Annotated in this window: 59 protein-coding genes and 1 rRNA gene (2 of these 60 cut by a window edge); 43 read left to right on the top strand and 17 right to left on the bottom strand. The window is 58.8% G+C overall.

All coding sequences use genetic code 11. The features are described from left to right. The 4 genes in view from rsmA to MME58_RS23620 are tightly spaced (each overlapping or abutting the next) and all read right to left on the bottom strand, a layout consistent with a single transcriptional unit that may run on beyond the window. Nucleotides 1-268, bottom strand: the beginning of a protein-coding gene (gene rsmA, locus MME58_RS23635; protein ID WP_054987041.1) for a 16S rRNA (adenine(1518)-N(6)/adenine(1519)-N(6))-dimethyltransferase RsmA. It extends 539 nt beyond the left edge of the window; the window shows 268 of its 807 coding nt (coding positions 1-268); its start codon is at nt 266-268; its stop codon lies beyond the left edge, outside the window. Further along, nucleotides 265-1,254 (bottom strand): 4-hydroxythreonine-4-phosphate dehydrogenase PdxA, encoded by a 990-nt coding sequence (pdxA, locus tag MME58_RS23630; RefSeq protein ID WP_055006387.1) that lies wholly within the window; start codon nt 1,252-1,254, stop codon nt 265-267. The genes rsmA and pdxA overlap by 4 nt, the downstream gene beginning before the upstream one ends. After that, on the bottom strand, nt 1,251-2,573 hold the full coding sequence (locus MME58_RS23625) for a peptidylprolyl isomerase (protein ID WP_054987096.1): 1,323 nt from the start codon (nt 2,571-2,573) through the stop codon (nt 1,251-1,253). Before MME58_RS23625 ends, pdxA begins: the two co-directional genes overlap by 4 nt. Beyond that, nucleotides 2,554-5,334, bottom strand: a complete 2,781-nt coding sequence (locus tag MME58_RS23620; protein WP_055006386.1) for an LPS-assembly protein LptD — start codon at nt 5,332-5,334, stop codon at nt 2,554-2,556. Before MME58_RS23620 ends, MME58_RS23625 begins: the two co-directional genes overlap by 20 nt. 129 nt (nt 5,335-5,463) lie before the next feature. Here MME58_RS23620 and MME58_RS23615 point away from each other — a divergent pair, with 129 nt between their 5' ends. Genes MME58_RS23615 through MME58_RS23605 form a run of 3 tightly spaced genes read left to right on the top strand, consistent with a single transcriptional unit; the run spans nt 5,464 to nt 7,983 of the window. Continuing rightward, complete coding sequence (locus MME58_RS23615; protein ID WP_054987044.1) at nt 5,464-6,489, top strand: aminoglycoside phosphotransferase family protein; 1,026 nt, start codon at nt 5,464-5,466, stop codon at nt 6,487-6,489. Between the two features lie 54 nt (nt 6,490-6,543). Next, nucleotides 6,544-7,215: an N-acetylmuramate alpha-1-phosphate uridylyltransferase MurU gene (murU, locus tag MME58_RS23610; RefSeq protein ID WP_055006385.1), complete on the top strand. Its 672-nt coding sequence runs from the start codon at nt 6,544-6,546 to the stop codon at nt 7,213-7,215. Then, complete coding sequence (locus MME58_RS23605) at nt 7,216-7,983, top strand: TerB family tellurite resistance protein (RefSeq protein WP_054987046.1); 768 nt, start codon at nt 7,216-7,218, stop codon at nt 7,981-7,983. Nucleotides 7,984-7,998: 15 nt separating this feature from the next. Here MME58_RS23605 and MME58_RS23600 read toward each other — a convergent pair whose 3' ends face one another. Beyond that, a complete protein-coding gene (locus MME58_RS23600) occupies nt 7,999-8,994 on the bottom strand; it encodes an alpha/beta hydrolase family protein (RefSeq protein WP_054987047.1) in 996 nt (331 codons plus the stop codon). 78 nt (nt 8,995-9,072) lie between these two features. On the opposite strand from MME58_RS23600, the gene MME58_RS23595 reads away from it, so the two are divergent. The 9 genes from MME58_RS23595 (at nt 9,073) to trpE (ending at nt 19,679) form a co-directional block, all read left to right on the top strand. Continuing rightward, the gene (locus MME58_RS23595) at nt 9,073-11,121 is read left to right on the top strand and encodes a sensor histidine kinase (protein ID WP_055006384.1); all 2,049 of its coding nucleotides are present in this window, start codon (nt 9,073-9,075) and stop codon (nt 11,119-11,121) included. After that, a complete protein-coding gene (locus MME58_RS23590; RefSeq protein WP_055006383.1) occupies nt 11,118-11,747 on the top strand; it encodes a response regulator in 630 nt (209 codons plus the stop codon). Before MME58_RS23595 ends, MME58_RS23590 begins: the two co-directional genes overlap by 4 nt. Nucleotides 11,748-12,118: 371 nt before the next feature. Then, nucleotides 12,119-13,243: an ABC transporter ATP-binding protein gene (locus MME58_RS23585; RefSeq protein ID WP_055006382.1), complete on the top strand. Its 1,125-nt coding sequence runs from the start codon at nt 12,119-12,121 to the stop codon at nt 13,241-13,243. Between the two features lie 82 nt (nt 13,244-13,325). Continuing rightward, nucleotides 13,326-14,360 carry a polyamine ABC transporter substrate-binding protein gene (locus MME58_RS23580; RefSeq protein WP_055006381.1) on the top strand — a complete coding sequence of 345 codons (1,035 nt, stop codon included), beginning with the start codon at nt 13,326-13,328 and terminating at the stop codon, nt 14,358-14,360. A gap of 77 nt (nt 14,361-14,437) precedes the next feature. Further along, the gene (locus tag MME58_RS23575; RefSeq protein ID WP_055006380.1) at nt 14,438-15,685 is read left to right on the top strand and encodes an ABC transporter permease; all 1,248 of its coding nucleotides are present in this window, start codon (nt 14,438-14,440) and stop codon (nt 15,683-15,685) included. 11 nt (nt 15,686-15,696) lie between these two features. After that, nucleotides 15,697-16,518 (top strand): ABC transporter permease, encoded by an 822-nt coding sequence (locus MME58_RS23570; protein WP_054987053.1) that lies wholly within the window; start codon nt 15,697-15,699, stop codon nt 16,516-16,518. Nucleotides 16,519-16,637: 119 nt separating this feature from the next. Next, nucleotides 16,638-17,312, top strand: a complete 675-nt coding sequence (rpe, locus tag MME58_RS23565; RefSeq protein WP_054987054.1) for a ribulose-phosphate 3-epimerase — start codon at nt 16,638-16,640, stop codon at nt 17,310-17,312. After that, nucleotides 17,309-18,127 carry a phosphoglycolate phosphatase gene (locus MME58_RS23560; RefSeq protein WP_054987055.1) on the top strand — a complete coding sequence of 273 codons (819 nt, stop codon included), beginning with the start codon at nt 17,309-17,311 and terminating at the stop codon, nt 18,125-18,127. The genes rpe and MME58_RS23560 overlap by 4 nt, the downstream gene beginning before the upstream one ends. Nucleotides 18,128-18,197: 70 nt before the next feature. Beyond that, entirely contained in the window at nt 18,198-19,679 is a 1,482-nt protein-coding gene (trpE, locus tag MME58_RS23555) for an anthranilate synthase component I (protein ID WP_054987056.1), read from the top strand. 72 nt (nt 19,680-19,751) lie between these two features. Here the strand turns inward: trpE and estP are convergent, their stop codons facing one another. From estP to MME58_RS23535, 4 genes are all read right to left on the bottom strand, one after another. Beyond that, a complete protein-coding gene (gene estP / locus MME58_RS23550; protein ID WP_055006379.1) occupies nt 19,752-21,674 on the bottom strand; it encodes an esterase EstP in 1,923 nt (640 codons plus the stop codon). A 105-nt stretch (nt 21,675-21,779) separates the two neighbouring features. Next, the gene (locus MME58_RS23545; RefSeq protein WP_054987058.1) at nt 21,780-22,022 is read right to left on the bottom strand and encodes a pyocin activator PrtN family protein; all 243 of its coding nucleotides are present in this window, start codon (nt 22,020-22,022) and stop codon (nt 21,780-21,782) included. Nucleotides 22,023-22,141: 119 nt separating this feature from the next. After that, a complete protein-coding gene (locus MME58_RS23540; protein WP_054987059.1) occupies nt 22,142-22,390 on the bottom strand; it encodes a DUF1654 domain-containing protein in 249 nt (82 codons plus the stop codon). Between the two features lie 151 nt (nt 22,391-22,541). Beyond that, nucleotides 22,542-23,153 (bottom strand): LexA family protein, encoded by a 612-nt coding sequence (locus MME58_RS23535; protein ID WP_055006378.1) that lies wholly within the window; start codon nt 23,151-23,153, stop codon nt 22,542-22,544. 189 nt (nt 23,154-23,342) lie between these two features. On the opposite strand from MME58_RS23535, the gene MME58_RS23530 reads away from it, so the two are divergent. From MME58_RS23530 to MME58_RS23410, 25 genes are all read left to right on the top strand, one after another. After that, nucleotides 23,343-23,786 carry a hypothetical protein gene (locus MME58_RS23530; protein WP_055006377.1) on the top strand — a complete coding sequence of 148 codons (444 nt, stop codon included), beginning with the start codon at nt 23,343-23,345 and terminating at the stop codon, nt 23,784-23,786. A gap of 271 nt (nt 23,787-24,057) precedes the next feature. Beyond that, entirely contained in the window at nt 24,058-24,243 is a 186-nt protein-coding gene (locus MME58_RS23525; RefSeq protein ID WP_082427507.1) for a Com family DNA-binding transcriptional regulator, read from the top strand. Between the two features lie 10 nt (nt 24,244-24,253). Next, nucleotides 24,254-25,426, top strand: coding sequence for a cellulase family glycosylhydrolase (locus tag MME58_RS23520; RefSeq protein ID WP_054987062.1), 1,173 nt, complete (start codon nt 24,254-24,256; stop codon nt 25,424-25,426). 122 nt (nt 25,427-25,548) lie between these two features. Next, a complete protein-coding gene (locus tag MME58_RS23515; RefSeq protein WP_054987063.1) occupies nt 25,549-25,938 on the top strand; it encodes a DUF3450 domain-containing protein in 390 nt (129 codons plus the stop codon). After that, on the top strand, nt 25,919-26,257 hold the full coding sequence (locus MME58_RS23510; RefSeq protein ID WP_054987064.1) for a hypothetical protein: 339 nt from the start codon (nt 25,919-25,921) through the stop codon (nt 26,255-26,257). The genes MME58_RS23515 and MME58_RS23510 overlap by 20 nt, the downstream gene beginning before the upstream one ends. 45 nt (nt 26,258-26,302) lie before the next feature. Continuing rightward, nucleotides 26,303-26,893 carry a phage tail terminator protein gene (locus tag MME58_RS23505; protein ID WP_055006376.1) on the top strand — a complete coding sequence of 197 codons (591 nt, stop codon included), beginning with the start codon at nt 26,303-26,305 and terminating at the stop codon, nt 26,891-26,893. Beyond that, complete coding sequence (locus tag MME58_RS23500; protein WP_054987066.1) at nt 26,890-27,078, top strand: DUF2635 domain-containing protein; 189 nt, start codon at nt 26,890-26,892, stop codon at nt 27,076-27,078. Before MME58_RS23505 ends, MME58_RS23500 begins: the two co-directional genes overlap by 4 nt. A gap of 18 nt (nt 27,079-27,096) precedes the next feature. Further along, nucleotides 27,097-28,593, top strand: coding sequence for a phage tail sheath subtilisin-like domain-containing protein (locus tag MME58_RS23495; RefSeq protein WP_055006375.1), 1,497 nt, complete (start codon nt 27,097-27,099; stop codon nt 28,591-28,593). A gap of 60 nt (nt 28,594-28,653) precedes the next feature. Beyond that, complete coding sequence (locus MME58_RS23490) at nt 28,654-29,001, top strand: phage tail tube protein (RefSeq protein WP_055006374.1); 348 nt, start codon at nt 28,654-28,656, stop codon at nt 28,999-29,001. Further along, nucleotides 28,998-29,294, top strand: coding sequence for a phage tail assembly protein (locus tag MME58_RS23485; protein WP_054987069.1), 297 nt, complete (start codon nt 28,998-29,000; stop codon nt 29,292-29,294). Before MME58_RS23490 ends, MME58_RS23485 begins: the two co-directional genes overlap by 4 nt. Nucleotides 29,295-29,424: 130 nt before the next feature. Then, nucleotides 29,425-31,569 carry a phage tail tape measure protein gene (locus MME58_RS23480; RefSeq protein ID WP_055006373.1) on the top strand — a complete coding sequence of 715 codons (2,145 nt, stop codon included), beginning with the start codon at nt 29,425-29,427 and terminating at the stop codon, nt 31,567-31,569. Continuing rightward, a complete protein-coding gene (locus tag MME58_RS23475) occupies nt 31,566-32,951 on the top strand; it encodes a DNA circularization protein (RefSeq protein ID WP_055006372.1) in 1,386 nt (461 codons plus the stop codon). The genes MME58_RS23480 and MME58_RS23475 overlap by 4 nt, the downstream gene beginning before the upstream one ends. A 3-nt stretch (nt 32,952-32,954) precedes the next feature. Continuing rightward, entirely contained in the window at nt 32,955-34,082 is a 1,128-nt protein-coding gene (locus MME58_RS23470; RefSeq protein WP_055006371.1) for a phage baseplate assembly protein, read from the top strand. Next, entirely contained in the window at nt 34,079-34,591 is a 513-nt protein-coding gene (locus MME58_RS23465; protein WP_055006370.1) for a phage baseplate assembly protein V, read from the top strand. The genes MME58_RS23470 and MME58_RS23465 overlap by 4 nt, the downstream gene beginning before the upstream one ends. Continuing rightward, complete coding sequence (locus MME58_RS23460; protein WP_055006369.1) at nt 34,588-34,986, top strand: phage GP46 family protein; 399 nt, start codon at nt 34,588-34,590, stop codon at nt 34,984-34,986. The genes MME58_RS23465 and MME58_RS23460 overlap by 4 nt, the downstream gene beginning before the upstream one ends. Continuing rightward, nucleotides 34,976-36,016, top strand: a complete 1,041-nt coding sequence (locus MME58_RS23455; RefSeq protein WP_055006368.1) for a baseplate J/gp47 family protein — start codon at nt 34,976-34,978, stop codon at nt 36,014-36,016. Before MME58_RS23460 ends, MME58_RS23455 begins: the two co-directional genes overlap by 11 nt. Further along, nucleotides 36,004-36,603, top strand: coding sequence for a YmfQ family protein (locus MME58_RS23450; RefSeq protein ID WP_055006367.1), 600 nt, complete (start codon nt 36,004-36,006; stop codon nt 36,601-36,603). Before MME58_RS23455 ends, MME58_RS23450 begins: the two co-directional genes overlap by 13 nt. A 10-nt stretch (nt 36,604-36,613) precedes the next feature. Beyond that, nucleotides 36,614-38,146 carry a hypothetical protein gene (locus MME58_RS23445; RefSeq protein ID WP_055006366.1) on the top strand — a complete coding sequence of 511 codons (1,533 nt, stop codon included), beginning with the start codon at nt 36,614-36,616 and terminating at the stop codon, nt 38,144-38,146. A gap of 10 nt (nt 38,147-38,156) precedes the next feature. Next, nucleotides 38,157-38,702, top strand: a complete 546-nt coding sequence (locus MME58_RS23440; RefSeq protein WP_055006365.1) for a tail fiber assembly protein — start codon at nt 38,157-38,159, stop codon at nt 38,700-38,702. 112 nt (nt 38,703-38,814) lie between these two features. Next, complete coding sequence (locus MME58_RS23435) at nt 38,815-39,360, top strand: glycoside hydrolase family 19 protein (protein WP_054987079.1); 546 nt, start codon at nt 38,815-38,817, stop codon at nt 39,358-39,360. Then, nucleotides 39,357-39,866, top strand: a complete 510-nt coding sequence (locus tag MME58_RS23430) for a lysis system spanin subunit (RefSeq protein ID WP_055006364.1) — start codon at nt 39,357-39,359, stop codon at nt 39,864-39,866. Before MME58_RS23435 ends, MME58_RS23430 begins: the two co-directional genes overlap by 4 nt. 407 nt (nt 39,867-40,273) lie before the next feature. After that, a complete protein-coding gene (locus MME58_RS23425) occupies nt 40,274-40,873 on the top strand; it encodes an aminodeoxychorismate/anthranilate synthase component II (RefSeq protein ID WP_054987081.1) in 600 nt (199 codons plus the stop codon). Nucleotides 40,874-40,894: 21 nt separating this feature from the next. Continuing rightward, entirely contained in the window at nt 40,895-41,944 is a 1,050-nt protein-coding gene (trpD, locus tag MME58_RS23420) for an anthranilate phosphoribosyltransferase (protein ID WP_054987097.1), read from the top strand. After that, the gene (trpC, locus tag MME58_RS23415) at nt 41,941-42,777 is read left to right on the top strand and encodes an indole-3-glycerol phosphate synthase TrpC (RefSeq protein ID WP_054987082.1); all 837 of its coding nucleotides are present in this window, start codon (nt 41,941-41,943) and stop codon (nt 42,775-42,777) included. Before trpD ends, trpC begins: the two co-directional genes overlap by 4 nt. A 24-nt stretch (nt 42,778-42,801) precedes the next feature. Further along, entirely contained in the window at nt 42,802-43,497 is a 696-nt protein-coding gene (locus tag MME58_RS23410) for a lipoate--protein ligase family protein (RefSeq protein WP_054987083.1), read from the top strand. An 11-nt stretch (nt 43,498-43,508) separates the two neighbouring features. On the opposite strand, the gene crp is transcribed toward MME58_RS23410, so the two are convergent. After that, nucleotides 43,509-44,153, bottom strand: a complete 645-nt coding sequence (gene crp, locus MME58_RS23405) for a cAMP-activated global transcriptional regulator CRP (RefSeq protein ID WP_054987084.1) — start codon at nt 44,151-44,153, stop codon at nt 43,509-43,511. A gap of 210 nt (nt 44,154-44,363) precedes the next feature. On the opposite strand from crp, the gene MME58_RS23400 reads away from it, so the two are divergent. Beyond that, nucleotides 44,364-44,786 carry an OsmC family protein gene (locus tag MME58_RS23400; protein WP_054987085.1) on the top strand — a complete coding sequence of 141 codons (423 nt, stop codon included), beginning with the start codon at nt 44,364-44,366 and terminating at the stop codon, nt 44,784-44,786. A 242-nt stretch (nt 44,787-45,028) separates the two neighbouring features. Beyond that, nucleotides 45,029-45,823, top strand: coding sequence for an adenosylmethionine decarboxylase (speD, locus tag MME58_RS23395; protein ID WP_002551946.1), 795 nt, complete (start codon nt 45,029-45,031; stop codon nt 45,821-45,823). A gap of 66 nt (nt 45,824-45,889) precedes the next feature. On the opposite strand, the gene coq7 is transcribed toward speD, so the two are convergent. The 5 genes from coq7 to hemJ form a co-directional block, all read right to left on the bottom strand. Next, nucleotides 45,890-46,537 carry a 2-polyprenyl-3-methyl-6-methoxy-1,4-benzoquinone monooxygenase gene (gene coq7 / locus MME58_RS23390; RefSeq protein ID WP_055006363.1) on the bottom strand — a complete coding sequence of 216 codons (648 nt, stop codon included), beginning with the start codon at nt 46,535-46,537 and terminating at the stop codon, nt 45,890-45,892. Between the two features lie 121 nt (nt 46,538-46,658). Next, nucleotides 46,659-46,997, bottom strand: a complete 339-nt coding sequence (locus MME58_RS23385; protein ID WP_054987087.1) for a histidine triad nucleotide-binding protein — start codon at nt 46,995-46,997, stop codon at nt 46,659-46,661. Nucleotides 46,998-47,099: 102 nt separating this feature from the next. Continuing rightward, nucleotides 47,100-47,876 carry an SDR family NAD(P)-dependent oxidoreductase gene (locus MME58_RS23380; protein ID WP_054987088.1) on the bottom strand — a complete coding sequence of 259 codons (777 nt, stop codon included), beginning with the start codon at nt 47,874-47,876 and terminating at the stop codon, nt 47,100-47,102. A gap of 63 nt (nt 47,877-47,939) precedes the next feature. After that, complete coding sequence (locus MME58_RS23375; RefSeq protein ID WP_054987089.1) at nt 47,940-48,848, bottom strand: DUF805 domain-containing protein; 909 nt, start codon at nt 48,846-48,848, stop codon at nt 47,940-47,942. A gap of 108 nt (nt 48,849-48,956) precedes the next feature. Then, nucleotides 48,957-49,385, bottom strand: coding sequence for a protoporphyrinogen oxidase HemJ (gene hemJ / locus MME58_RS23370; protein WP_055006362.1), 429 nt, complete (start codon nt 49,383-49,385; stop codon nt 48,957-48,959). A 133-nt stretch (nt 49,386-49,518) separates the two neighbouring features. Between hemJ and argC the strand changes: the two genes are divergently transcribed. Then, on the top strand, nt 49,519-50,553 hold the full coding sequence (gene argC / locus MME58_RS23365) for an N-acetyl-gamma-glutamyl-phosphate reductase (protein ID WP_054987091.1): 1,035 nt from the start codon (nt 49,519-49,521) through the stop codon (nt 50,551-50,553). A gap of 153 nt (nt 50,554-50,706) precedes the next feature. Next, nucleotides 50,707-51,057: an iron-sulfur cluster insertion protein ErpA gene (erpA, locus tag MME58_RS23360; protein WP_002551953.1), complete on the top strand. Its 351-nt coding sequence runs from the start codon at nt 50,707-50,709 to the stop codon at nt 51,055-51,057. 63 nt (nt 51,058-51,120) lie between these two features. On the opposite strand, the gene MME58_RS23355 is transcribed toward erpA, so the two are convergent. Both MME58_RS23355 and MME58_RS23350 read right to left on the bottom strand, forming a co-directional pair. Next, entirely contained in the window at nt 51,121-52,215 is a 1,095-nt protein-coding gene (locus MME58_RS23355; RefSeq protein ID WP_054987092.1) for an anhydro-N-acetylmuramic acid kinase, read from the bottom strand. 3 nt (nt 52,216-52,218) lie between these two features. Beyond that, entirely contained in the window at nt 52,219-53,643 is a 1,425-nt protein-coding gene (locus tag MME58_RS23350; RefSeq protein ID WP_054987093.1) for a peptidoglycan DD-metalloendopeptidase family protein, read from the bottom strand. 201 nt (nt 53,644-53,844) lie between these two features. Here MME58_RS23350 and tyrS point away from each other — a divergent pair, with 201 nt between their 5' ends. Further along, a complete protein-coding gene (tyrS, locus tag MME58_RS23345) occupies nt 53,845-55,056 on the top strand; it encodes a tyrosine--tRNA ligase (protein WP_054987094.1) in 1,212 nt (403 codons plus the stop codon). A 506-nt stretch (nt 55,057-55,562) separates the two neighbouring features. After that, nucleotides 55,563-55,915: ribosomal RNA gene (locus tag MME58_RS23340) — 16S ribosomal RNA — on the top strand (it continues 1,186 nt past the right edge of the window).

Here is a 55,915-nt window from a genome sequence, read left to right as displayed (position 1 = left end):
CATCGCCCTGATGCAGGTTGAAATTCGGCTTGTTGCCAAACTGGCCGGTGAGGATCGGGATCAGGTCCTTGTCCAGCTCGACCACATCCAGTTGTGCGCCGCTGTTGAGCAACCCCTCGGTCAGCGCGCCCTGGCCCGGCCCGATTTCCAGCAGTCGGTCTTCGGGCCTGGCACGAATGGCGCGAAGGATCTTGTCGATAACGCCTGCATCATGCAGGAAGTTCTGCCCGAAACGCTTGCGCGCCCGGTGTTGGTATTGCTCGGTCATGAATGGGTCTCGGCCATCTGGTAGGCGGTTTGCAGTGCAACGTGCAGGCTGCCGGTGTCAATATTCGCGCTGCCGGCCAGATCCAGCGCCGTGCCGTGATCGACAGAGGTGCGGATGATTGGCAGGCCAAGCGTCACATTGACCGCTGCGCCGAAACCTTTGTATTTCAGCACGGGCAAGCCCTGATCGTGATACATCGCCAGCACTGCGTCGCAGTGCTCCAGATATTTGGGGGTAAACAGAGTGTCGGCAGGCAACGGGCCGCGTAAATCCAGGCCTTCGCTGCGCAGGCGCTCCAGAGTCGGTTCGATGATGTCGATTTCCTCGCGGCCCAGATGCCCGCTTTCGCCAGCATGAGGGTTGAGGCCGCAGACCAGAATGCGCGGGTGGGCAATGCCGAACTTGTTGACCAGATCGGCATGCAGAATGCGTGTCACACGCTCCAGCCGGTCCTGTGTGATGGCGTCGGCCACCTCGCGCAGCGGCAGGTGAGTGGTCACCAGAGCGACGCGCAGGTCGCCGGTTGCCAGCATCATCACCACCTGATCGGTGTGGGTCAGCTCGGCGAGGAATTCGGTGTGTCCGGAAAAGGCGATGCCACCGTCGTTGATCACACCCTTGTGCACCGGGGCAGTGATCATGCCGCTGAACAGCCCGTCGAGGCAGCCCTGGCCTGCGCGAGTCAGGGTTTCCAGGACGAACGCGGCGTTGGCCTTGTTCAGTACGCCGGTTTCCACCGCAGCTGCCAAGGGCGTATCCCAGACGTACAGACTGCCGGCCGGTGCAGGCAGGTCGGGAAGCGTATCGGGCGTGACGTCGAGCAGACGGACCTTCACGCCCAGTTGCGCGGCCCGCTCAAGGAGCAGGTCGCGACTGGTGATGGCGATCAGGGGGTGTGGCTGAGGCTGCGTGGCGAGCAGCAGGCAGAGGTCGGGACCTATGCCGGCCGGCTCGCCGGGTGTCAGGGCGAAACGCTTGGGTTTCACTGTGCAGCCTGGGTCGCGCCAGGAAGTTTGATTTCAACGTAGGCTTCGTCACGGATCTGACGCAGCCAGGTTTGCAGCTCTTCGTCGTACTTGCGGTTACGCAATACGTTCAGCGCTTGTTGCTCGCGAGCCTGATCGGTGGCATCCGTGGAGCGACGACCGAGCACTTCCAGAACATGCCAGCCATACTGGGTCTGGAATGGTTTGGACAATACGCCCTGCGGTGTTTCGCTCATGACCTGGCGGAATTCGGGAACCAGGGAGTTCGGATCAACCCAGTTCAGATCGCCACCATTGAGTGCAGAACCTGGATCTTCCGAAAAGCTTTTCGCCAGTTCGGCGAAATCTTCACCATTCTCGATGCGGTCGTAGATCTTCTGGGCAAGACGCTTGGTCTCTTCCTCATTACGGATTTCGCTTGGCTTGATCAGGATATGACGCACATGCACTTCATCACGCATTTGCGCCTGACCCTGACCACCGCGCTTTTCCAGCAACTTGAGAATGATGAAACCGCCCGGCGTGCGCGCCGGAGGCGTCACGTCACCCACAGGCATCGCGCTGAGCATGTCACCGAATGGCGGTGGCAGTTGCGCAGCCTTGCGCCAGCCCATGTCGCCGCCTTCCAGTGCGTTTTCGCTGGAGGAGGTAGTCGCCGCGAGGCGGGTGAAGTCAGCACCTTTCTTCAACTGATCGTAAATGCCCTTGGCCTTGACGGCTGCAGCCTGGATGGTCTCCGAGGAGGCGCTGTCAGGTGTGGCGATCAGAATGTTGGCCAGGTGAAACTCTTCGGACAACTGAGCCTTGCCCTGATCGGATGCAAGGAAGTTTTTCACTTCCTGCTGGGAGACCTGGATGCGTTCAGCCACCCGGCGCTGACGCACACGGCTGATGATCATTTCCCGGCGCACCTGCTCGCGAGCATCGTTATAGGACAAGCCATCATGCGCCAGCGCGGCGCGGAACTGCTCTACGCTCATGTTGTTGCGCTGGGCGATGGTACCGATTGCCTGATTCAGCTCGTCGTCGGAGACACGAATGCCGGACCGTTCGCCCATCTGCAATTGCAGATTTTCCAGAATCAGACGATCCAGAACCTGCGGTTGCAGCGCCTCGGCAGGCGGTACGCCAGAGCCACGCTTGGCGATGGTTTGCTGAACTTCACGTACACGCTGGTCCATCTGGCTTTTCATGATCACGTCGTTGTCGACGATGGCCACAACACTGTCCAGAGGTTGAACCGCCGCATGCACGGCACCGCTCAGGAGTAACGCGCCCAGCATCAGCGGGCGCAGACAATCAGAAAGCTTGGTCTTCACGTTCACGATAACCTTGGATGCCTTTGTCGAGGAAGCTGTCTACCTTGGCGCCAGTTACACCGCCGAGCCCCTTCAACACGATTTGTAGGAATATGCCGCGGTCGCCTTTCTCGTTCTGAGGCGCTGCCTGGCTGAATTCGTCGTAGTCGATCCAGTAGCGGTTGACCAGACGCATTTTCCAGCAGCAGTTGTCGTACTCGAACCCGCCGAACGCTTCGATGGTGCGTTCGCGGTTGTAGTCATACTGCCAGCGGCTGATCAGGCTCCACTGCGGCACGATTGGCCAGATGACCGAGAAATCGTGCTGCTGAATCTTGTAGTAGTCCTTCACATAGTTAGGCGAGCCCGGTGTGCCGTAGTCGCCACCACCCACAACCCAGCGACCGGTGCTTTCGTCGTAACGAATCTGGTCGTTGCGATAGCGGTAGCCGACGTTGACGACCTTGTTCGGGTTGTCTTCAGGCTGGTAGTGGAACATCGCGCTGCCCGAACGGGTGCTTCGGCTGTCCGGATCCCAGTTGAAATCGGAGTTGAAGCGCCAGTCGCGGTTGAAGCGGTATTCGTATTCCAGTGCATAAGGCGAAACGTTGGCACGCGCATCATCGCGGTCAGCGAACACCACACCTGGCAACTGCACCTTGCGGTCTTCGAAATACAGAGCCTGACCGATGCTGAAACGTTGACGTTCGAAGCCGTTGTCTTCGATCCAGCGGTTGGTGACGCCCAGCGACAGCTTGTTCTCGTCGCCGATACGGTCGGAACCGGTGAAGCGGTTGTCACGGAACAGTGAGGCGTAGTTGAACGTGCTTTCGCTGGTGTCGAATACTGGAATGTCGGTCTGGTCTTTCTCGGGTACGTAGAGATAGAACAGGCGTGGTTCCAGGGTCTGACGGTAATCCTTGCCGAACCAGTTGGTATTGCGATCGAAGTACAGGCCGCTGTCGACGCTGAAGATCGGCACGCTGCGGCTCTGGCTGCTGCTGTACTCTTCGTCAGCCAGAAGCGTATTTTTGCCCTGGCTGTCCAGATCCAGATCGTATTGCGTGTAGACGTACTTCAACTTCGGCGTCAGGAAACCATAGGTCCAGTTCATCGGCAGGCTGACGGACGGTGCCAGGTTCAGGCGATCGCCGTTGGCACGCGCCAGCCCCGAGATGTTGTTGTCCAGACGTGTCTCGGAGTTGCCGTCTTCATCAATGAATGCGCCGCTGCGCAGATCACGTTCGAAGCGGACGGCTTCGGTCTGATAATCGAACTTCAGACCGCCGGGGCTGTAGGGCAACGTACCGTTGAGCGTCAGCTGAGGCAGGCGGTTGTAAGGCGTGACGTTGGCAACCGTCGCCAGCTTGTAAGCCTGGGCGTTGAGCACTGCCGAGTAGCTGTCGCCACGGTAGGTCAAGGAGCCCTGCTGGTTGAGGAAGTCAGTCCGTTTGACGCCGATCTGATCGGTTTCCAGGTCCTGGAAGTAGTACGGGTCGCTGATGTCGGTGTAATCGACCTGTGTCAGCCAGCGTGTATCAAGGCCACCCTTGTGCTGCCAGTTGATCATCCAGCGGGTCTTGTCGTAGTCGGACTGCAGTTTGCGGTCGTCGTTTTCGTCGTTCAGGTACGCGCCGCCAAACTGGCCTTCGCTGCCTTTGGTCAGGTAGCGGAACTCGCCTTCCATCAGCAAGCCACGATCGGCCATATAGCGCGGGTACAACGTGGCGTCGTAGTTCGGCGCCAGGTTGAAATAGTATGGGGTAACCAGCGTAAAGCCGTTATCGCCGCCTGCCGCAATGGTCGGTGGCAGGAAGCCGGACTGTCTACGGTCGTCGATCGGGAAGTAGATATACGGCGTGTACAGAACCGGTATGTCCTTGACCCGCAGGGTAACGTTGGTCGCCGTACCGAAGCCGGTGGCCGGGTTCAGCGTGATGTTGTTGCCCTTGAGCGTCCAGGCGTTGCTGTTCGGTTCGCACGTGGTGTACGTACCGTCCTTGAGCCGGATGATCGCGTTCTCTGCACGCTTGGCGTACAGGGCATTACCGCGAATGTTCGACTTGTGCAGGACGTATTCGGCGTTGTCGACCCGGGCTTCGCCGGTGTCGAGTTGCAGTTCGGCCTTGTCACCCACGATCAGCGCACCGTTGTCGCGCAGACGGACATCGCCGTTCAGCTCGCCACGGTTTTCGGCCTGATGCAGGGCCGCCTCCTGGGCCTGTACCTGCATGCTGCCCTGACGCATCACGACATCGCCAGCCAGCGTCGCGACCTGTGCCTCTTGTTCGTAACGCGAAGCCTTGGCTCCCACGAACATAGGCGCGTCTTTCATCGGCGTCTTGTCGTCCATGCCAGGACGGATCGGCTCGACGTAGGCACCCGAGCAATACGGGCCGGTTTCGGCCAGTTGCGCTGCGGTAAGCTTTTCGCGAGGAACCCAATCGAGGTGGCTGTAGTCAGCACTACGCGACCTCAGACCTTTGCCCTTGGCCTCGGTGACCAGTTGCGTACCCGCAACCTGCTCACCCGACGACGTACTTTGCGAGGTGACTGTGCCGTTGGAACTGACCGACGTCGTGTCATGCACGGGGCGCGGAGGCAGATCCACTGCAGCAGCATTGGATTTCGGCGCACAGTTCCAGGCACCCGAAGCAGAGACTGAGCAGTCATACTGTTCCGCGGCGACCACGAACTGAGTGGCCAGAGGTTGCATCGCCAGCAGACTGCCGGTTACGAGCAACGGAAATTTTTTACGAAACGCGGGGGATTTCAATGCCATCTTATTAGTCCGGGCTTCCTGCGCGCCATCTGCCCGCGGGGGGGCCGCACGCCTCTCGATGGGCTGAAAAAGATTCCGGATAATAAAGCATGACCCGCTTGACGGCTAGCGCCGTCGGAGACCCTTGTAATGTCAGATCAAGATATACGCCTGCAATCCCTGAAAGTTTGGCTCGATGAGCAGTTGCCAGCACTGTTTGCCGCGCAGAATTGGGGCGCTGTACCCCCGGCTACATTGACTGCGGCCAGCAGCGATGCAAGTTTTCGTCGTTATTTTCGCTGGGAGGGGGCAGGCCGAACTTTTATTGTCATGGACGCCCCTCCACCACAGGAAAACTGCAAACCGTTTGTAGATATCGCTCATTTACTGGAAAAGTCGGGCATTAATGTTCCAAAAATTTATGCCGAAGACCTGACACAAGGCTTTTTGCTGCTCAATGACCTGGGCCGTCAGACCTATCTGGATGTCATCGACACCGACAACGCCGATGCATTGTTCGCCGATGCAATCCAGGCACTGCTGGCTTATCAGCAATTGCCGATGGACGCGCCATTGCCGGTGTATGACGTCGCATTGCTGCGCCGTGAACTGGAGCTGTTCCCCGAGTGGTACGTGAAGCGTCACCTGGGGATCGAGATGGACGAGGCCCAGCTGGCTGACTGGCAGCAGGTCAGCGAGTTGCTGATCAACAGTGCTCTGGCACAGCCCAAGGTATTGGTGCATCGCGACTACATGCCCCGAAACCTGATGATCAGCGAGCCCAATCCTGGCGTGCTGGACTTTCAGGATGCCGTCTACGGTCCGGTCACCTACGACGTGACCTGTCTGTTCAAGGACGCCTTCCTGAGCTGGCCGCAAGAGCGCGTCAGCGAGTGGCTCAAAACCTACTGGGATCAGGCGCGGGCCATTGGCATACCGGTGCAGGAAGATTTTGCAGCATTCGAGCGTGCCAGTGATCTGATGGGGGTACAGCGCCATTTGAAGGTGATCGGTATTTTTGCCCGTATCTGCCACCGCGATGGAAAACCGCGCTATCTGGAAGACGTCCCGCGCTTTTTCGCTTATATAGAGGCGGTTTTGTCGCGTCGCCCCGAGCTGGCTCAACTCGGTCAGTTGCTCACCAGTCTGCAGCAGCCGGTAGAGACCGCTGTCTGATACGGCTGAGACGGCCATTTTGAAAGAAACCTTGATTGTGTTGAAGAGGACTGCATGAAAGCGATGATTCTCGCCGCCGGTAAAGGTGAGCGAATGCGCCCGTTGACCCTGCACACGCCCAAACCACTGGTGCGTGCCGGGGGGATCCCGTTGATCGAGTACCACCTGAACGCCTTGCGCGCAGCCGGGTTTCACCAGTTGGTCATCAACCATGCGTGGCTGGGACAGCAGATCGAGGATTATCTGGGTGACGGTCAGCGTTTCGACCTGAGCATCCGGTATTCCCCGGAAGGCCAGCCGCTGGAAACGGGCGGCGGTATTCATCGTGCATTGCCGTTGCTGGGTTTCGAGCCCTTTGTGGTGATCAATGGCGATATCTGGACCGATTACGATTTCAGTGCATTGCGCATGCCGCTTGCCGGTTTGGCGCACCTGGTGCTGATCGATAACCCGGCACACCACCCGACTGGCGATTTCTCGCTGGTCGACGGTCAGGTGCGCGATGACGATTCGGCGGGTCAGCGACTGACATACAGTGGCATCGCCATCCTGCACCCCCAGCTGTTTGCCAACTGCGAACCCGGTGAGTTCAAGCTCGCGCCACTGTTGCGGGAGGCCATGCACCAAGGGTTGGTAACAGGTGAGCATTACAGGGGGCGCTGGGTCGATGTCGGGACTCACGAGCGTCTGGCAGAAGTCGAGCAGTTGCTTGCGGAGAGCCGCTGAATGCTCTGGCCTGGCACACTGATCGGCGCTGGCGTCGGCTATGCAATTGCCAGCATTCCGGGTGCCATGTTAGGGGCGCTGTTGGGCCAGGCGCTGGATCGGCGATTGAAGTTGCAGAGCTGGGCGCACCTGCGTGAGCGTCTCGGCGGCCGGGCGACGATCCCCGAGGACGGGCTGCTGTTTGTGTTGCTGGGCCGCCTGGCCAAGAGTGACGGACGGGTGTTAGCCAGCCATATCCATCAGGCACGCACCGAGATGCGTCGTTTGAATCTGAACGATACAGACCAGTTGCGCGCCATCACTGCTTTCAAGCGCGGCCGCGATGGAGCCGATGGCCTGCGCAGTTATCTGCGTGGGCTGCAGGGGCAGCCGGACATCGCCGAGGATTTGCTACGTGCCTGCTGGCGTATGGCCTGGGCGGACGGCAAGGCTTCGCGGGTCGAGCGTGAGTTGATCGGGGTGTGGGGCATGTGGCTTGGCTGGACCGGGCCACAAGTCGAGGCGCTGGCTGCCGATCACGACCCGATGAAGCGTTCGCCGGTCAGCAGCAGTGATGACTACAGAAGTGCAATGACGCTTTTGGGGATAAAGCCCGACACCGATCCGCTGAACATTAAACGTGCGTACCGAAGGCTGCTCAGTCGCCATCATCCCGACAAGATTGCCGGCTCGGGCGCCAACCCCCAGCAAGTGCGTGTGGCGACCGAGAAGACCAGCGAGCTGCATAATGCCTATCGTGTGGTCAAAGCCCGACGCGGGTTCAACTGAGCCTGCGCGTCACGCTTATTTTTCCTCTTTGGCGTCTACCCAGCCGCGAACCCGGCGAAATAGCTGCTCCTGTTCGGTCTCTTCATTGCCGACAATGTTGATCAGCGCAATCTGCGTGAAACCTGGCCCCTTGGTGCGTTTGCTGGCCTGCAAGCGTGCCTTGGCCGCCTGGTCCGGCGAGTTCTTGTAGATGAAGTCGGCTGTCTTGATTTTCAGCCCGGGCACCATGTCCAGCAGCGAGGGCGCAGCATTGACAGGCGCGCGCGCAGCAAGCATTACCAGCTTCTGCACAGCAGGCGATGTGCGCTCATTGAGGAATCTGGCTGCCCAGTACGCGCCGCTGCTATGGCCGATCAACACAATGCTGCGGGCCTTGTTTTGCTGCGCAAAGCTGACGGCACTTTCGATCCGGGCGAAGATGCGCTCGGCCTGAGCCTTGTCGAGTTCCTCGTCGGCGGCTGCCTTTGCGGTGGCGGCAGCGGCCTGGGCCTCGGCTTCAACTGCCGGGTCCTGGGCTTTCGCGGTGGTGTCCTTGGTGGCCTTGGTGGCCTCGTTGGGTTTGGTGGCATTTGCATCGGCTGGAGCGGCGTCCGGCTCGCGTGCCACCAGCGTACTGTCGACCGGGTCCGGCATGGTGATGCTCAGGCTCGACCAGCCGACATCAGGAAACTTGCGCCGCAGCGGGCCAACGGCGTCCGGCCAGTCCGGCGACTCGGCGTCACCGGGCACGATGATGACTGCGCCCTGAGGCGTGTCACTGTTCGCCGGCTTCCAGAGCGCAAGGAAATTTTCGTCGCCGGCCTGAAGTTGCTGCTGATCCTCACGAGGCAATTGGCGCTCGAGCGCTATGGCGTCTTCCTGCGAGCGGCTGAGCAATGGTGCGCGCTCGACCGGTGTTTCGGCAGCGGCGTCCTTGGCCGGGACCGGGTCGGCTGCCAGAGCAGGCAGCGTGCAAGGCAGCATCAATGACAGAAACAATGCAGGAAACGTTGCGCGAAAGGTGTAGGACATCGGATATTCCAAGCCAGAAACTATCCCGGCAGCCTAATGGGTTGATCGGCTTTTGTCAGGCCTGAGCCTGCGCGGCTCATGGCCGTCATACGAACACACGAGAGCGACACATTGATGATTGGTCTTCTGCGCAGCGGGTTTATCGGCTGCCTGGCGTTGCTCTTGATGGTTCAGATGGCGAACGCGCAGGCTGACGTGCCGGAAACGTCTGCAACGGCACCGTTGAGTTCAGCACAGCGTAGCTGGCTCGGCCAGCACGGTCCGCTGCGGGTTGGTCTGGTATTGCGTGCGCCTTACGCCCAGTTCGATCAACGCTTGCAGCAGCTGTCGGGTGCCAATGTCGACCTGATGAATGCGCTGGCGGCGGCGCTGCCGGTCGAATTGTTGTGGCGAAACTTTCCCGACCAGGCCGCGCTTGAGAAAGCTTTGGCCAATGGTGAGATCGATGTCGCCCCGGGCTTGATGCAGACCCCTGCGGGGCTGCGCTTGTGGCTGTTTTCCGATCCGTATCTGCGTGTTTCGCAACTGTTGATCGGCGAGCGTGACGGCAGCACCACCGTGGACCTGGAGAAGCTCGACAGCCTTTCCCGCATTGCAGTGCGTATGCCAGGCTCTGCCGCCGATTACCTGCGCAGCAATTTTCCGCACCTGAACCTGCAAGGGGTGCCGCTGGAGCGTCAGGCGCTGCAATTGTTGCTCAGTCAGCAAGCACGTTATGCCGTGGTCGATGAGGCGCAGCTCAGCCGTCTGCTCCGCGAGCCGGAGTTTGCCGGGTTGGCGGTAGTAGGGGATATCGGGCTGCCACAATTGTTACGGGTGGCTTCACGCCGCGACATGCCCGAGCTGGCCGACATCATCAGCGAAGCGTTGCGGGTGATTCCGGCCAAGGAACTGGAACAACTGCACGCGCGCTGGATGCCGTTGACCCCTTCGCATTTCATCGAGTCGACCAAGCTCTGGAAAAACCTGTGCATTCTGCTGCTGGTGATGCTGCTGGCCTGTTTTGCCATCGTGGTCTGGCAGCGTCGCCAGCAGCAGGCGCTGGAGCGAGAGCTGCTCTCTGCGCGTGAAGCACTCGCCCTTCGTGTCGAAGGCGAGGAAGCGCTGCGCCTGGCGCAATTTTCCATCGACCAGAGCACCGTGGGCATCCTCTGGGTCAATTGGGACAGCCGGGTGCGCTATGCCAACCGCGCAGCGGAATTCATGCTGGGCTATGCGCCGGGGCACGTGGTAGAGCGGCCGCTGATCGATTTCGAGCCCGGTCTGCACATGGATCGCTGGCTCAACCTGTGGAAGAACGCGCGTACTCGCGAAGACAGCCCGCAAGTGTTCGAGACCCATTGCCTGCGCGCCGATGGCAGCCTGCTGCCTGCCGATGTCTCGTTGAGCTTCCTGCGCTTCCGAGAGGCGGAATACCTGGTGGTGTTTCTCAGTGATGCCAGCGAGCGCCGCCGCGCACATGATCAGTTACGTGAACTGTCAGCGCATCTGGAAAGCGTGCGTGAGGAAGAGAAGGCGCGTATTGCCCGTGAGGTTCATGACGAACTTGGGCAGATGCTGACCGTACTCAAGCTGGAAACCTCGATGTGCGAACTGGCCTATGCCGACCTGGACCCCGGCCTGAGTGAGCGGTTGGACAGTATGAAGCGCCTCATCGCGCAGTTGTTTCAACTGGTGCGTGATGTGGCCACTGCATTGCGGCCGCCGATTCTCGACGCGGGCATCGCGTCGGCCATCGAGTGGCAGGCGCGCCGTTTCGAGGCGCGCACGCAGATCCCTTGTCTGGTGCAGGTGCCGGATAATCTCCCGGCACTCAGTGACGCCAGGGCCACTGGCATGTTCCGGATTCTTCAGGAGGCGTTGACCAACGTGATGCGCCACGCACAAGCGCATACCGTAGAGATCGGCCTGACGTTGCAGGATGGCGTGATGTGCATGAGTATCGCCGATGACGGGCAGGGGTTTTCCATCGAGTCGGGCAGGGCGGTTTCATTCGGTCTGGTAGGGATGCGTGAGCGTGTGCTGATGCTCGGTGGCAGACTTGAGCTGGACAGTGAGGTGGGTGAAGGCACAACCTTGCGCGCCTATATCCCGTTGGACCCCGTCGCACAGGAGCGAAGACAGTGATTCGTGTTTTGGTAGCCGAAGACCACACCATCGTGCGTGAAGGGATCAAACAACTGATCGGCCTGGCCAGGGATCTGCAGGTGGTGGGCGAGGCCAGCAACGGCGAGCAGTTACTCGAAACCTTGCGCCACGTGCCCTGCGAAGTGGTGTTGCTGGACATCTCGATGCCCGGCGTCAATGGTCTTGAGGCGATTCCGCGGATTCGCGCATTGGCCAATCCACCGGCCATTCTGGTGCTGTCGATGCACAACGAAGCGCAAATGGCGGCACGTGCGCTGAAAGTCGGCGCGGCGGGCTACGCGACCAAGGACAGTGATCCAGCGCTGCTGCTGACGGCGATCCGTCGGGTGGCGGCGGGCGGGCGCTATATCGATCCGGACCTGGCCGACCGCATGGTCTTTGAAGTGGGCCTCACTGATAGCCGGCCTTTGCATTCTTTATTGTCGGAACGCGAGTTTTCGGTATTCGAGCGTCTGGCCCAGGGTGCCAACGTCAACGACATCGCCCAGCAACTGGCCTTGAGCAGCAAGACCATCAGCACCCACAAGGCGCGGCTGATGCAGAAAATGAAGCTCAACTCGCTGGCCGATCTCGTCAAATACGCGATGGAGCACAAGCTGCTCTGAGTCTGAAAACGACACTCTGCTCATCACTATCGTGCAACGCTCCGCTTGTCCGCGAAGACAGTATTCAAACGATGCTCTTTCGGTGAACGCACCAGCCCTTTCGCGGACAAGCGAAGCGTCGCCCGGTCCGCTCCCACGCCCTTCGGGCAGAAGCCCGAAACCTCTTTTTTGCGCTCGTCAGGACTTGTGTATCACGCTGAGCGCTGGAACGATCAGACGTCGCCGACGTGCTCAATCGCGCCATCTCTGTAGGGCAATCCCTACCCCCAGCCTTCCACCTCGCCTAGGCGATTCTCTCCCGGCCCCCGATTTGCGTGGCATACGGGCTGCTCTAGGCTTGAGCCCACGCAGACAAAACAAAGGTGTGGGTAATGAGCGACGTCGATACAAGCGCTGGAGCAAGTGATGTTCTGGTCAGCTTTCGTGGTGTGCAGAAGAGCTACGACGGCGAAGCACTGATCGTCAAAGACCTCAACCTGGATATTCGCAAAGGTGAGTTCCTGACCTTGCTCGGACCCTCGGGCTCCGGCAAGACCACCAGCCTGATGATGCTGGCCGGTTTCGAAACCCCGACTGCCGGCGAGATCCTGCTCGGTGGCCGCGCCATCAACAATGTGCCGCCGCACAAGCGTGACATCGGCATGGTGTTCCAGAACTACGCATTGTTTCCGCACATGACGGTGGCCGAGAACCTCGCATTCCCCCTGTCAGTGCGGGGCATGAGCAAGACTGATGTCGGCGAGAAAGTGAAAAAGGCGCTCGGCATGGTTCAGCTGGACACGTTTGCGCATCGCTACCCGGCGCAGTTGTCCGGTGGTCAGCAGCAACGTGTTGCCCTGGCCCGTGCGCTGGTATTCGAACCGCAACTGGTGCTGATGGACGAGCCGCTCGGCGCGCTCGACAAGCAACTGCGCGAGCACATGCAGATGGAGATCAAGCACCTGCACCAGCGTCTGGGAGTAACGGTGGTCTACGTGACCCACGATCAGGGGGAAGCCTTGACCATGTCCGACCGGGTAGCCGTTTTCCATCAGGGCGAGATCCAGCAAATCGCACCGCCACGCAGCCTGTACGAAGAGCCGAAGAACACGTTTGTGGCCAATTTCATTGGTGAAAACAACCGCCTCAACGGGCGTCTGGTCAGTCAGGACGGCGACCGCTGTGTCGTCGAACTCGAACGGGGCGAGAAAGTGCATGCGCTGGCGATCAATGTCGGCCACCCTGGCGGTCCGGTGACCCTGTCGATCCGCCCCGAGCGCATCAGTCTCAATGGTCGCAGCGAGAGCTGTGCAAACCGATTCTCCGGTCGTGTTGCCGAGTTTATCTACCTGGGCGATCACGTTCGCGTGCGTCTGGAAGTAGCAGGCAAAAACGACTTCTTCGTCAAACAGCCGATTGCCGAACTGGACCCTGGCCTGAGCGTGGGCGACGTAGTGCCCATCGGCTGGCAAGTCGAGCACGTTCGTGCGCTCGACCCCTTGCAGCAAGTGCATTGATCTACCGACAAAATCAATAACAGAGGCGACCTGATCGCCCATCCCAATCGCTTACCAACACTGCTCGTGAAGAAAAGAACATATGTTGAAATCTTTGAAGTTCACCGCCATCACGTTGGGCATGATGTGCGCGGCGCAAGCCATGGCTGCGACCGATCTGACTGTGATTTCCTTTGGCGGTGCCAATAAGGCCGCCCAGGAGAAAGCTTTCTACGCGCCGTGGGAAAAGGCCGGCAAAGGCAAGATCATCGCCGGTGAGTACAACGGTGAGATGGCCAAGGTCAAAACCATGGTCGACACCAAAAGCGTTTCCTGGGACCTGGTAGAAGTGGAGTCGCCTGAGCTTGCCCGCGGCTGCGACGAAGACATGTTTGAAGAACTGGACCCGAAGGCGCTGGGCAATGCCGCCGACTTCGTGCCTGGTGCAATCACCCATTGCGGCGCGGGCTTCTTTGTCTGGTCGACGGTGCTGGCCTATAACGCCGACAAAGTCGCCACCGCGCCGAACGGCTGGGCAGATTTCTGGGACACCAAGAAATTCCCTGGCAAGCGTGGCCTGCGCAAAGGTGCCAAATACACCCTGGAATTCGCTCTGATGGCCGACGGCGTAGCGCCCAAGGACGTTTACACAGTGCTGGCCAGCAAAGATGGCCAGGACCGCGCGTTCAAGAAGCTCGATGAGCTCAAGCCAAACATTCAATGGTGGGAAGCGGGCGCACAGCCGCCGCAATACCTCGCGTCCGGCGACGTGGTGATGAGCTCTGCCTATAACGGTCGGATCGCCGCCGTGCAGAAAGAAAGCAACCTCAAAGTGGTGTGGACCGGCGGCGTGTATGACTTCGACGCATGGGCCATTCCAAAGGGTTCGAAAAACGCAGAAGCGGCGAAGAAATTCATCGCCTATATGCTGGAACCCGAGCAGCAGAAGACCTACTCGCAGAACATTGCCTACGGCCCGGCCAACACTCAGGCGGTCAAGCTGCTGGACAAGGAGACCCTGCAGAACATGCCGACCACACCTGAGAACATTAAGGATCAGGTACAGATGAATGTGGCGTTCTGGACCGACAACGGCGAATCCCTTGAGCAGCGTTTCACTGCCTGGGCTGCCAAGTAATCAGGCTGCATCGCTTCAGATCCGGGCGTTCCCTGTTGCGGGGAGCGCCCTCTCGTTGAAAGATTCCGGAGTTCGCTATGGCCATCGCCGTGCCCTTGACTGAAGGCGCCAGCCCTAACTTGAAGCAACGTCTCGCTCGCGCCGAAAGGGTCAACCGCTGGAAGGCTCAGGCACTGATCGCTCCGCTGGTGATTTTCCTGCTATTGGTGTTTCTGGTGCCGATCGCTGCGTTGCTCTACAAAAGTGTCGGCAACCCTGAAGTGGTGGCTGCGCTGCCCGGTACTGTGGTCGAAGTGCAAAAGTGGGATGGTAAAGGGCTGCCGCCCGAGTCGGTCTACAAGGCGTTGAGCCTGGATCTGGCCGAAACGCGCAAGAATTCCACGCTGGGCGATTTGTCCAAGCGTCTGAACATGGAGCTGGCCGGCTATCGCAGCCTGTTGAGCAAGACCGCACGCGCGCTGCCGTTCAAGACTGAACCGGCCTCTTATAAAGAAGCGCTCGAAGCACTGGACGAGCGTTGGGGCGACCCGGCCTATTGGCAGGCGGTGCGCCGCAATACCAGCAGTATTACGCCTTATTACCTGCTGGCGGCGGTGGACCACCGCATTGATGACCTGGGGGAAGTTGCCCCGGCGACCCCGGATCAGGCGATCTATCTCGATATCTTCGCCCGTACCTTCTGGATGGGCCTGGTGATTACCGCCATCTGCCTGGTACTGGCCTATCCGCTGGCTTATCTGCTGGCCAGCCTGCCTGCGCGGCAGAGTAACCTGCTGATGATTCTGGTGCTGTTGCCGTTCTGGACCTCGATTCTGGTGCGCGTTGCTGCCTGGATCGTGTTGTTGCAGTCGAGTGGCCTGATCAATAGCGCGTTGCTGGCAATGGGCATCATCGACAAGCCTCTGGAACTGGTCTTCAACCGGGTGGGGGTGTACATCTCGATGGTGCACATCATGCTGCCGTTCATGATTCTGCCGATCTACAGCGTGATGAAGAACATCTCCCCGACTTACATGCGTGCTGCCATTTCGCTGGGCTGCCATCCGTTTACCAGTTTCTGGCGCGTGTATTTCCCGCAGACCTATGCCGGGATCGGCGCCGGCTGTCTGCTGGTGTTCATTCTGTCGATCGGCTACTACATTACCCCGGCTTTGCTGGGCAGCCCGAACGACCAGATGGTCAGCTATTTCGTCGCCTTCTACACCAACACCAGCATCAACTGGGGCATGGCTACAGCGCTCGGCGGGCTTCTGCTGTTGGCGACCATTGTGTTGTACCTGATTTATAGCTGGCTGGTCGGCGCCAGCCGCCTGCGTCTGAGCTGAGGAGTGTCACCATGTTGAACCCCTACACGTCGCCGATCGAACGCATCTGGTATTACGCCTTGCGCATTATCTGTGCGCTGGTGCTGCTCTTTCTTGTGCTGCCGGTGCTGGTCATCGTGCCGCTGTCATTCAACTCCGGGAGTTTTCTGGTCTATCCGCTGCAAGGCTTCTCTTTGCAGTGGTATCAGGACTTCTTCAACTCCGCAGAGTGGATGCGCGCTCTGAAGAACAGCATGATCGTCGCCCCCGCCGCAACGCTTCTGGCGATGGGTTTCGGCACGCTGGCGGCAATTGGTCTGACCCGTGGCGATTTTCCTGGCAAGGCGCTGGTCATGGCGCTGGTGATTTCGCCGATGGTGGTGCCGGTGGTGATTGTCGGTGTTGCCAGTTACCTGTTCTTCGCGCCACTGGGCCTGGGCAATAGCTACACCTCGCTGATTCTGGTCCATGCGGTGCTGGGTGTGCCGTTCGTGATCATTACCGTGTCGGCAACCTTGCAGGGCTTCAATCACAATCTGGTGCGCGCTGCTGCGAGCCTTGGTGCTTCGCCACTGACTGCGTTCCGGCGCGTGACCCTGCCATTGATTGCGCCGGGTGTTATTTCCGGTGCACTGTTCGCCTTCGCAACCTCGTTCGACGAAGTGGTGGTCACGCTGTTCCTCGCCGGACCGGAGCAGGCGACCTTGCCGCGGCAGATGTTCAGCGGTATTCGCGAAAACCTCAGCCCGACCATCGCCGCCGCCGCGACTTTGTTGATCGGCTTCTCGGTGCTGCTGCTGTTGGTGCTCGAATGGCTGAGGGGGCGTAGCGAAAAACTGAGAACGGGGCATTGACGTGCATCGGCGAGCCGCAAGCCTGCTGGTTTGCTTTGGCTTGCCGCTCATAGCTTACCGCTCCAGGCGAAGCTTGGCGTACAATCCGCGCACCGTGATTCTGCTCAAACAGGTGCGTCATGCAGCCCTTCGTTATTGCCCCATCGATTCTTTCCGCTGACTTCGCCCGTCTGGGTGAGGAAGTCGACAATGTGCTGTCTTGCGGCGCTGACTTCGTCCACTTCGATGTCATGGACAATCATTACGTCCCGAACCTGACCATTGGTCCGATGGTCTGCAGCGCGCTACGTAAATATGGCGTGACTGCACCGATCGACGTGCACCTGATGGTCAGCCCGGTGGATCGCATCATCGGTGATTTCATCGAGGCCGGTGCCACCTACATCACCTTCCACCCGGAAGCGACCCAGCATATAGATCGCTCATTGCAACTGATCCGTGAAGGCGGCTGCAAGGCGGGCCTGGTATTCAATCCGGCCACTCCGTTGAACCTGCTGGAATACGTCATGGACAAGGTCGACATGATCCTGCTCATGAGCGTCAACCCGGGTTTTGGCGGGCAGAAGTTCATTCCTGGAACACTTAACAAACTGCGCGAGGCACGTGCGCTGATCGATGCCTCCGGACGCGACATCCGCCTGGAAATCGACGGCGGCGTGAACGTCAACAATATCCGCGAAATCGCCGCCGCTGGGGCTGACACCTTCGTCGCCGGTTCGGCCATTTTCAACGCGCCGGACTACCGGGAAGTGATCGAAAAAATGCGTACAGAACTGGCGTCATCCCGCGCATGAGCGGCTTCGAGCAGCTGTTTGCAGGCAAGTTGCCCAGTCTGATCATGTTCGATCTGGACGGGACGCTGGTGGACTCGGTTCCCGATCTGGCCGTGGCGGTGGACACCATGCTCTGCGAACTCGGTCGCCCGATTGCCGGGCTGGAATCAGTGCGGGCCTGGGTAGGCAACGGTGCGCCGGTACTGGTGCGCCGCGCGCTGGCCAATAACCTCGACCACAGTGGTGTCGATGACGCGCTGGCCGAGCAGGGCCTGGAAATCTTCATGCGCGCTTATGCCCAAAAGCACGAGTTCACCGTGGTCTACCCCGGCGTGCGTGAAACCCTCAAGTGGCTGCAGAAGATGGGCGTCGAAATGGCCCTCATCACCAATAAGCCGGAGCGTTTTGTCGCGCCGCTGCTTGATGAGATGAAACTGGGGCGTTTCTTTCGCTGGATCATCGGCGGTGACACCATGCCGCAGAAAAAACCTGATCCTGCTGCGCTGTTTTTCGTGATGAAAATGGCGGGTGTGCCGGCCTCGCAATCGCTGTTTGTCGGCGACTCGCGCAGTGATGTGCAGGCCGCCAGGGCTGCCGGTGTGGCTTGCGTCGCGCTGAGCTATGGCTACAACCACGGGCGGCCGATTGCCGAAGAAAACCCGGCGATGGTGATCGATGATTTGCGCAGGCTGATTCCCGGTTGCCTGGACATGGACGCTGAGATACTGTTGCCCGACATCAAACGCCCCTCCTCAAGAGAATCCGTCGTGGTGGTCACTCGCAAACTCTGGATGAAAGTCATCAAGGCCCTGGCCCGCTGGCGTTGGCGCGCCTGACTTGATTCTGGCCGGCCTGCCGGCGCGTTTGCCTGACTGACCGTTTTTTCCTCAAACCACGAGGTTGCTCATGAACCGTGAAGAATTCCTGCGTTTGGCCGCTGAAGGCTATAACCGCATTCCGCTTGCCCGCGAAACCCTGGCCGATTTCGACACGCCGCTGTCGATCTACCTCAAGCTTGCCGATCAGCCCAACTCCTACTTGCTGGAGTCGGTGCAGGGTGGCGAGAAATGGGGGCGTTATTCGATCATCGGCCTGCCATGCCGCACCGTGATGCGCGTGCATGGTCATCACGTCAGCGTGACCCATGACGGCGTCGAGATCGAAAGCCTGGATGTTGAAGACCCGCTGGACTTTGTCGAGACCTTCAAAGCGCGCTACAACGTACCGACCATCACCGGGCTGCCACGCTTCAACGGCGGGCTGGTGGGCTACTTTGGCTACGATTGCGTGCGTTATGTCGAGAAGCGTCTGGCCAACTGCCCGAACCCGGACCCGTTGGGCGTACCGGATATCCTGTTGATGGTGTCTGATGCGGTCGTGGTGTTCGACAACCTGGCGGGCAAGATGCACGCCATCGTGCTGGTCGATCCGGCGCAGCAGGAGGCCTACGCAAGTGGCGTTGCCCAGCTCGACGAGCTGATGCACAAGCTGCGTCAGCCGATCACACCGCGTCGTGGTCTGGACCTGGACAGGCCACCGGCGGCCGATCCGGTGTTTCGTTCCAGCTTTACCCAGGGCGATTACGAGGCAGCGGTCGATACGATCAAGCAATACATCCTCGCAGGCGACGTCATGCAGGTTGTGCCGTCGCAACGGATGTCCATCGATTTCAAGGCCGCGCCCATCGACCTGTATCGGGCGTTGCGCTGCTTCAATCCGACGCCTTACATGTATTTCTTCAACTTCGGCGACTTCCATGTCGTCGGCAGTTCGCCTGAAGTGCTGGTACGGGTCGAGGACAACCTGATCACCGTGCGTCCAATCGCCGGTACCCGTCCTCGCGGAGCCACTGAAGAGGCTGACCGTGCGCTGGAGGAAGACCTGCTTTCCGATCACAAGGAAATTGCCGAGCACCTGATGCTTATCGATCTGGGCCGCAACGACGTCGGGCGGGTGTCCGAGGTCGGTACGGTCAAACTGACCGAAAAGATGGTCATCGAGCGTTATTCCAACGTGATGCACATTGTGTCCAATGTCACTGGCCAGCTGAAAAGCGGGCTGACTGCAATGGATGCGCTCCGGGCGATTCTGCCGGCGGGCACGTTGTCCGGCGCACCGAAAATCCGCGCCATGGAAATCATCGACGAGCTGGAACCGGTCAAGCGCGGCGTCTATGGCGGTGCCGTGGGGTATATGGCCTGGAATGGCAACATGGACACTGCTATCGCGATTCGTACTGCGGTGATCAAGAACGGCGAGCTGCATGTACAGGCCGGTGGCGGCATCGTCGCCGACTCGGTGCCGGCACTGGAATGGGAAGAAACCCTCAACAAACGCCGCGCCATGTTCCGCGCCGTGGCATTGGCCTCGCAAACTGCCGAGGACTGAGCAGGCTTGCTGCTCTGCGTTCCAAAGTGGACGCAGAGCATCGCACGGTAGTGAGTCTGTCCAGCGGCCTCTCTAGAAGCTCAGGCTCAACGCAACATTCACTCCTTGCTGGGTCACGTCGTCGTTCTTGCGCCAGTTGTAGTTGCCACGCAGTGTCAGGTCCTGAGTGAGCTTCTGGCTGACGCCCAGCGTTGCCCGATTCAGGTCGCGTTGCGGGGTGTAGCCTTCCAGGGTGAAGTCGACGGACTGTATGCTGTTGAGTGCCATCGTCACGTTCTGCTGGTCGGTCTCGAACTCGCGCTCGCGGGCCACTTCGCCCCAGACCTGCGTGCTCGGGGTCACCTCGAATTTGCCCTGTACACCGACGCCTGCACGTCGTGACTTGCGGGTCTGGTCACTGAAGGTCAGCGCTGTCGAACGGTCGCCTTTTTCCGAGTAGCCATCGACATCGATATGCGCGTAGTCGGCACTGACGAAGGGCGACAGATGCCAGCGACTGGCAGCTTCTGCTATGTCGAAACCGACTCGCCCGCTGACCGCCCACAATTCACCGTCGGTATCGCCTTTTTCCTGGCCCTCGCTGACGCCCAGCGTGAACTTGCGCTCGGCATTTTCGTAATCAAGCTTGCCGCCGGATACTGCAAGATCTCCCCACCAATGATTGGCCTGATATTGCAGAAAAGCAGTGGCGATGTAGCTGTTGAGTTTGTAGTCCGAATCCCTTGGCCCGGCTTCGAGATTCTGGCGATACGCCCCGGCAACAATGCCCGTGCGCCAGTTCTCGGCAAACCGGTAGCTGCCGCCGATGGTCAGGTTATAGCCTCTTCCGTCCGCATCAGCCGAGCTGTCCTGCGCGTCGAAATCCATTTTCTGGCCGCCTGCGGCGACGATGCTTTGCCACTGGCCAATGCCTTGCCAGTTGCCCCAGTCGCTAAGCCATTGCGCACGAATCTCGTCCTGATGCATACGCAGCGTGCCATTGGCCATTTCTGGCAGCAGGGTTATTTCCCAGGGTGCCGAAAGCAAGGAATAGGCGTAGTCGGCCAGCAGTCGTTGCCCGGCTTCGGTCGGGTGGACGCGGTCATTGAAAAATACCCGGTTCGGGTTCGGCGTCGCACTGGATCGGCCATTGGCTGCGCTTTCTGTGCAGCTGTCGCCACTGAAGCAGGTGCCGATCAGGTTTTCGTTGGGATCGAAACCGAAGCGGGCCGGTTCGGCGAGGACTTCATTGATCAGCAACGGAACATTCAGCGGGATGATCTGGGCATTGATCTGCGCCAGTCGGCTGACCAGTTGCTGATTGAAGCCCGCGCTGAGCGCGGAGCTCGCCGAGGCCAGTGGTGAACCGCTCAAGGCTGGCGTTTTACCGATGTCCGGCAACAACCAGACCATGATGTAGCGCGCACCGGCCTGTTGCAGGGCTTGCGCGCTGTCAGCCAGCTGATTGGCGGCTTGCGCGGCGCTGCTGGCACTCAACACACGACCTTGCAGAAAGTCGTTGCCGCCTCCGGTCAGGTAGTAAAGAGCGTTAGGGTCAGCGCGAAAACTGTTGGCGGGCAGATAACCGGTCCGGCTGCGTAACAGCGTGCCGGTGTTCGGGTCGACGACAGTGGATTGCGAGTTGATCGAGTCCAGAATCTGGTCCGTTCTATAGCCGCCGACTGCCCAGTTATTGCCATCCGGCGCGCCCAGTGCCGCATTGACCGGCGATGTAGACGCCGCCAGATCACCTGACGGGACGTTGAGCATTCTGCCGATCAGCGTCGACGAGTTCAGATTGAAGACTTCACCGCTGCCGTCCTGATACGTGGGCCCGACACGGTTGGTGAACCGCAGCGTAGAGCCCCTTGGCCCGGCAGTGTCCGGAAACTGTCCGGCATCGGCCAGACTGTCGCCGAACACCACCATGGTCGAATAGGGCGCAGCCGCAGTGGTGCCGCAGGCCAGCGATAACAGGCAGGCCGCGAACGGCCAGCGCCTCGATGTCTTGGTCATGAAAGGATCCTGATTGTTTTTGTTTTGTACCGGAAACGTAGCAAGATTTTTCATGACTGCAAAGTTTGATGAACGTTATCGATCGGCGGCGGTGCTTTTTTGACCTCAGGCGGCCCTGTTGGTCACGATGGCACTCAGGTAATCGGCCAGATCGTGCAGATAGACGAAAGGGTGGCCCTGGCGGCTGCCGCCTGTACGGCTGACCTTCAAGTCGATGCGCCCTGCGTTGATCTTGCGCAGCAGGTTTCTGTCGTTCGACAGGTGCGAAAAATAACGCTCTCTGACGGCACTCAGTGAAGGGCACGGCGTGGCGAATTCTTTGCGAAGTTGATCCAGTATTTCGTTCATTCCATGACTCCCTGTGGTTTGCATGTGAAGCCCTCAAGAAGGGCACAGGCAAACAATACGATATGTAGCGATCCTTTACAATACAGTTTGTATTTTAAATACATTCTGTATTATTTCGTTTACAGGGAGTCGATGTACCAGGACACATGGGCGGTGCCGTTTTCAGAGTTGCGGGTCACAGTAATTCCCTCGGCTTCGCTGATCTGGTCAATGAGGCGCTCCCAATGCGCAACTGATTCGCCAGGTTCTCTGATCAAAAGGACCTGATGCTCGATCTGTGCCTTGTCGCTGGCAATGGCGTCCTGAATCCGCTGTGCCAGGGCCAGGTAAGCGTCGTGTTGCGGGGTGTCGAGGGGCTGATCGAGCATGAGTGGATTCCTTTTTACTGTATGTGCATACAGTAATTGAGGGGTGTATCCCACGCAAGCTACAAATGTTTCCTACGTGGACATCAGCCGATGCCGAACAAGGCGTACAAAAAAGCCCCGGCTAGCGGGGCTTGAGCGGATCATGCGGGTTTCAGAGGCGCATGGTCATCTGCCTGATGACACCAATAAGCTTGCACTCTTCTGTGACCGGAAGGATTGGATAGGCCGGGTTTAACGGTTTGAGAAAATAACGTCCGGCGTCTTCGACCAGCTTTTTGAACGTGGCTTCGTTGCTTTCAGGCAGCTTGGCGATGACCAGCTTGCCGGCCGTTGGCTCGATTCCGGTGTCGACAAGGATCAGCATGCCCTCGGGAATGCTCTGGCCTGCGGGGGCGGTCATCGAGTCGCCGCGCACCACCAGCCAGAAAGCACGGCCCTTGGCTTTGTAATCGCTGATCTCGAAGGTGTCGGAAAAGCCTGCGGGGTAGGGCTCGACCGCTTCGCTCCAGCCACCGGCTTCAACCCAGCTGATGACCGGATAGCGATAAAAACGCGAAGGCTGCACCGTAGGTGCCACGTTATGCAGGCCGGGCTCGCTCGACGGGATCGAGGTTGCGAGGATCGGCAGGCCCAGCTCGCTTAGCAATCGATTGATGACCTCGATCTTCGGCTCACGCTTGCCATTCAGCCAATGCCCCACGGCACCGGGCGTTACGCCCATTCGCTCAGCCATTTCTTCCTGGCTGATGTCCTGAGTTTCCATGACCTGTCTTGCGACTTCATACCATTTTCTGTTCATGCGCGAATCATACAGGCTGTAGGGTGTTGATCAATATACAGAATGTAATGCTTTATTGTGCTTAAAAAATACAAAATGTATTGTTCGGTCTTGGTTCTGTGCAGCGAAAGACGCTGTGCAGTGATTTTAGAAAGGTCCTAAAGGAGAGACACGATGATCGAGAAAGTAGAAGCCGTGATGCAGCATTGGGGCGAACAGCGCAAGCGCATTGGCCTGGGCGGCGGATTGAGCAGCCCGATGGCCGGGATCATGGAATGGGGCGCGTACATTCCGCGTCGCACACCCGGCTCGCGCGCGCTGGTGGGTAATGGCAGCGGTCTGGACTATATAAGCAGCGAAGTGGAGGCGGCTATTGCGCAGCTGTCGCGCAGCCCGGCAAAGAGTCGTTGGCCTGAACTGGCCCAGCTGGCGACATTGCGTTATGTCGAGTCGTTGCCGGTGCGCGAGCAGATGCGCCTGGTGGGCATCAATGAAGGCGCAGACCGCACCTACCGCAACTGGATCAACAGGCTTCACCAACAAGTGCTGGCGATTCTCGCTGAGCGCAGCGCTTCCAGAAGCAACAACGCCGTCGTCAACAAGGCCGCACAGGGGTGAATGAAAGCACTGTTTCACGCCGTTTATCCGGGTCGATTGCACAGCTGTGGCCGAACCCGTGTTGAACTCCGGTCAAACTCGACCCACCCCGAAACTGCCCCTTCCCAGGCTTTCCGGAGGGGGGTAAAAAGGCACCACGATATGCGATTTGCGCCTCAGGGCAGCAGCCGGAAACAGGCTGATCAGTAGCAACAAACGGCCACTCGCAACGCACCCAGAACCCGCTTCGGCGGGTTTTTTCGTTGGGCCAGGCACACGGAGGCCAGTGCACATGTTGAAAGACTTTCGATGCGGGCAATGCAAGAAGCTCTTGGCCCGCATGGGTGAATACACAGAACTCCAGATCAAATGTTCCCGCTGCGGGACGTTGAATCATGTAAAGGCCGCGAGCCATGAGTTATCGCCGTTGAGCGAAAGAGGTACAGCAACGTCGTTGCTGCCTCGCGGTGCTAACTAGAGGTGTCATCATGTCCAATAACAGTTCTGCGGTCAGCCAGCTCAAGAATATTCCGCTGGTAGGTATCAACCTGGGTTCGGTGGCTAACGCCGGACAGATCGTGCCGGGCGAGGCAGGGACGCATTACCAGTGGCCCACTCGTGGAACCATCACTACCTGGGTCAAGAATCGGGGCGTGCGCCTGATCCGTTTCCCGTTCGAACTTCAGCGCGCCATTCAACTGTCGACTCTGGACGGTTTGCCGGGTCAAGGCGCGAACCTGAATACCGACTTCGTGAAGCGCTGGAAGGAAATGCTTGGCTGGATTCGTGATGACTCCAATGGCGAGGCCAGAATCATTCCTGATCCGCACCATTACATGCGGTTGCATCGCTACGAAACAGATGCAAACGGGAAGCTGACCGGACGCATTCTTCCTGCCGCAGAGGCCGGTAATCAGAACGGCTGGAAGGCAACCGAGTCGGTACTGATCAAGGACGGGAACGGTGTCAACGGTACGTTCTGGAGCGCGGTTCACCTGGCCAACTTTCACCAGAAGCTGGTGACTGACTGTGACGATCCAATGGTGCTGGGCTGGGGGCTGGGCAACGAGCCGTATTCCAATACTACTGCGGGTGCCAAAGATTACATTACCTTGCCTGATCTTGAAGCGCTGTACATCGGCACGATGAATACCGTACTGCAGGCGTTGCGTAACAGCTCGAAAAAGCCGGTGTTCATTTGTGGGCTGGAGTTTGCAAGCGCCAGAAACTGGGCCACCGTCTCTGCCAACCTTCAATCGAAGATTGTCGATCCGGCCAATGCGATTGTCTGGGAAGCGCACGCTTACGGCGATTACGACAAAAGCTCCAGCGGTGCCTACGCCAATAACAACGATTTGATCTCGCCGACCGTTCTGCGCGATGAAATCGTCGGTCCGTTTCTGACCTATGCCAAGACCAACAAGATGGCCGCATTTATCGGCGAAACAGGAATTCCGCCAACGGCTGCCGGCCGCACCGCGCTGAAAAACCTGCTCGATAAAGCGAAGGCAGAAAAGGTACCAGTGACACTGTGGGTCACGGGACCTGGCACCGATGGCGAAAAGATGAGCCTGGAGGCCAGCAATCAGGCGGAGACCGTCGCACTGGTCACACCGTACTTTGCCGAGCGCATTGCCCTGTGGGGCTATGCACAGGCATGACGGTGAAAGTCATTCCGTTCTGATCCCACAATGGAGCCCCGTATCAAGGGGCTCTTTCCAGTTTGTTCAGGCCCTCGTTTTTCGCGGGCCTTGCGAGTCCACCACGATATTCCGGAGTACCAATGGACCCAACCGACCTAGGCCCAGGCACAGCTACCTGGCTGGGCGGAACGGGCACCATTCTGCTTGGCGGCTTTTTGTGGCTGCGCAAGTTTCTTTCCAGAGATGCAACAGACCGGGCGATGGACAACGCGGACATCGGCACGGTGCGCCGCCTCAATGAGCTGCTCGACTCTGAACGCGAGGCACGCAAGGAGGCAGAAGCGCGCGCTGATCAGTTTGCCAGGGAGCGCAACGAGCTTGCCGCAGCGGTTGGCCGGATGGAGGGCAAGATCGAAGCCCTCACCAGCCATATCGTCCAGCTCACCGACAAGGTCACCACGCAAAGCGCCGAAATCGCCCGGCTGCGATCACAACTCGGAGGTGCAAACGATGCACAGATGCGCAATTGATTTCATTGCTCGCCATTGGTGGCGGCGCCTGGAGGTCTGGCTGATTTCCGTGCTGCTGATCGCTGGCTGCCTGATGCTCGGTTTTCAGGCCGGGCAGTGGTCGGCCAATGCCGAGCATACGCAGCAGCTGGCCGAGGTTCGCAATGCCTATGACGCAGCACTGGGCAAACGCGACCGACGCCTGGACAGGCTGGCCGAAACCACCACTCAGGCGGCAGACAGGGTCGAGAGTGCTGCATCGATTGCCAATCAGGCCGCCCACACGGCCAGTCGCGCTGCAGACAAGGCGGATGAGGCGCTGGGCAAGGCGAACCAGTAGGCATTCCTCACGCCGGATCAACCTTCAACACACGCGGAACCCCTTATGAAGATAACTCCGATAGTTGCCCATTTGCAGGCGACCTGCCCGAGCTTTGCCGGGCGAATCAGTGCCGGTATCGACTGGGCTGCGGTCGCCCTCGGCGATCAGCTCGCGCACCCGTCGGCTTACGTGATTGCCACTGGCGATCAGTCCACACCCAACGATTTGCAGAACGTCATTCGCCAGAACATCACCGACACGATCGATGTCGTGGTGGTGCTCGATGGCGGTGACAAGCGCGGGCAGGAAGCCAGTGAGCAACTGCATGCCCTGCGCGCCGAACTGTGGCGTGCACTGGTGGGCTGGAGCCCGGATCGCGATTACGACGCGATGCAGTACACCGGTGGCGCGCTGGTGCAGATCAGCGGCGACCGGGTGACGTATCGATTCGGTTTTGCTGCGCAGTTCCAACTGGGCCGCAACACCTCCGACCAACCTGCCGAGACCTCGCACGAAGCGTATCTGGATGGTTTGCCCGGGTTTACCGGCGCCACCCTCGAGATGGACTGCGTTGACCCCGCAGATCCGAACCTGAAACCCACCGGCCCTGATGGCCGTATCGAAGCGAAGTTCACAGCAGAGGTAACCCCATGACTCAACGCATCACTGTAGTACCGGCCGAGGGCCGCACTGTGCCGGATCCGGAGGCGGGCGATTTGCTGCCCGTCGAAGGGCGGCAGGTGACATTCAACGCCTGGTGGCAGCGTCGTCAGAACGACGGCGACATCACCATTCAAACCGAGCAATCCCCTACCACCTATCAAGCCTTCACGGCCTAACCAAGAGGAAGCCAAACAATGGCTATCAGCTTTAACAACATTCCATCCGATGTCCGCGTGCCGCTGTTTTATGCGGAGATGGACAACTCGGCCGCCAACAGTGCGTCGGCCAGCATGCGTCGCCTGATCGTTGCGCAGGTCAACGACGACGCGTCCGGACCGGAGCTCGGTTCCCTGGTGCTGGTGCCGAGCGTGGCGCTGGCAAAAAACATCGGCGGTCAGGGCTCCATGCTCGCCTCCATGTATGAAACCTGGCGCAAGGCGGACCCGACCGGCGAGGTCTGGTGCCTGCCGCTGCTCAATACCGACGGTGCCAAGGCCAGCGCGAAAGTCACACTCACCGGGGCAGCGACCGAAGCCGGTCTGCTGAACCTGTATGTCGGCGGCATGCGAGTGCAGGCCACTGTGGTTAATGGTGCAACCGCTGCCCAGGCGGCCACGGCATTGTCGGTGAAAATCAATGCCACGCCTGACTTGCCGATCACTGCGGCTGTCGAAGCAGGTGTGCTGACCCTTTCCAGCAAATGGAGCGGGGCAAGCGGCAATGACATCCAGCTGGAATTCAACCGCCTGGGTAAAACCAATGGCGAAGTCATTCCTGCCGGTTTGACCGCAGCAGTGACGGCCATGACTGGTGGCGTGGGTACGCCTGATCAGCTCAAGGCACTGGCTGCGCTGGGCGACGAACCGTTCGAATTCATCTGCATGCCGTGGACCGACACCGCCACGCTGGATGCCTGGAAAGCGGCGATGGACGACAGCACCGGTCGCTGGAGCTGGGCCCGTCAGTTGTACGGCCACGTTTACAGCGCCAAGCGCGGCACGGTCGGTACGCTGGTGGCTGCAGGTCAACTGCGCAACGATCAGCACATCACCCTTCAGGGTGTCGAAAACGGTGTTCCGCAACCGGTCTGGCTGCAAGCCGCTGCACTGGCTGCGCGCACGGCGGTGTTCATTTCTGCCGACGCCAGCCGTCCGACCCAGAGCGGCACCATGCCTGGCATCGATCCGGCTCCGGCCAGTCAGCGTTTCACGCTGACCGAGCGTGAGTCGCTGCTGCGTTACGGCATCGCCACGGCTTACTACGAAGGCGGTTACGTGCGCATTCAGCGCTCGATCACTACCTATCAGAAGAACGCCTACGGCCAAGCCGACAACTCGTACCTGGACAGCGAAACCATGCACCAGTCGGCGTTCATCATCCGTCGTCTGCAAGGCATTATCACCAGCAAGTACGGTCGCCACAAGCTGGCCAACGATGGCACGCGCTTCGGTGCCGGCCAGCCGATCATCACGCCGAGCACCATTCGCGGCGAGCTGATTGCACAGTACGCACGTCTTGAAGAAGAGGGTCATGTAGAGAACGCCGAAACGTTCGCCCAGCACCTGATCGTCGAGCGTGATGGCAACGACCCAAGCCGCGTGAACGTGATGTTCCCGCCTGATTACATCAACGGCCTGCGCGTGTTCGCGCTGCTCAACCAGTTCCGCTTGCAGTACGACGAAGCGGCATAAGCCTCACCAACCCTTTCAAGCCCGCCTCGTGCGGGTTTTTTCATTCTGGAGATAAACAACATGGGTCAGAAAGTTGCGGGTACCTGCTACATCAAAGTGGATGGCACCCAATTGACCATCAGCGGCGGCGGCGAAGCCCCTCTGATGGATGTAAAGCGCGAGACGGTCGTGCCCGGCTATTACAAGGAAACCGACAAGACCGCCTGGCTGAAATTCACCGCCGTGCATACCGCGGATCTGCCGCTCAAGCTGCTCACCACCGGTGTGGACATGACCATCACCTGTGAATTCAAGAACGGCAAGACTTACGTCCTGTCAGGCGCTTACCTGGTCGACGAGCCAAGCAGCAAGGCTGACGACGGCACCATCGAGCTGAAATTCGATGGCAATCAGGGGAGCTGGCAATGAGTGAAGTCATCGACCTGGCCAGCCCTATCGAAGCGCACGGCGAAAGCGTTTCGCAACTGACATTCCGGCGTCCTACGGCGCAGGAAGCGCGCGCCATCAAGGCCCTGCCGTACAGGATCGACAAGAACGAGGAGGTTTCTCTCGATCTGGACGTAGCGGCGAAGTACATCGCTGTCTGCGCCGGTATCCCGCCCTCGTCTGTCAATCAGCTGGATCTGTGCGACATCAACACGTTGAGCTGGAAGGTCGCGAGTTTTTTCATGGCAGCGGCATCAGCAACCTTGAAGGACTGATCGCCGTCGTTTACGACCTCGCGTACTTCTGGAAGACCGATCCCGAACTGATGATGTCCAGGGAGCTGGACGTCATCACCGAATCGATCTTGCAGGCGCAACGCATCAACCAGATCCTGCAGGGGGAGTGATGGCAGACACTATCAGAACGCTGATCACCGGCGTCGACCAGCTGTCTCCAACGCTGGCAACTATCCGCAACAACGTCAAAGGCCTCGAGACCAGTCTGGGGGCCATAGAACTTGGCAAGGCAATCACGGACAACGCTTTGGCGGGGCCTTTGATTGCCGGGGTAAAGGCAGCGATCGGTTTCGAGACCAGCATGGCCGGCGTGAAACGCTCGGTAAGCTTTGAAACACCGCAGCAGTTCCAGCAGATGGGGTCCGACATTCTGGACCTCAGTGAACGGCTGCCGGAAAGCGCCAACGGCATCGCGGCGATTGTCGCCGCCGGTGCCAAGGCCAATGTACCGCGTGAAGAGCTGACCGGGTTTGCCAGCGATGCCGTGAAAATGGGCATCGCCTTCGATCAGACGGCGGCCGAGTCGGGCGACATGATGGCCTCGTGGCGCTCATCGTTTCAGCTGACTCAGCCGCAGGTTGCGGCGTTGTCCGAGAAGATCAACGTGCTCGGCGGCAACAACCTGGAAAAGAAAATCGCCACCATGGTCACTGCAATGGGCCCGCTCGGGCCGGTTGCGGGGATGGCCTCCGGGCAACTGGCGGCAATGGGCGCCACCCTGGCCAGCGTCGATGTGCCGGCCGATGTGGCCGCCAGCGGCATGAAGCGATTCATGCAGTCGCTGACCGAAGGTGGCGCGGCGAAAGCCGGAGCGTTCGAGGCGTTGCAGCTCGACGTCAATCAGCTGACCCAGGGCATGCAGAGCGACCCGTCCGGGACCATTGAAAAAGTCCTGACGGCGGTCTCCAGTGTTGACCCCGGCAAGCAGTCGGATGTCATCACGCAATTGTTCGGCGCGGAATCGCTGGGTGCTATCACGCCGCTGCTGGCCAACCTGGATGTGCTCAGGTCCAACCTGGCCAAGGTCGGCGAGGGCGTACAGAACAGCGGTTCCATCCAGAAGGAGTTCGCGGATAACTCCCAGACCACGGCGACTGCTATCAAAGAGATGACCAACCGTGTCGATCGTCTGGGCATCAATATCGGCAGTATGTTTCTGCCGGCGATGAACGAAGCAATGGCCGTGATCGGGCCGATGATTTCTCAGGTCGCCGCACTGGCGGCCGAACACCCGGGCGTGATCAAGGGTGTGGTGGCCGCTGCGATTGCGTTCGGTGTATTGCAAATTGCGGTAATGACCACGACGACCGCCATGAGCTTGCTTAGTGCGGTGATGGGCCTGTCACCGCTGGGCCTGATCGTGCGCGGCCTGGCGCTGGCGGCAGGTCTTCTGATCGCCAACTGGTCGACCGTCGCGCCTTATTTTCAAGCTGTCTGGGAATCGATTCGTGGGCCGGCCATGGCGCTGTGGGACGTACTCAAGGCGGTATTCGCCTGGACGCCGCTCGGCATGATCGCAGCCAACTGGCAGCCGTTGTCCGAATTCTTTGTCGCGCTGTGGGACGTGCTCAAAGCGCTGGCGACGCCGTTTTTCGATTTTCTGCAGACGCTGTTTGCGTGGTCGCCGCTGGGCATGGTCGTGGCCAACTGGCAGCCGCTGTCCGAGTACCTGGCCGGGCTATGGGAGACCATCAAGACCGAAGCTCAGCCATTTACCGAGGTCCTTGCCACGCTGTTCAGTTTTTCTCCACTGGGCATGGTCATCGAAAAGTGGCAGCCGATCAAAACCTGGTTCGCGGACCTGTGGGCGGACATCAAGCCGTTCATTGAACCGATCATGAGCTGGTTCGGCGGCGACAGTAACAAGTCCTTGTTGCAGCAGGCGACGGAGAAGGCCAATCAGTTCGCTGAGGAGCAGCGGGGGCGCAACGCCGGGCCGGGTGGCGGAACCGGGGCGTTTCTGGCGGCGGATGCGGTCATGGCCAGCCGCTCGCAACAGCAGCAGCCCAACCTGTCGACCGGGGTGCCACCGACCAGCCAGCTGCTCGGCGCACCTAACCTGCCGCCCCCCGGCAGCCTGTTGCTGCAACAGGGCGCTGCGGGCAGCGGCTCGCGACTTGAGGGCGAGCTCAACATTCGCTTTGAAAACGCGCCGCCGGGCATGCGCGCCGGGCAAATGCAGACCAACCAGCCGGGTTTGACGATTTCGCCAAACGTCGGTTATCGAACCCTCGGCGCAGGAGCCGGATCATGAGTACATGGCGTGACAGTCTGCTGCCAGCGTCTTTCCGGGGCGTCGGTTTTTTCATTGAAAAAGCCGTCGTCCCGGTGGGGCGCAAGGGGCAGTTGCATGAGTTTCCACAGCGCGACGAGCCTTATTTCGAGTCGCTGGGCAAGCAGTCGAACGTTCACACGCTGACAGCGTTCGTGGTCGGTCGCGACTGTTTCGAGCAGCGAGACAAATTGCTGCGGGCACTGGAGCAGGAAGGGGCTGGCGAGCTGGTGCATCCCTGGCTGGGCCGTATACAGGTTCAGGTTGGCGAATGCAGCGTCACGCACAACCTGAACGAAGGTGGACTCGTCCGGCTGGAGCTGAAGTTCTATCCGGCCAACCCGCTCAAGTTTCCCGTGTCGACGCTCAACACCCGGCGGCAGTTATTAGGCGCGTCCGAGAGCCTGCTGGACTCGGCGCTCAGGCGCTACCGCTCGGTAATGGCTACGGTGGACGCCGTGCGTATCAACATTCAGGCGCTACGCAGCGCCCTGTCTGGCGTATTCGCGACCATCCAGCGGCAGTTTGCGCCGTTTGTAACAATCTACTCGGATGTCACTGCGCTGGTGCATTCGCTGGTCAACGCGCCATTGACGGTCAGTACGCTGTTTACCACGTTCTTTGCCAGTTTCGATGGCGACAGCCAAAGAACCAGAAGAGCGAGCGGCACCGGCAGTTCCGGCAGCTCGGTCGCCGACGGTTCAGCAAGCGGTTCCGCGAGCGGCAATAGCGGCGGCACGTCCAACAGCATTGCATCAAGGTCCAGCGGCAACGGTGGGGCGTCTTCTGTTGAAACGGTGGATTACCGGTCAGTCATTTCCGAGACCACACAACAGGCAGAGGCGGTGTCCGGTATCAATCTGGTCAGCCAGGGCAGCGGTCGTGATACCAGTGTGACGGCTCAGGCCACTGCCAACCTGGTTCAGGATGCGCTGTTGGTCAAGGTGGCGAGAATCGTCGCGGGCATGCCGGTTGCGACGACGGTCACGCCGCTCAACGTGGTGCCCTCGCTTGATCAGCAGGTGACGCAAGCGCTGCAACGTGTGGATGTGCCGGTTGCCGATGACGTGATCGAACTGCGCGACACGCTGAGTTCGGCCATCTGGGAAGCGTCGTTGAAAGCCGACCCCGAACACTACCTGGCGCTGAACACTTTGCGTCAGGCCCTGGTCCGGCATCTCAATGCAGTGGCTGCGTCTGGCGTACGTCTGGTGGACATGAACGTGTCCGAACCGCTGCCTGCGCTGGTGCTGGCCTATCGCCGATTCGGCGACGCCAGCCGGGCGCTGGAAATTGTGCAGCGCAACCGCCTTGCGCATCCAGGTTTCGTGCCGCCCGGTACGCTGAAGATCGCTCGGGAGTAACCCATGATCGACCCTAACGTTGTCACCCTGACGGTGGACAAACACGACTACGCCGGTTGGAAAACGGTGGAAATCTCTGCCGGCATCGAGCGTCAGGCACGAAGCTTTGACGTGAGTATTACCTGGCAGTGGCCGGGCACTGAAGTCGCGCATCCGATCACCCCCGGTGCAGCCTGCGAAGTGCGTATCGGCGGCGAACTGATCCTGACCGGCTGGGTATTTGCCGCGCCGGTCAGCTACGACGGAACGCAGGTCACACTGACTATTTCCGGTCGCTCGAAAACCGCCGACCTCATTGACTGCTCGGCTATCAACAGGCCGAGCCAGTGGAAAGGCGTTGGGGTGCTGAAGATTGTTGAGGCATTGGCTGCTCCTTACACGTTGAAGGTGATCAGCGAAATACCGGAAACCTCGAAAATGGCAGATCACACCATCGAGCCGGCTGAAAGCGTGTTCAAGTCGATTGACCGTCTGTTGACCCTGTTCCGGATTTTCTCCACCGATGACGAGTACGGCAATGTGGTGCTGGCCAGGCCGGGTAGCCGGGGGCAGAGCGCCGACGCGCTCGAGCTCGGCAAAAATGTACTCAGCGCCAGCATCGCCCGGGATTTTTCCGGACTCTTTTCCGAATACCGGGTGATTGGTCAGCAGACCGGTAATGACAAGACATTCGGCAAGGAAGCGTCAGAGGTGTCAGCTGAAGTCACCGACCTCAGGCATGACGACCCGGAGCATGAAAAACGTCTGCGCGTGCTGATCGTGCATGAGGACGCCCCGATCACTCCCGCGCTTGCCCTGAGTCGGGCCAATTGGGAGCGTGGTCAGCGGGCGGGCAAGGCACTGCTCACTACTTATAAGGTGCAGGGCTGGCGGCAGTCCAACGGCGCGCTCTGGCGGCACAACACTCTGGTGCGGGTGATTGATCCGGTGATTGGTTTTGCGAGCCGGAACATGCTGATTTCAGCCGTGACCTATTCCCTGACCGATAAAGGCACGACCACCACACTGGTGGTTGGGCCGCCTGAAGGTTTCCAGGCCGAGCCTGGTGACCCCAACAAGCGCAGCAAGGTGCAGGTCAATCAGGACGCTTACTCCTGGCTACTGCCCATCGACGAGGAAACAACCTCATGAGCTTACTCAATCGCATGCTGGTGCGCGGCACGGTGGTGCTCGCCAGGGCCAGCAGCAAAATGCAGGCGCTGCAAATGCGCCTCACAGCCGGAGAGGTCAAGGACGACATGGAGCACTTCGAGCCCTACGGCTTCACCAGCAACCCGCTGGCCGGCGCCGAAGGCATCGCCGCCTTCATTGGCGGCGACCGCTCACACGGTCTGCTGCTGGTAGTGGCCGACCGGCGCTATCGCCTCAAGGGGCTGGAGTCCGGCGAAGTGGCGATCTACACCGACGAGGGTGACAAAATTCACCTCAAGCGCGGCAAGGTCATCGACATTGAAACCGACACCTTGAACATCAAGGCGGCGGTCGCAGTGAACTTCGATACACCGCAGATCACCCAGACCGGAAAGATCGTCTCCCAAGGCGATCAGGTTGCAGGTGGCATCAGTCAGATCAGCCATCTGCATGGTGCTGTTCAGGCAGGTAATGGACAGAGCGGACCGCCCGCGGGAGGTGCCGGATGATCATTGAAGGCTCTTTGCAGGCGTCGTTGTTGCGCTCGGTGGTCATCAGCCTGTTCACCTGGCGGCGTGCCGAGGCGGACGACCCGTTCGACGATGCCGAACGCTACGGCTGGTGGGGCGATACCTACCCGGCGCAGGCCAATGACCGTATCGGCTCCCGGCTGTGGCTGCTGCGCCGGGTCCGGCTCACCGCGCAGACCCGGCGCGATGCCGAGTTCTATGCCCGCGAAGCACTCGACTGGCTGATCGACGACGGTCAGGTCAGCAACATCAACATCCTTACCGAACAGGTTCAGAGCAATCGCCTGAACCTGGGCGTCGAGCTGGTCGCTTCGGACGGTCAGATCGTGCGCTTCAACCCTTCTGAACAGTGGCAGGTGATTTATGCCGTTTGAAACACCTACGTTACCGGCGCTGATCAACCGAACCCAGGTCGACCTCGCCGACGAAGCGCTACGTCAGTCCGATGCTCGGGTACTGTCCCGCGCGCACAGCGGTGCGGCCTACGGGCTGTACGGCTATCAGGACTGGATTGCCGACCAGATTCTGCCCGATACAGCTGATGAGGAGACCCTTGAACGGCAAGCCATCCTGCGTATGAGGCAGCCACGCAAGGTTGCCCAGGCCGCTACTGGCTCCGTGCGTTTTAGCGCCGCTGCCGGTGCGGTGCTGGATGTCGACACGATTCTGCAATTCAGTGACGGGCGCTTCTATCGAGTGACAAAAGGCGTCACCACGGTTGCAGGCAGCAACACAACCACGGTCGAAGCAGTGGATGCAGGCGTGCTCGGTAACGCCGATGCCGGTCTGGTCATGACCGCTGTGCAGCCGGTCGAAGGCATCGACAGTACGTTCACCGTCATCGGCGACGGTCTGACTGGCGGCATCGCGCAGGAAAGTATCGAGTCGTTGCGGGCTCGTGTGGTGCGCTCATACCGAGTTATTCCGCATGGTGGCAATCAGGATGACTACGTGACCTGGGCGCTGGAGGTGCCGGGCGTCACACGTGCATGGTGCGTGCGTCGTTACATGGGACCGGGCACCGTGGCGGTGTTCTTCATGCGTGACGATGAAGTCAATCCGATCCCTGACGCCGGGCAACTGGCTGAAATGGCTGCGTACATCGAGCCACTGCGTCCGGTCACTGCCGACGTGTACGTGCTGGCGCCGGTGCAGAAGCCGGTGGTCTACACGATCAGGCTCACGCCGGACACCTCGGCAGTACGGGCGGCGGTCGAGGCTCAGTTGCTTGACCTGCACAACCGTGAGGCGGGGCTGGGCGAAACGCTGTTGCTGACCCACATCGCCGAGGCCATCAGCCGTGCGACAGGCGAAACCGATCATGTGCTCGTGTCACCGGTTGCCAACGTTGCCGCAGCCGCCAACCAGCTGCTCACGTTCGGGGGTATCCAATGGTCGTCATAAGAACTGCCGAACATTACGCCGAGCAGTTGCAGGCGCTGCTGCCATTCGGTCCCGCTTGGGACCCGGAAAGGGTGCCGGAATTGCAGCAGGTCATTACCGGCCTGTCCCGGGAGTTTGCACGCATCGATGGCCGCGCCTTCGACCTGCTCAACGAGATGGACCCCGCGACCGTCAGTGAACTGGTGCCGGACTGGGAGCGGGTCATGAATCTGCCCGACCCGTGCCTCGGCCTCAAACCCCTGTTCGCAGACCGGCGTCTGTCAGTGCGCCAGCGGTTGGTAGCGACAGGAGGGCAGAACGTAGCGTTCTACATCGACATTGCCATCAGTCAGGGTTACCCCGACGCCACCGTGACCGAACACCGAGCGCCCCGTATGGGGCGTTCGCGTTTTGGCCGGGCGCACTTCGGCACCTGGAACGCGCAATTCATGTGGACCCTGAACACCGGCGGGCGCCAGCGCCTGGGCCGACGCTTCGGGGCCAGCTACTGGGGAGAGCGGTTCGGGGTCAACCCCGGGCTCGCAATCGAATGTTTGATCCGTCGAGCAGCACCGGCGCATAGCGTCGAATTCGTAAACTTCAATTGAGGAACACAATGTGGATTATCCCAAGAGTGTGCCGGGCGTAGGCTTGGCAAGCGGCAAGTTTGTAGATGAAAACCCGGCCACCGGCACCCCCGGTTCGCTGATTCCTGCGCAGTGGGGCAACGCGGTGACGCAGGAGATTTTGAACGTGATCCTCGGCGCTGGTCTGGTGCCGAACGAGGAAGATGTCACTCAATTGCACAGGGCCATTCTGGGGCTTGCCGCATCTGACTATAAGAAGGCAGTGCGCTGTGCGACGACAGTTTCCATCGGGTTGAGCGGCTTGCAGACCATTGATGACGTCACGCTGGTTGCGGGTGATCGAGTGCTGGTCAAAAATCAGGACACCGCGTCGCAGAACTGGATTTATCTGGCCGCGGCAGGTGCCTGGGTGCGTGCGCAGGATGCGAACGAAAGCACCGAGTGCACGCCGGGCCATCTTGTTCCAGTACAGGCAGGCACGAAGAACGCCGGCACCGTATGGCAACTGGTCAATACCACCGTACCGGTGCTGGGTACAACTGACCTTGCGTTCGAGCGCCTACTGGGGCGCAGTGGCGTGGCTGCGGGTGATTACACTCGGGTCAAGGTCAATAAGTTCGGGCAGGTGGAAGAGGGGAGTAACCCTACAACACTCAGCGGTAATGGTATTTCGGATGCGTACACCAAGGCCGAGGTGTATGCCAAAAGCGAAGTGGACACGCGTGTGGCAACCAGGGCGTCGGCTGATGGCATCTCCTACGTGGGGCTGGCCAGTGGAGATCTGGGGCAGCCTTATATGCGACGGTCTTCTGACTCCGCTACCAGCTGGCTTCAGACCAAGTTGGGGTACACGCCAGTTCAGCAAGGTACAGGCACCGGTCAGCTCAATAATGTTGTGAAGATAGGGTGGTCGGACAAAGGTCTCAAGGCGACCGTTGATGCCACTGATATGGGGACTCTCTGGTACGCCAACAACTTCGATCCAGGCAGCAAAGCCAACTGGGGCAGTACGCTTGCTGCGTACGGCATTACCAATGCCTATACAAAGGCTGAGACGGATGCCCGTGATGTACAGCGGGTTATGGCGGACTCTATTACGTATGTGGGATTTGCCGGTAATGACGTAAATCTTCCATACATGCGCAGAGGGTCGGATGGTCAGGTTTATTACTTACAGCCGCGTTTGGGGTTTCCGCCCATCGAACAGGGGGGCGGTCCGAACATGTCGACAAACAAAATCCGCCTTGGCTATAACAGTGCCGGCAGCCTGCGCCTTCAAGTTGACAGCACTGACTTTGGCGACCTGACGAATGATTACAACCTGCCTGCGAAACTTGCCGGGTTGGGCATGAGTGCAATTGGTTCTTACGCTTTTGCACGTGTCATTACTTCTCAGGGCCAAGTCAATCAAGGAGGGATGATAGCGGGTTCCAACCTGATTTATAGCTCCACAAACAGTGGCGATGGCGCGGGCAACAACTCTGGCCTTATTGGCGTGGGTACCTGGCGCGCGCACGGCGCTTTCACAAACGGTGAACGCACTCTCTTTCAACGCGTTTCTTAAAGGTCATTATATGAATACAGTATTAGGCGCTCGCAACCCACGCTGGTCCGATCAGGCCCATACATCAATTGTGCTTTGGGTGGTCTTTGAAGAAACCAAAGATTTTTATGGTGAAGTACCGTTCACTGCCTCTGCCGATGACTCGGAGCCGCATGGCGTAGATCTTTTCAATCGCGCAGTCGCCGGTGAATTTGGCGAGATTCTTGAACCGACCGAAGAGATGGTCATGGCACGTGTCATGATTCTGCGCGGCGGTTATTCGGCCGGGGCGACGGAAAAAATCAACGCATTGGTTAATGAGCTGGACACTCTGCAAGATGCCGTTGCATTGGGTTTGGCCACTGAAACTCAATTAAAAGCGCTGCCTGTGCTACAAGCCGAGTTAGATGCGTATCGGCTGTATCGGGTACAGCTCGCTCAACTCGATGCGCTCTCGGGCTTTCCGATGTCGTTCGATTGGCCCGTTCCGCCTGCGACGCCATTTGTTGAGGTGCCGCCACTGGAAAAACTCGCAATTCCAAGGGGTGTAAGTGAAGACGAACTGCCTGATCAATGACGCCCCGCACTGACGGAGCGTTGTTTTATCTGTCGTTCAACTTGCTTTTAAACAGGGGAACTTTATCGACTCAGGGGGCGGGTTAGTCCTGTAACCCCTAATAGGAGGACCGATGCCTATCAACCAGCAACAACTACTGCACATCCTCCCCAACGCCGGCCCTAACGCCGGCGTTTTCGTTCCTGCTCTCAACATCGCCATGGCCCGCTACGCCATCGACACTCGCCTGCGTATCGCCGCGTTCATCGCTCAAATCGGGCATGAGTCCGGGCAGCTTCGTTATGTGCGTGAGCTGGGTAGCGACAGCTATCTGGCCAAGTACGACACGGGGCAGTTGGCGTTGCGTCTGGGCAATACGCCAGAGGCAGATGGTGATGGCCAACTGTACCGGGGTCGCGGGCTGATTCAGGTGACGGGGCGTGCGAACTATGAAGCGTGCGGGGAGGCGCTCGGGCTGGACTTGCTTGGCCAGCCGCAGCTGCTCGAACAGCCGGAGCACGCCGCGATGTCGGCGGCGTGGTTCTGGGACCGGGCCAATCTCAACGGGCTGGCAGACAAGGGCGATTTTCTGATGATCACCCGGCGTATCAATGGCGGTACCAATGGCCTTGCTGATCGGCAACTGCTGTATCAGCGAGCACTGGAGGTGCTGCCATGAAAGCGCTGGATATGCGTTTCGTGATCGTGGCGTTCGTGCTGGGTTCGGGGCTCGGCACATGGGCCGCCTTGCAGTGGCAGGCGGCCCGCTATGGCCTGCAACTGTCTACGCAAACGCTGGCTTGGCAGCGTGAGCGCGAACAGGCGGCGCTGACGGTCGTCGACTGGCAGAACGCTGAACAAGCGCGAAGGCGGGCGCTGGAACTCCGTCTGCAAGATAACGATACAACCATTCATAAGGAATTGAGCGATGCACAGACTGCTCAAGCTCGCTTGCGTGATCGTCTGGCTACCGCTGATCTGCGGCTGTCAGTCCTTCTCGCAAGCTCCCCCGGTGACGACGAAATGCCAGCCGCCACCGATTCCGACAGCCTGGTTCATGGAAGCCCGCGAGGCGAACTTGACCCAGCGGCTGCTGGACGAATTGTCGCCATCACCGACTACGGCGATCAGGGACTGATCGCTTTGAAGGCCTGCCAAGCCTACGTGCGCGAGATTGCGCACTGATGTTCCCTCCGGCTCCCCACCCCTCGGCCATCGTGCCCCAGCCTGAATCCCGCCTCCATCAGGAGGCGCGGCCCTCTTTTCGGTCCTGACGGGCTTTTCAATCGGTCCTGCCCGGTACATTCATATTGCACCGGCTGATTCGGTACGCTAATGTCCCGAAACGTACCGATGAGACCCCTTCCGTGACGACAGTCAGCAAGCTTTTGATGCGCGTTATCAAGGCTCACGCCCGTTGGCGTTGGCGCGCCTGACTATTTCCTTGCCGGCCCTGCCGGCCCCGTACCTGTATGCCTTCGATTTGTGATGCTTCTTTTTCTGTCATCTCCGGCGTTGTGCCTGGAATGCATGAACGAGGTGGAATCCGGAAGGCCTGAATCAAGTCAGTAAATCAAAAGGTTGATAGCAAAATGCTGCTGATGATCGATAACTACGATTCGTTTACCTACAACGTCGTGCAGTACCTCGGTGAGCTGGGCGCCGATGTCAAAGTCATTCGTAACGACGAATTGACCATTGCCCAGATCGAAGCCCTCAACCCCGAGCGCATCGTGGTTTCGCCTGGCCCGTGTACACCCAATGAGGCTGGCGTCTCGCTTGACGTGATCAGACACTTCGCAGGCAAGCTGCCGATTCTGGGCGTCTGCCTGGGGCATCAGTCCATCGGTCAGGCATTCGGTGGCGATGTGGTCCGCGCGCGTCAGGTGATGCATGGCAAGACCAGCCCGGTCGTTCACGAAGACGGCGGTGTGTTCGAGGGCTTGAATCATCCGTTAGTGGTCACCCGTTACCACTCGCTGGTCGTCAAGCAGGAGACTCTGCCCGAGTGCCTGGAAGTGACCGCCTGGACGGCGCTGGAAGACGGCTCAGTCGATGAGATCATGGGCCTGCGCCACAAGACACTGAACGTCGAGGGGGTACAGTTTCACCCCGAGTCGATCCTGACCGAGCAAGGCCATGAGCTGTTCGCCAACTTTCTCAAGCAGAACGGCGGCCATCGTCAGGGCTAAGGACTTTTTATGAATACCCCCATGAATATCAAAGATGCGCTCAATCGCGTGGTCAACCAGCTGGACCTGACCACTGACGAGATGAGCGATGTCATGCGCGAGATCATGACCGGCCAGTGCACCGAAGCGCAGATCGGTGCATTTCTGATGGGCATGCGCATGAAGAGTGAAACCATCGATGAGATCGTCGGTGCGGTTTCGGTCATGCGCGAGCTGGCAGGCAAGGTTGAACTGAAAACCCTGGACGGCGTGGTCGACATCGTGGGTACGGGCGGCGATGGCGCGAATATCTTCAACGTGTCGACGGCTTCTGCTTTCGTCATCGCAGCTGCGGGTTGCACGGTGGCCAAGCACGGTAATCGTGCTGTCTCGGGTAAAAGCGGCAGTGCCGACCTGTTGGAGGCCGCCGGGGTTTATCTGAACCTCACGCCTGTGCAGGTGGCGCGCTGCATCGACAGCGTCGGCATCGGTTTCATGTTCGCCCAGTCTCATCATACGGCCATGAAGCATACTGCCGGGCCGCGCCGCGAGCTGGGGCTGCGCACATTGTTCAATATGCTGGGGCCGCTGACCAACCCGGCGGGTGTTCGCCACCAGATCGTCGGTGTGTTCAATCAGGCGCTGTGCCGCCCGCTGGCCGAAGTGTTGCTGCGGTTGGGCAGCAAGCATGTGCTGGTCGTGCATTCTCAGGACGGCCTGGACGAGTTCAGCCTGGCCGCGCCGACCTTCGTGGCCGAGCTGAAAAATGGCGAAGTGACTGAATACTGGGTACAACCTGAAGACCTGGGTATCAAAAGCCAGAGTCTGTATGGCTTGGCGGTGGAAAGTCCGGCAGCTTCGCTGGAACTGATTCGCGATGCATTGGGGCGGCGCAAAACCGAAAATGGGCAGAAAGCTGCGGAAATGATCGTGCTCAATGCCGGTGCCGCGCTTTATGCTGCCGACCATGCCACCAGCCTGAAAGAGGGTGTGGCACTGGCGCATGATGCCCTGCACACAGGCCTCGCGCGGGAAAAGCTGGAAGAATTGGGTGCCTTCACGGCGGTATTCAAACAGGAGAACGAAGCATGAGCGTGCCAACCGTACTGGAAAAGATTCTTGCTCGAAAGACCGAGGAAATCGCGGCCCGTCGCGCGATTGTGAGTCTGGCTGAACTTGAGCAGCAGGCCGCCATGGCTGGCGCACCCCGTGGTTTTGCCAATGCGCTGATCACTCAGGCCAGATTGAAGCAGCCTGCTGTCATCGCGGAAATCAAGAAGGCTTCGCCGAGCAAGGGCGTCATCCGGGAAAACTTCCTGCCGGGCGAAATTGCCAGAAGCTATCAGGCGGGGGGCGCAACCTGCCTGTCCGTGCTTACCGACGTCGATTTCTTTCAGGGCTCCGATGCCTACCTGCAGGAAGCACGTGCGGCGTGCAACCTGCCGGTGATCCGCAAGGACTTCATGATCGACCCTTATCAGGTCGTCGAGGCGCGCGCGCTGGGCGCTGACTGCATTCTGTTGATCGTTTCGGCACTGGATGACGTGAAAATGGCTGAGCTGGCCGACGTTGCCAAGCGTGTCGGGCTGGACGTACTGGTCGAGGTGCACGACGGCGACGAGCTGGAGCGGGCACTCAAGACGCTTGATACGCCGCTGGTGGGTGTCAACAATCGCAACCTCCACACTTTTGAAGTGAGCCTGGAAACCACGCTGGAATTGCTGCCCCGTATCCCGCGTGATCGTCTGGTCATCACTGAAAGCGGCATTCTCAACCGTGCGGATGTCGAGCTGATGGAAATCAACGATGTCTATTCGTTCCTGGTAGGCGAGGCTTTCATGCGCGCCGAACATCCTGGTGCCGAGTTGCAGCGGCTGTTCTTTCCGGAGCGCAAGCCTGCGGCTAGCGGCCCGTCCATCGACTGACTGAACACTACGCTTAGGTCCGGCATGCAAGACTCGATCATCGACATCTGCGTCGAACAAGGCTTGCAGGCCGAGCAGGACCTTCTGGCGTCTGTATGCACCGGCGTTACCGATCATGGATTGCTGTTCTGGCGACCCAATGACCGGGCACTGGTCATGCCGCGCCGTATGAGCCGACTGCCGGGTTTTGCCGAAGCCAGCGAGACCCTGGCTGATAATGGCTGGCCGGTGCTGTTGCGTGAAACCGGTGGTGAGCCGGTGCCGCAATCCTCGGCCACGGTGAATATCGCGCTGGTCTATGCACAGCCGCACAATGACGTTGATCGGGACCGCATAGAAACCGCCTACCTGCGCTTGTGTCAGCCGATTCTCGACCTGCTGGAACATCTGGGTGGGCAAGCTTCGCTGGGTGAGGTGCCGGGTGCATTCTGTGACGGTCGCTTCAACGTCAACCTCAATGCTCGCAAGATGGTCGGAACCGCCCAGCGCTGGCGCCAGAGTCGGGGCGGCACGCGTCCGGTGGTGCTGGCTCATGGCGCGTTGCTGCTGGATGACGAGCGCCTACAGATGGCGGGCGCAGTGAACCGCTTCAACGAACTTTGCGAACTTGAACCGCGTGTAAGAGCCGAAAGCCACATCGCCTTGCATGAAGTGTTTCCGGATGTCGATGTTCTGGAGCGCCTGGCGCAAGCCTACCGGCGTCTGCTCGCTGAGCTCTGAATGCCAGAGCTTCAGCGTGTGCCGTAGACCACCATTGTTTTTCCCTTGACGTTGACCAGGCTCTGTTCTTCCAGAGCTTTAAGCACTCGACCGACCATTTCCCTCGAACAGCCGACGATGCGTCCGATTTCCTGACGGGTAATCTTGATCTGCATACCGTCCGGGTGGGTCATCGCATCCGGCTGTTTGCACAGCTCAAGCAACGTGCGAGCCACTCGGCCGGTAACGTCGAGAAATGCCAGGTCACCTACCTTGCGCGTAGTATTGCGCAGACGATCAGCCATCTGGCTGCCGAGTGCATAGAGGATTTCCGGCTCTTGGCGGGTCAGTTCGCGGAAGGCTACGTATGAAATCTCGGCCACTTCGCACTCGGTCTTGGCACGCACCCATGCGCTACGTACGGACTCGTGTCCCGGCTGTTCAAACAGACCCAGCTCACCGAAGAAATCTCCGCTATTGAGATAGGCAACGATCATCTCGCGTCGCTCGTCGTCTTCGATCAGAACCGTGACTGAGCCCTTGAGAATCAGAAACAGAGACTCAGAGCGATCACCCGCATTGATAATGTTGCTCTTCGCGGGGCAGCGGCGGCGTTCTGCATGGGGCAGCAGCTTGTCCAGACTGTTTGCTTTGGGGGTAAAGGTTATTGCGACCATGCGTGACTTCCGAAATAAGGTGTATGGCCAAATGGCATACCTATAGGTATCGGCTGAGGCTGCATTCTCAGCAGCTTTTCCGGACGTGTAGGGGGCTATTTGCGAATAATCCTACGCGTTTCCAACAAAAAGCATTTCTTTCAATGCCTCCGGACAGCTTTTGGTGCTGTGCTAAGCTGGCGACCCCTTTTTTACAGTGGAGTCTTGGCGATGAAGGCACGCATCCAATGGGCTGGCGAAGCCATGTTCCTCGGCGAATCCGGCAGCGGTCATGTGGTAGTGATGGACGGCCCGCCTGAAAGCGGCGGCCGCAATCTGGGTGTACGCCCGATGGAAATGGTATTGATCGGTCTGGGTGGGTGCAGCAACTTCGATGTGGTGAGCATCCTGAAAAAGTCGCGCCAGCCGGTGGAAAGCTGCGAGGCGTTTCTTGAAGCCGAGCGCGCAGATGAAGACCCAAAAGTGTTCACCAGTATTCACCTGCACTTCGTCGTCAAGGGTCGCGGGCTGAAAGAAGCTCAGGTCAAGCGGGCTATCGAGCTGTCGGCGGAGAAGTATTGTTCCGCTTCGATCATGCTCGGGAACGCGGGCGTGAAGATCACTCACGATTATGAAATTGTCGAACTGGCCTGAACGCCAGACATCCAACGATCATAAAAACGGCGCACACTCTGGCAGACGGCTTCGGACGTCTGCATAATGCGCCACTTTTTCAGGGCGCGGCATGTATTGGTTTTCTGCTGCCGGCCCGAACAGACAACCAAAATCGCCAACGCGAAGAGGTGTTAACCGTCCTACGCAGATGAGCCGGACTCAACTGACGGGCATGCTTGATCACGCGGCTGGCGCCGCACCCATATAGAGAGTTTTTAACGGTGAAAAGCAAACTCAAGCTCCACGGGTTCAATAACCTGACAAAGACCTTGAGCTTCAACATTTATGACATCTGCTATGCGGAAACCCCGCAGGACCAGCAGGCGTATGTCGAATACATCAACAGTGTGTACGACGCAGAACGCCTGACGCGGATTCTGACTGATGTTGTCGATATCATTGGTGCCAACATCCTGAACATCGCGCGTCAGGATTACGATCCACAAGGTGCCAGTGTGACCATTCTGATCTCGGAACAGCCGGTGACGCCTACCGAAAGCCAGATCGAAGAGTCGCCAGGTCCACTGCCGGAAACCATCCTGGCGCACCTGGACAAGAGCCACATCACGGTCCATACCTACCCGGAAATTCATCCGGTGGACGGCATCGCCACGTTCCGTGTGGATATCGATGTGTCGACCTGTGGCGTTATTTCACCGCTCAAGGCGTTGAACTACCTGATTCACAAGTTCGAGTCGGATATCGTGACGGTCGATTATCGTGTGCGCGGGTTTACCCGTGACGTGGAAGGCAAGAAGCACTTCATCGACCATGAAATCAACTCGATCCAGAATTACCTGTCTGAAGACACGCGCAACGGTTACCAGATGACCGACGTGAACGTGTATCAGGAAAACCTGTTCCACACCAAGATGCTGCTCAAGCAGTTCGAGCTGGATAACTACCTGTTCGGCGATGCCACCAGCAACTTGTCTGCCGAGCAGCGCGAGCAAGTGACCGCCAAGGTCAAACACGAAATGCTGGAAATCTTCTACGGCCGTAACGTGGCGGTATAAGCCTGCAGTTCGGATATTAAAAAGGCGCCTCTTGCAGGCGCCTTTTTTATGGAGCGTGTCTCGTCGTCAGATGCGATAAGTCGACTTGGTCATGACCTTGGCCAAAACGCTCATGCCGAACTTGACTGGTGCCGGGAAACGAAAGCCGCCTGCTTCCAGCGCAGATTCAGCGTGGTGCTCTTCATCGCTGAGCATTTGTTCCAGAATGGCCCGGGACTTTCCGTCTTCGGTCGGCAATTGCTCCAGGTGTTCGTTCAGGTGCTTGCAGACCTGATCCTCTGTTGCCGCAACAAAGCCCAGGCTGACCCGGTCGCTGATGACCCCGGCTACAGCACCGATCCCGAAGGACAGGCTGTAAAACAGCGGGTTGAGTACGCTGGTGTGGCTGCCAAGTTGATGAATGCGTTGTTCGCACCAGACCAGATGATCTATTTCCTCTTCAGCCGCATGCTCCATCGCCTTGCGCACCTTGGGCAGCTTCGCCGTCAGCGCCTGCCCCTGATAAAGCGCTTGCGCACAGACTTCACCGGTGTGGTTGATGCGCATCAGGCCCGCCACATGACGAGTGTCGACATCGCTCATCTTGTGATCGGGTTTGACAACCGCAGGGGAAGGGCGCCGCGAATGAGCGCTCGATGGCAGCAAGGTGCGCATCGCGCTATCGGCTTGCAGTAACAGACGGTCGAGGGGGGAGTAGTGACGTTCGGTAGCCATGGGCACCTCCGGAAGATCATGCAGGCAGTTTACCCGAATCGGCCGGAGGCAGCAGGGCTTGTATCGCCCGCTCAGCGATCATGACGGTCGCTGAGCGGCTGCAAACCCCGGAAACATCTGATCAGCCCGGCGGCCAGTTCATCTGGCGCTGACCCAGTACATGCATATGAATGTGGTAGACGGTCTGCCCGCCCAGCTCATTGCAGTTCATGACCACACGAAAGCCTTCTTCGCAGCCCAGTTCAACGGCCAGGCGCTGTGCGGTGAACAGGATATGCCCAGCCAAGCCTTTGTCTTCTTCGGTCAGATCGTTCAGGGTACGAATGGGCTTTTTCGGGATAACCAGAAAATGCACCGGTGCCTGCGGGGCGATGTCGTGAAAGGCCAGTACCTGATCATCTTCATAGATGATCTTCGCCGGAATTTCCCGATTGATGATCTTGGTGAACAAAGTTTCCACAGCCGTTTGCTCCTTGTCGGTTGATGGTCGTCGCATGTATCGCGGTGCAACAGTGCGTCTGAGTGTACTGAGCAAGGCAACGCTCGCCCAGCCGTTTGTCTGTCAGCGCGGGCAGTACTTCTTGTTGATGTAGCCGCTGATCTGGCGAGCCAGCCAGCGCGAAACCAGGCGCGGGCTGAATGTCCACAGCCTGGTACTGAAGCCGGGAATGATAACCGCACGGTCTTTTGCAAGCGCCCGAACGGTATACAGCGCCACTTCTTCTGGGCTCATCAGGTTATCGATATTGACCTGCAACTGCGCGGTACGAAAAAAAGCCGTTCTGGTCGGGCCAGGGCAGAGCACCGAGACTTTCACACCGGCCTTCTTCACTTCCTCGCGCAGCCCTTCGGAAAAATGCAGCACATAAGCCTTGCTGGCGTAATAGGTACTCATCCACGGGCCGGGCTGGAAAGCCGCCACCGAGGCGACATTGAGGATCTGCCCGCCGCCCTGAATAGCCATCAGGTTGCCGACCGTGTGGCACAGGCGCGTCAGTGCCAGAATGTTCAGGTCTATCAGGTCCTGCTCGGCGCTCCAGTCTTGAGCCAGAAACGGCCCGCAGGTGCCGATACCCGCTGCGTTGACCAGAAGATCAATCTGATGGGCACCGTCTTCCAGCTCCAGCAGAAAGCCCGAGAGCCGCAAAGGCTCGCCCAGATCGCATGCACGAAACAGCACTTCCACGCCAAAGCGCTGAGTCAACTCCAGTGCGATGGTTTCAAGCAGATCGCGCTGGCGGGCGACCAGGATCAGGCTGCGACCGCGACGTGCCAGTGCTTCGGCCATCGCCAGGCCTATGCCGCTGGACGCGCCGGTGATCAGGGCGTAACGGGTCATGCAGTTCTCCATTGAGCATATTGCGCCCGGCAGTCTACCGGGCCGTGAGCAGTCTATTACGGGTCACTCGGTTTCTTTGAGCTCTTTGTTGACTTCCACAGGCACGTTCATGGCACTGTCACGGTCTTCGTCATCATCGTATGGGAGGGATTGCTCATACTCGTCGGTCTGCAGTTCCAGCTCGTCGCGCAGCATGCCTGCGCCGCCGGCAGTGATGCCGATCAGAATAAGGGGCAGTAACAACACCCATAGAATGGCTAACGTCTTCACGCCTTTCGAGTTCGGTGGCGGCGGTGGACCGAACGAGTTGGTGCCTTTTGTACCGGGCAGCAGGAACATGATGAACGGGAAGACGCTGCCTATGAAGGGCACCATCGTCATCAGCAAGAGCCAGCCCGACCAGCCCATGTCGTGCAGCCGTTGTATGCCGATCTGGGCACCGATGACGGCGAATACTACGAGCACTACTGCGATCAGCAGCCCGCCTGCAACCAGTGACTCGTTCATGACCAGCAGGCATACAGCCACCAGTGCCAGCGCTGCGGCGCTCAATACCAGGCTCCAGGCCAGGTAGCGCAAGCGCCCGATGCGCCCGTGGATACTCAGGACTTTCAGAGGTGCATATTCCGGCTGATCACCGCCAACCTGGGCCTTGGGCGGCGTATAGGGCGATATTTCCAGATGCGCAGGTTTTTGTAGCGGCTGGCTGGTTGTTTCATTCAGGCTCAGGCTGATGTCGCTATCAGGTTCGATACGTGCTTCGACGCCTGCGTCGTTCAGTGCCTTCAGGTAGCGCTCGGCATCGGTGTAGGTCAGCCCGCGCTTGAGCGCGACCGGTTGGCCACTGAACAACTTCTGCACGGCAGCGGATTCGCTTTTGAACAGCCCCGCAAGGTTGGCCTTTGCGGTGTCTGGTTCGACACCTTCACGCACCTGTCCCTCAAATACAATCTTGAAGTGGGAATCGGCCATACAGGGCTTCCTTGTCTTGAGTTTGAGAACAGTACAGGGCGCTTGCGTTACCCCTTGGGTAAAGCCCAGCGCCCTGTCACGTGACTGATAAGGCCGGTGCTTATCGGGTCAGAAGGGTTTGACGATGACCAGAATGACGATGGCGATAAGGATCAGTACAGGAATCTCGTTGAACCAACGATAGAACACATGACTGCGGCCATTTTCTCCGCGGGCGAAGCGTTTGACCTGCGCGCCACAGACATGGTGATAGCCGATCAACAGGAAAACCAGCGTTAGCTTCGCGTGCATCCAGCCCTGGCTGAAATAACCGCTGGCATCAAAGCTGATCAGCCAGCCGCCGAAGATCAGTGTTGCGATCATCGCCGGAGTCATGATGCCACGGTAGAGCTTGCGCTCCATCACCATGAAACGCTCACGGCTGATCGTGTCCTCACTCATCGAGTGGTAAACGAACAGTCTTGGCAGATAGAAGAGGGCTGCAAACCAGCAGACCATTGAAATGACATGCAGTGCTTTGATCCATAGATAGAGCATTTTTGATTATTCCCAGGTTCACGGTGGCCGAATAGTAGTGTCTTGTGCGTCCGTACGTCACGTTGTCGGTTGTCGCAGAGGCGATAGGCTCCTATTATCGACCGCTTTCCAGTTGTTTCGTTGAGGGCAGGTTATGGTCAAGGTCGGTATCGTCGGCGGCACGGGTTACACCGGGGTCGAGCTGCTGCGTCTGTTGGCACAGCATCCGCAGGCAGAAGTCGTGGTGATCACCTCGCGTTCCGAGGCAGGTATGCCGGTCGCCGACATGTACCCGAACCTGCGAGGTCATTACGACGGCCTGGCTTTCAGCGTACCTGACGTGAAAACCCTGGGGGCCTGTGACGTCGTGTTCTTCGCTACGCCTCACGGGGTCGCTCATGCACTGGCCGGCGAGCTGCTTGCTGCGGGCACCAAAGTGATCGATTTGTCTGCCGACTTCCGCCTGCAGGACCCGGTCGAATGGGCCAAGTGGTACGGTCAGCCTCACGGTGCTCCGCAGTTACTGCAGGATGCGGTGTACGGGCTGCCAGAAGTCAATCGCGAGCAGATCAGGAACGCACGGCTCATCGCGGTGCCTGGCTGCTATCCGACAGCTACCCAGTTGGGCTTCCTGCCGTTGCTGGAAGCGGGCATTGCCGACAACACTCGCCTGATTGCCGACTGTAAATCTGGCGTCAGCGGTGCGGGCCGTGGTCTGAACATCGGTTCTCTGTATTCGGAAGCCAATGAAAGCTTTAAAGCCTATGCCGTAAAAGGCCATCGTCACTTGCCTGAAATCACCCAGGGCCTGCGCCGCGCGGCAGGTGGTGACATCGGCCTGACGTTTGTTCCGCATCTGGTGCCGATGATTCGTGGCATTCACTCCACGCTCTATGCAACGGTGACTGATCGCTCGGTAGATCTTCAGGCTCTGTTCGAGAAGCGTTACGCCGACGAGCCGTTTGTGGATGTGATGCCAGCGGGTAGCCATCCCGAGACGCGCAGTGTGCGTGGTGCCAACGTTTGCCGCATCGCGGTGCATCGCCCGCAGGGTGGCGATCTGGTTGTCGTGCTATCGGTGATCGACAACCTGGTGAAAGGCGCTTCAGGTCAGGCGGTTCAGAACATGAACATCCTGTTCGGTCTGGATGAGCGTGCCGGGCTGTCTCATGCGGGCATGATGCCTTAAGAGGCCTCAGGCTCCAGGTTGCAAGGCAAAGGCTGTGGTCCTGTACTTGTACCTTGGAGCTGTCCCTCCACCAAATAGTTGACCGATTTTCTGGGAGAAGCGGATAATGCCGTCATTACGCATTACGACGGCTAACGCCGGGAGATATCTGACATGAGTGTCGAATCCTTCACGCCTACCGCTTTGGAGTTCACTCCAAATGCAGCGCACAAGGTGAAAACCCTGGTCGACGAAGAGGGCAATGATCGTCTCAAGCTGCGTGTATTCGTTACCGGTGGCGGTTGCTCGGGTTTTCAGTACGGCTTCACGTTTGATGAAGACGTCGCAGACGATGACACCATCGTCGAGCGCGAGGGCGTGAGCCTCGTGGTCGATCCGATGAGTTTCCAGTATCTGGCTGGCGCAGAGGTCGATTATCAGGAAGGGCTTGAAGGTTCGCGATTCGTGATCAAGAACCCGAATGCATCCACCACGTGTGGTTGCGGCTCCTCGTTTTCGATCTGACAAGGTCGCAGCTGCAAACAAAAACGCCGCTCATCGAGCGGCGTTTTGCGTTCAGACAGCAGGTCAGGCGGGATAGATCGCGCCTAGAACACGTCTGCCTTTTGCGCCGGTTACCGTCGGGCGATTGGCCGGGACGCGTTCCAGACAGCAATGTGCCAGCCAGGCAAACGCCATGGCCTCGACCCAGTCGGGGTCTACGCCGAACTCCTGAGTACTTTTGACCTCGGTATTGGGCAGCAGCTCGGCGAGGCGTTTCATCAGTGCCTTGTTATGGGCACCACCGCCACATACCAGAAGCTCTTTGGTAATTTTTTGTGCGGATTGCAGAGACTCTGTGATGGTCAGTGCCGTAAGTTCCAGCAGAGTGGCCTGCACATCCTCCGGTGCCAGTGTGGGTAGCTGAAACAGATGATGGTGCACCCAGCCCAGGTTGAACACTTCCCGGCCTGTACTCTTGGGGCCCTTGGTCAGGAAGAACTGATCGCTAAGCAGCTTCTTGAGCAGTGCATCATCAACCTTGCCGCTCGCCGCCCAAGCGCCATCCTTGTCATAGCTCTCATGACGCTGCGATTGTATCCAGGCATCAAGCAGGACATTTCCAGGCCCGCAATCGAAGCCTTCGACCGGGCGGTCGGATTCGATCAGGCTCAGGTTGCTGAACCCGCCGATGTTCAATACCGCGCGGTGATCTTTATTGTCGTCGAAGAGCGCTTCGTGGAAGGCGGGCACGAGCGGTGCGCCCTGTCCGCCAGCTGCGATATCGCGACGGCGGAAGTCGCTCACCACGGTGATCTCGGTCAGCTCTGCCAGCAGCGCAGGGTTACCGATCTGAACGCTGTAGCCGCGCGCGGGCTCGTGACGAATTGTCTGGCCGTGGCTGCCAATGGCGCGGATCTCGGCGGCCACCCTGTTTTGATCTTGCAGCAAGGTCTGCACGCCCTGTGCGACCAGTCTGCACCACTTCTGCTCCGCAATTGCCGCGCGCGCGAGCTCATCCACGCCGCTGGAGCAAAGCCCCAGCAACTCGGCATGCAGGTCTTCCGGCATGGGGATGTAGTGAGTGGCCAGAAGCCTTGATCGGTCATCCTGCTTCAAAAGGGCGATATCAATCCCATCGAGACTGCTGCCGGACATCACACCAATATAGAAGAAGTCCATGGATTACCTTTTATTCGAGGCCAGCGTGGTGGCCTTTTCCTGATCCATGCGCGCCATCAAAGGCTGGCTTTGCTGCATGAACCGCTGTTTTTCGGATTTGGCGATCGGATCCGCCATCGGGAGCTTCTGGCCCAGCGGGTCTACGTGAACGCCATTGACCTGGAATTCATAGTGCAAGTGCGGTCCTGTGGACAAACCGGTAGTTCCAATATAGCCGATTACCTGACCTTGCTTGACGGTTCCGCCGGTTTGTACACCTTTGGCGAAGCCTTGCATGTGGCCATACAGCGTGCGGTAGGTGTCACCGTGCTGAATGATGACCGTATTGCCGTATCCGCCGCGACGGCCGGCGAGCAGAACCTTGCCATCACCGGTTGCCTTGATCGGCGTGCCGCGTGGCGCAGCATAGTCGACGCCTTTGTGGGCGCGGATCTTGTTGAGGATCGGGTGTTTGCGGCCCATCGAGAACATTGAGCTGATGCGGGCAAAGTCTACCGGCGTACGGATGAATGCCTTGCGCATGCTGTTGCCGTCGGCTGTGTAGTAATTGGTATTGCCCTGTTTGTTTGTGTAACGAACAGCGGTGTAGGTCTTGCCACGGTTGGTAAAGCGGGCGGACAGGATGTTACCTGTGCCGACGCTTTTGCCGTTGACCACTTTCTGCTCATAAACCACGTCAAACTCGTCACCCTTGCGGATGTCCTGCGCGAAGTCGATGTCGTAGCCGAAGATGTTGGCCATGTCCATCGTCATGCTGTGAGTCAGACCGGCGCGTTGCGCAGACTGCGAAAGGGAGCTGTTGATTAACCCGTGCACATAGGCATTGCGCACGTTGGGCTTGCTGATCTCGCGATTGAAAACGAAGCCGGAAGCCGATTTCGACAGGCTAATGGTCTCGAGTTCGCTGAGTTTGGTATGCAGTTGCTTGAGCTGGCCGTCCGGCGAAAGCTCGAACTGCAGGGTTTGCCCGTTCTGCAGCTTGCTGAATTGCTTGGCCTGCTTGTCGCTGGCCAGTACCTCATGAACGGTAGCGGCTGGCAGCCCGACTTTTTCGAACAGAGTCGAAAGGGTGTCGCCCTTGCTGACCGTGACTTCCCGATGGTTTGGGTCTTTTGCAGGGGCAGCTGTCGGCTTTTCTGCTTCGGACGTTGCTGTTGCGGTGTCCTGAGTCTGTTCTTCGGCGTTGTCGATCTGCGCAAATGGCGATTCGGTGGTTTCAGGTGTGGCTTGAGTGGCTTGCGGAGCGTCTTGGTCTTGTACGTCCTGATCCGGCATCTCCAGATCAAGGGAAAGGTTCGTTCGTTTGGCTTCGACTTCGCTGGAAGGAAAAACCAGGAGAGCCAGGCTCAACAATGCGGCGATGCCGCTTGCAGCGAGCAGGTGACTCTTCGGATAAAGCGGGGGCGCTTTAGGCGGTGTGTCTTTCATAGGTAATTTGACTTTGAAAAAGGTGAAATGGAAAAGATGAATGACATGATGAAGATGAAATAACTGTATAAAATATAACCAAAACCTGCTCGAAGCAACCCTTCCCGCGTATCGGTCACTGATTCGCAGGCAAACGCTGGGCAAAACTTGTAATTGGGCTCTGATCTTGTAAGGTTGGTTCCCTTTGAATTGGGGGCTGAAATGAAGTCGGTTGAAGAGCAGCTGGTGCTGATCAAGCGCGGTGCAGATGAACTCCTGGTCGAGGCCGAGCTGGTCGAGAAGCTGAAGCGTGGCCAGCCGCTGCGTATCAAGGCTGGTTTCGACCCGACGGCCCCCGATCTCCATCTCGGGCATACCGTGCTTATTAATAAGCTGCGGCAGTTCCAGGATCTCGGTCACCAGATCATCTTCCTGATCGGTGACTTCACCGGCATGATCGGCGACCCGAGTGGTAAAAGCGCTACGCGTCCGCCGCTCACCCGCGAGCAGGTCCTTGACTACGCCGAGACCTATAAGTCTCAGGTCTTCAAGATTCTCGATCCGGCCAAGACCGAAGTCGCATTCAATTCGACCTGGATGGACAAGCTCAGTCCGGCCGACTTTATTCGGCTGTCCTCGCAGTACACTGTTGCCCGAATGCTTGAGCGTGACGATTTCGACAAGCGCTATAAAAGCAATCAGTCCATCGCCATTCACGAATTCCTTTACCCGCTGGTGCAGGGTTACGACTCCGTGGCCTTGAAGGCTGACGTCGAGCTCGGTGGTACCGACCAGAAATTCAATCTGCTGATGGGGCGCGAGCTTCAGCGTGCTTATGGTCAGGAGCCGCAATGCATCTTGACCATGCCGTTGCTCGAAGGGCTGGACGGCGTGAAGAAAATGTCCAAGTCGCTGGGTAACTACGTCGGTATTCAGGAAGCGCCGGGCATTATGTACAGCAAGCTGGTGTCGATTCCTGATTCCCTGATGTGGCGTTACTTTGAACTGCTGAGCTTCCGCTCCATGGAAGAAATCGACGGGCTGAAGGCCGATTGTGAAGCGGGTGCCAATCCGCGTGATATCAAAATCAAGCTGGCTGAAGAACTGGTGGCACGCTTTCACGGCGAAGAGGCTGCGGCCAACGCGCACCGCTCTGCGGGTAACCGTATGAAGGAAGGCGAATTGCCGGATGATCTGCCAGAGATATCCGTGGCTGCTGCAGAAGATATGCCGATCTCGGCTGTTCTTAATAAGGCAGGGTTGGTGAAGAACGCCGCGGTTGCGCGTGACCTGCTGGCATCTGGCGGTGTGCGTATAGATGGTGAAGTGGTTGATCGCAGCTTTGTATTCAAGCTGGGTTCGACTCATGTCTGCCAGGCTGGCAAGAAGGCTTTCGGGCGAGTTACTCTGGTTTTCGAAGAAAGTTCAAAATAACGGTTGACGCCCTCTGTGATCTGTCTATAATTCGCCCCAATTCCGGCGCAGACGGAAACGAAAAAGCCTTGTAGATCAATAGTTTACAAGGGTTTGGAGTGAAGAGTCAGCGAGGAAGGAGGTCGGGTCTGGATTGATCGGCAGCGGTGAGAAAAAAGAGTTTGACACGCGGTTGTAACGCTGTAGAATTCGCCTCCCGCTGATGAGCAACTGCAGAGTTGATCGAAGCGCAAGTGGTTGAAGTTGCAAAGGAAACTTTGAAAACTTGTTGAAATAACCGCTTGACAGATACAGAGGACGCTGTAGAATGCGCGCCTCGGTTGAGACGAAAGGTCTTGGCCCACCGCTCTTTAACAACTGAATCAAGCAATTCGTGTGGGTGCTTGTGGTGTCAGACTGAAGTCAACAGATTATCAGCAACCCAAGTTACTCCGCGAGAAATCAAAGATGTAACCAACGATTGCTGAGCCAAGTTTAGGGTTTTCTCAAAACCCAGTTAGATGTTTGAACTGAAGAGTTTGATCATGGCTCAGATTGAACGCTGGCGGCAGGCCTAACACATGCAAGTCGAGCGGCAGCACGGGTACTTGTACCTGGTGGCGAGCGGCGGACGGGTGAGTAATGCCTAGGAATCTGCCTGGTAGTGGGGGATAACGCTCGGAAACGGACGCTAATACCGCATACGTCCTACGGGAGAAAGCAGGGGACCTTCGGGCCTTGCGCTATCAGATGAGCCTAGGTCGGATTAGCTAGTTGGTGAGGTAATGGCTCACCAAGGCGACGATCCGTAACTGGTCTGAGAGGATGATCAGTCACACTGGAACTGAGACACGGTCCAGACTCCTACGGGAGGCAGCAG

The organism is Pseudomonas syringae pv. tagetis (assembly GCF_022557255.1).
Classification (GTDB): domain Bacteria; phylum Pseudomonadota; class Gammaproteobacteria; order Pseudomonadales; family Pseudomonadaceae; genus Aquipseudomonas; species Aquipseudomonas caricapapayae.
This window is presented reverse-complemented; position numbering and strand designations above follow the sequence as displayed.

Bases quoted from the DNA above. Each gene is read 5' to 3' on its own strand.
- MME58_RS23620 (WP_055006386.1), bottom strand. From the start codon at position 5,334: ATGGCATTGAAATCCCCCGCGTTTCGTAAAAAATTTCCGTTGCTCGTA.
- MME58_RS23355 (WP_054987092.1), bottom strand. From the start codon at position 52,215: ATGGACTTCTTCTATATTGGTGTGATGTCCGGCAGCAGTCTCGATGGG.
- trpD (WP_054987097.1), top strand. From the start codon at position 40,895: ATGAATATCAAAGATGCGCTCAATCGCGTGGTCAACCAGCTGGACCTG.
- argC (WP_054987091.1), top strand. From the start codon at position 49,519: ATGGTCAAGGTCGGTATCGTCGGCGGCACGGGTTACACCGGGGTCGAG.
- MME58_RS23600 (WP_054987047.1), bottom strand. From the start codon at position 8,994: ATGTCCTACACCTTTCGCGCAACGTTTCCTGCATTGTTTCTGTCATTG.
- MME58_RS23460 (WP_055006369.1), top strand. From the start codon at position 34,588: ATGATCATTGAAGGCTCTTTGCAGGCGTCGTTGTTGCGCTCGGTGGTC.
- trpE (WP_054987056.1), top strand. From the start codon at position 18,198: ATGAACCGTGAAGAATTCCTGCGTTTGGCCGCTGAAGGCTATAACCGC.
- MME58_RS23435 (WP_054987079.1), top strand. From the start codon at position 38,815: ATGCCTATCAACCAGCAACAACTACTGCACATCCTCCCCAACGCCGGC.
- MME58_RS23570 (WP_054987053.1), top strand. From the start codon at position 15,697: ATGTTGAACCCCTACACGTCGCCGATCGAACGCATCTGGTATTACGCC.
- MME58_RS23400 (WP_054987085.1), top strand. From the start codon at position 44,364: ATGAAGGCACGCATCCAATGGGCTGGCGAAGCCATGTTCCTCGGCGAA.
- MME58_RS23540 (WP_054987059.1), bottom strand. From the start codon at position 22,390: ATGCTCGATCAGCCCCTCGACACCCCGCAACACGACGCTTACCTGGCC.
- MME58_RS23480 (WP_055006373.1), top strand. From the start codon at position 29,425: ATGGCAGACACTATCAGAACGCTGATCACCGGCGTCGACCAGCTGTCT.
- MME58_RS23440 (WP_055006365.1), top strand. From the start codon at position 38,157: ATGAATACAGTATTAGGCGCTCGCAACCCACGCTGGTCCGATCAGGCC.
- MME58_RS23410 (WP_054987083.1), top strand. From the start codon at position 42,802: ATGCAAGACTCGATCATCGACATCTGCGTCGAACAAGGCTTGCAGGCC.
- MME58_RS23350 (WP_054987093.1), bottom strand. From the start codon at position 53,643: ATGAAAGACACACCGCCTAAAGCGCCCCCGCTTTATCCGAAGAGTCAC.
- MME58_RS23500 (WP_054987066.1), top strand. From the start codon at position 26,890: ATGACTCAACGCATCACTGTAGTACCGGCCGAGGGCCGCACTGTGCCG.
- MME58_RS23425 (WP_054987081.1), top strand. From the start codon at position 40,274: ATGCTGCTGATGATCGATAACTACGATTCGTTTACCTACAACGTCGTG.
- MME58_RS23465 (WP_055006370.1), top strand. From the start codon at position 34,079: ATGAGCTTACTCAATCGCATGCTGGTGCGCGGCACGGTGGTGCTCGCC.
- MME58_RS23490 (WP_055006374.1), top strand. From the start codon at position 28,654: ATGGGTCAGAAAGTTGCGGGTACCTGCTACATCAAAGTGGATGGCACC.
- MME58_RS23575 (WP_055006380.1), top strand. From the start codon at position 14,438: ATGGCCATCGCCGTGCCCTTGACTGAAGGCGCCAGCCCTAACTTGAAG.
- MME58_RS23580 (WP_055006381.1), top strand. From the start codon at position 13,326: ATGTTGAAATCTTTGAAGTTCACCGCCATCACGTTGGGCATGATGTGC.
- MME58_RS23535 (WP_055006378.1), bottom strand. From the start codon at position 23,153: ATGGAAACTCAGGACATCAGCCAGGAAGAAATGGCTGAGCGAATGGGC.
- MME58_RS23585 (WP_055006382.1), top strand. From the start codon at position 12,119: ATGAGCGACGTCGATACAAGCGCTGGAGCAAGTGATGTTCTGGTCAGC.
- trpC (WP_054987082.1), top strand. From the start codon at position 41,941: ATGAGCGTGCCAACCGTACTGGAAAAGATTCTTGCTCGAAAGACCGAG.
- estP (WP_055006379.1), bottom strand. From the start codon at position 21,674: ATGACCAAGACATCGAGGCGCTGGCCGTTCGCGGCCTGCCTGTTATCG.
- MME58_RS23530 (WP_055006377.1), top strand. From the start codon at position 23,343: ATGATCGAGAAAGTAGAAGCCGTGATGCAGCATTGGGGCGAACAGCGC.
- rpe (WP_054987054.1), top strand. From the start codon at position 16,638: ATGCAGCCCTTCGTTATTGCCCCATCGATTCTTTCCGCTGACTTCGCC.
- MME58_RS23560 (WP_054987055.1), top strand. From the start codon at position 17,309: ATGAGCGGCTTCGAGCAGCTGTTTGCAGGCAAGTTGCCCAGTCTGATC.
- MME58_RS23475 (WP_055006372.1), top strand. From the start codon at position 31,566: ATGAGTACATGGCGTGACAGTCTGCTGCCAGCGTCTTTCCGGGGCGTC.
- MME58_RS23485 (WP_054987069.1), top strand. From the start codon at position 28,998: ATGAGTGAAGTCATCGACCTGGCCAGCCCTATCGAAGCGCACGGCGAA.
- MME58_RS23545 (WP_054987058.1), bottom strand. From the start codon at position 22,022: ATGAACGAAATACTGGATCAACTTCGCAAAGAATTCGCCACGCCGTGC.
- MME58_RS23615 (WP_054987044.1), top strand. From the start codon at position 5,464: ATGTCAGATCAAGATATACGCCTGCAATCCCTGAAAGTTTGGCTCGAT.
- MME58_RS23375 (WP_054987089.1), bottom strand. From the start codon at position 48,848: ATGGCCGATTCCCACTTCAAGATTGTATTTGAGGGACAGGTGCGTGAA.
- MME58_RS23450 (WP_055006367.1), top strand. From the start codon at position 36,004: ATGGTCGTCATAAGAACTGCCGAACATTACGCCGAGCAGTTGCAGGCG.
- MME58_RS23380 (WP_054987088.1), bottom strand. From the start codon at position 47,876: ATGACCCGTTACGCCCTGATCACCGGCGCGTCCAGCGGCATAGGCCTG.
- MME58_RS23595 (WP_055006384.1), top strand. From the start codon at position 9,073: ATGGCCGTCATACGAACACACGAGAGCGACACATTGATGATTGGTCTT.
- MME58_RS23455 (WP_055006368.1), top strand. From the start codon at position 34,976: ATGCCGTTTGAAACACCTACGTTACCGGCGCTGATCAACCGAACCCAG.
- MME58_RS23605 (WP_054987046.1), top strand. From the start codon at position 7,216: ATGCTCTGGCCTGGCACACTGATCGGCGCTGGCGTCGGCTATGCAATT.
- MME58_RS23505 (WP_055006376.1), top strand. From the start codon at position 26,303: ATGAAGATAACTCCGATAGTTGCCCATTTGCAGGCGACCTGCCCGAGC.
- MME58_RS23430 (WP_055006364.1), top strand. From the start codon at position 39,357: ATGAAAGCGCTGGATATGCGTTTCGTGATCGTGGCGTTCGTGCTGGGT.
- tyrS (WP_054987094.1), top strand. From the start codon at position 53,845: ATGAAGTCGGTTGAAGAGCAGCTGGTGCTGATCAAGCGCGGTGCAGAT.
- MME58_RS23495 (WP_055006375.1), top strand. From the start codon at position 27,097: ATGGCTATCAGCTTTAACAACATTCCATCCGATGTCCGCGTGCCGCTG.
- MME58_RS23525 (WP_082427507.1), top strand. From the start codon at position 24,058: ATGTTGAAAGACTTTCGATGCGGGCAATGCAAGAAGCTCTTGGCCCGC.
- MME58_RS23510 (WP_054987064.1), top strand. From the start codon at position 25,919: ATGCACAGATGCGCAATTGATTTCATTGCTCGCCATTGGTGGCGGCGC.
- coq7 (WP_055006363.1), bottom strand. From the start codon at position 46,537: ATGGCTACCGAACGTCACTACTCCCCCCTCGACCGTCTGTTACTGCAA.
- MME58_RS23515 (WP_054987063.1), top strand. From the start codon at position 25,549: ATGGACCCAACCGACCTAGGCCCAGGCACAGCTACCTGGCTGGGCGGA.
- hemJ (WP_055006362.1), bottom strand. From the start codon at position 49,385: ATGCTCTATCTATGGATCAAAGCACTGCATGTCATTTCAATGGTCTGC.
- murU (WP_055006385.1), top strand. From the start codon at position 6,544: ATGAAAGCGATGATTCTCGCCGCCGGTAAAGGTGAGCGAATGCGCCCG.
- MME58_RS23470 (WP_055006371.1), top strand. From the start codon at position 32,955: ATGATCGACCCTAACGTTGTCACCCTGACGGTGGACAAACACGACTAC.
- crp (WP_054987084.1), bottom strand. From the start codon at position 44,153: ATGGTCGCAATAACCTTTACCCCCAAAGCAAACAGTCTGGACAAGCTG.
- MME58_RS23520 (WP_054987062.1), top strand. From the start codon at position 24,254: ATGTCCAATAACAGTTCTGCGGTCAGCCAGCTCAAGAATATTCCGCTG.
- erpA (WP_002551953.1), top strand. From the start codon at position 50,707: ATGAGTGTCGAATCCTTCACGCCTACCGCTTTGGAGTTCACTCCAAAT.